The sequence below is a fragment of the Streptomyces sp. NPDC058308 genome, from assembly GCF_042880275.1.
Taxonomy (GTDB): Bacteria; Actinomycetota; Actinomycetes; order Streptomycetales; family Streptomycetaceae; genus Streptomyces.
The window spans coordinates 1-56129 of the sequence record NZ_JBHVZA010000015.1; the positions used below are offsets into that span (position 1 = coordinate 1).

56 protein-coding genes and 3 CRISPR repeat arrays (1 of these 59 running past the window's edge) are annotated in these 56129 nt (G+C 68.5%); of the genes, 40 read left to right on the forward strand and 16 right to left on the reverse strand.

Features of this window, described 5'->3' with window-relative positions:
• Positions 1-797: 797 nt before the first annotated feature.
• The 5 genes from ACFVYL_RS20940 to ACFVYL_RS20960 all read left to right on the forward strand — a co-directional run bounded on the left by ACFVYL_RS20940 (position 798) and on the right by ACFVYL_RS20960 (position 4923).
• Positions 798-1169: a hypothetical protein gene (locus tag ACFVYL_RS20940; protein ID WP_389718215.1), complete on the forward strand. Its 372-nt coding sequence runs from the start codon at positions 798-800 to the stop codon at positions 1167-1169.
• 65 nt (positions 1170-1234) lie between these two features.
• Complete coding sequence (locus ACFVYL_RS20945) at positions 1235-1747, forward strand: hypothetical protein (protein ID WP_389718218.1); 513 nt, start codon at positions 1235-1237, stop codon at positions 1745-1747.
• A 116-nt stretch (positions 1748-1863) separates the two neighbouring features.
• On the forward strand, positions 1864-2451 hold the full coding sequence (locus ACFVYL_RS20950; RefSeq protein ID WP_389718220.1) for a hypothetical protein: 588 nt from the start codon (positions 1864-1866) through the stop codon (positions 2449-2451).
• 495 nt (positions 2452-2946) lie between these two features.
• A complete protein-coding gene (locus ACFVYL_RS20955; protein ID WP_389718223.1) occupies positions 2947-4152 on the forward strand; it encodes a DUF932 domain-containing protein in 1206 nt (401 codons plus the stop codon).
• A gap of 285 nt (positions 4153-4437) precedes the next feature.
• On the forward strand, positions 4438-4923 hold the full coding sequence (locus ACFVYL_RS20960) for a hypothetical protein (RefSeq protein WP_389718226.1): 486 nt from the start codon (positions 4438-4440) through the stop codon (positions 4921-4923).
• A 561-nt stretch (positions 4924-5484) separates the two neighbouring features.
• Here ACFVYL_RS20960 and ACFVYL_RS20965 read toward each other — a convergent pair.
• Positions 5485-5664 carry a hypothetical protein gene (locus ACFVYL_RS20965; RefSeq protein ID WP_389718229.1) on the reverse strand — a complete coding sequence of 60 codons (180 nt, stop codon included), beginning with the start codon at positions 5662-5664 and terminating at the stop codon, positions 5485-5487.
• A 251-nt stretch (positions 5665-5915) separates the two neighbouring features.
• Positions 5916-6497: an SMI1/KNR4 family protein gene (locus tag ACFVYL_RS20970; RefSeq protein ID WP_389718231.1), complete on the reverse strand. Its 582-nt coding sequence runs from the start codon at positions 6495-6497 to the stop codon at positions 5916-5918.
• A gap of 985 nt (positions 6498-7482) precedes the next feature.
• On the opposite strand from ACFVYL_RS20970, the gene ACFVYL_RS20975 reads away from it, so the two are divergent.
• The 6 genes from ACFVYL_RS20975 (at position 7483) to ACFVYL_RS21000 (ending at position 13373) form a co-directional block, all read left to right on the forward strand.
• Positions 7483-8358, forward strand: coding sequence for a hypothetical protein (locus ACFVYL_RS20975; protein ID WP_389718629.1), 876 nt, complete (start codon positions 7483-7485; stop codon positions 8356-8358).
• Between the two features lie 237 nt (positions 8359-8595).
• Complete coding sequence (locus ACFVYL_RS20980) at positions 8596-10065, forward strand: ParB/RepB/Spo0J family partition protein (protein WP_389718233.1); 1470 nt, start codon at positions 8596-8598, stop codon at positions 10063-10065.
• Between the two features lie 77 nt (positions 10066-10142).
• Positions 10143-10517 carry a hypothetical protein gene (locus ACFVYL_RS20985; protein WP_389718235.1) on the forward strand — a complete coding sequence of 125 codons (375 nt, stop codon included), beginning with the start codon at positions 10143-10145 and terminating at the stop codon, positions 10515-10517.
• Positions 10518-11406: 889 nt separating this feature from the next.
• Positions 11407-12018, forward strand: a complete 612-nt coding sequence (locus ACFVYL_RS20990) for a cell envelope biogenesis protein OmpA (protein WP_389718238.1) — start codon at positions 11407-11409, stop codon at positions 12016-12018.
• Positions 12019-12049: 31 nt separating this feature from the next.
• Entirely contained in the window at positions 12050-12790 is a 741-nt protein-coding gene (locus tag ACFVYL_RS20995; RefSeq protein WP_389718241.1) for a hypothetical protein, read from the forward strand.
• Between the two features lie 115 nt (positions 12791-12905).
• The gene (locus tag ACFVYL_RS21000; RefSeq protein ID WP_389718243.1) at positions 12906-13373 is read left to right on the forward strand and encodes a single-stranded DNA-binding protein; all 468 of its coding nucleotides are present in this window, start codon (positions 12906-12908) and stop codon (positions 13371-13373) included.
• A 1265-nt stretch (positions 13374-14638) separates the two neighbouring features.
• Here the strand turns inward: ACFVYL_RS21000 and ACFVYL_RS21005 are convergent.
• Positions 14639-15613: a hypothetical protein gene (locus ACFVYL_RS21005; RefSeq protein ID WP_389718245.1), complete on the reverse strand. Its 975-nt coding sequence runs from the start codon at positions 15611-15613 to the stop codon at positions 14639-14641.
• A 363-nt stretch (positions 15614-15976) separates the two neighbouring features.
• Positions 15977-16135: a hypothetical protein gene (locus tag ACFVYL_RS21010; RefSeq protein WP_389718247.1), complete on the reverse strand. Its 159-nt coding sequence runs from the start codon at positions 16133-16135 to the stop codon at positions 15977-15979.
• An 86-nt stretch (positions 16136-16221) separates the two neighbouring features.
• Here ACFVYL_RS21010 and ACFVYL_RS21015 point away from each other — a divergent pair, with 86 nt between their 5' ends.
• The 3 genes from ACFVYL_RS21015 to ACFVYL_RS21025 all read left to right on the forward strand — a co-directional run bounded on the left by ACFVYL_RS21015 (position 16222) and on the right by ACFVYL_RS21025 (position 18268).
• Positions 16222-16887 (forward strand): hypothetical protein, encoded by a 666-nt coding sequence (locus ACFVYL_RS21015; protein WP_389718250.1) that lies wholly within the window; start codon positions 16222-16224, stop codon positions 16885-16887.
• A 169-nt stretch (positions 16888-17056) separates the two neighbouring features.
• On the forward strand, positions 17057-17398 hold the full coding sequence (locus ACFVYL_RS21020) for a hypothetical protein (protein WP_389718252.1): 342 nt from the start codon (positions 17057-17059) through the stop codon (positions 17396-17398).
• A 126-nt stretch (positions 17399-17524) separates the two neighbouring features.
• Complete coding sequence (locus ACFVYL_RS21025; protein WP_389718254.1) at positions 17525-18268, forward strand: hypothetical protein; 744 nt, start codon at positions 17525-17527, stop codon at positions 18266-18268.
• A 190-nt stretch (positions 18269-18458) separates the two neighbouring features.
• Here ACFVYL_RS21025 and ACFVYL_RS21030 read toward each other — a convergent pair whose 3' ends face one another.
• Complete coding sequence (locus ACFVYL_RS21030) at positions 18459-18947, reverse strand: hydrolase (protein WP_389718256.1); 489 nt, start codon at positions 18945-18947, stop codon at positions 18459-18461.
• Positions 18948-19480: 533 nt separating this feature from the next.
• Here ACFVYL_RS21030 and ACFVYL_RS21035 point away from each other — a divergent pair.
• Together ACFVYL_RS21035 and ACFVYL_RS21040 are read left to right on the forward strand one after the other, a co-directional pair.
• On the forward strand, positions 19481-20353 hold the full coding sequence (locus ACFVYL_RS21035) for a replication-relaxation family protein (protein ID WP_389718259.1): 873 nt from the start codon (positions 19481-19483) through the stop codon (positions 20351-20353).
• 395 nt (positions 20354-20748) lie between these two features.
• Positions 20749-21387: a CRISPR direct-repeat array (repeat unit 29 nt; unit sequence GTGCTCCCCGCACCCGCGGGGATGGTCCC).
• Between the two features lie 186 nt (positions 21388-21573).
• A complete protein-coding gene (locus ACFVYL_RS21040; protein ID WP_389718260.1) occupies positions 21574-21792 on the forward strand; it encodes a hypothetical protein in 219 nt (72 codons plus the stop codon).
• A gap of 64 nt (positions 21793-21856) precedes the next feature.
• On the opposite strand, the gene ACFVYL_RS21045 is transcribed toward ACFVYL_RS21040, so the two are convergent.
• A complete protein-coding gene (locus ACFVYL_RS21045; RefSeq protein WP_389718262.1) occupies positions 21857-22582 on the reverse strand; it encodes a nucleotidyltransferase domain-containing protein in 726 nt (241 codons plus the stop codon).
• A gap of 116 nt (positions 22583-22698) precedes the next feature.
• Here ACFVYL_RS21045 and ACFVYL_RS21050 point away from each other — a divergent pair, with 116 nt between their 5' ends.
• From ACFVYL_RS21050 to ACFVYL_RS21060, 3 genes are all read left to right on the forward strand, one after another.
• Complete coding sequence (locus ACFVYL_RS21050) at positions 22699-22923, forward strand: hypothetical protein (RefSeq protein WP_389718264.1); 225 nt, start codon at positions 22699-22701, stop codon at positions 22921-22923.
• 107 nt (positions 22924-23030) lie between these two features.
• Positions 23031-23579, forward strand: a complete 549-nt coding sequence (locus tag ACFVYL_RS21055; protein ID WP_389718267.1) for an HAD domain-containing protein — start codon at positions 23031-23033, stop codon at positions 23577-23579.
• 594 nt (positions 23580-24173) lie between these two features.
• The gene (locus ACFVYL_RS21060) at positions 24174-24815 is read left to right on the forward strand and encodes a DUF6461 domain-containing protein (protein ID WP_389718268.1); all 642 of its coding nucleotides are present in this window, start codon (positions 24174-24176) and stop codon (positions 24813-24815) included.
• 65 nt (positions 24816-24880) lie between these two features.
• On the opposite strand, the gene ACFVYL_RS21065 is transcribed toward ACFVYL_RS21060, so the two are convergent.
• The 3 genes from ACFVYL_RS21065 to ACFVYL_RS21075 form a co-directional block, all read right to left on the reverse strand.
• A complete protein-coding gene (locus ACFVYL_RS21065) occupies positions 24881-25351 on the reverse strand; it encodes a hypothetical protein (RefSeq protein ID WP_389718269.1) in 471 nt (156 codons plus the stop codon).
• 323 nt (positions 25352-25674) lie between these two features.
• The gene (locus ACFVYL_RS21070; protein ID WP_389718271.1) at positions 25675-26655 is read right to left on the reverse strand and encodes an ATP-dependent DNA ligase; all 981 of its coding nucleotides are present in this window, start codon (positions 26653-26655) and stop codon (positions 25675-25677) included.
• A 126-nt stretch (positions 26656-26781) separates the two neighbouring features.
• Positions 26782-27264 carry a DUF4231 domain-containing protein gene (locus ACFVYL_RS21075; protein WP_389718632.1) on the reverse strand — a complete coding sequence of 161 codons (483 nt, stop codon included), beginning with the start codon at positions 27262-27264 and terminating at the stop codon, positions 26782-26784.
• 60 nt (positions 27265-27324) lie between these two features.
• Between ACFVYL_RS21075 and ACFVYL_RS21080 the strand changes: the two genes are divergently transcribed.
• The 4 genes from ACFVYL_RS21080 (at position 27325) to ACFVYL_RS21095 (ending at position 30648) form a co-directional block, all read left to right on the forward strand.
• Positions 27325-28011, forward strand: a complete 687-nt coding sequence (locus tag ACFVYL_RS21080; protein ID WP_389718272.1) for an HNH endonuclease family protein — start codon at positions 27325-27327, stop codon at positions 28009-28011.
• A gap of 36 nt (positions 28012-28047) precedes the next feature.
• Positions 28048-28938, forward strand: a complete 891-nt coding sequence (locus ACFVYL_RS21085; protein ID WP_389718274.1) for an oxidoreductase — start codon at positions 28048-28050, stop codon at positions 28936-28938.
• A 35-nt stretch (positions 28939-28973) separates the two neighbouring features.
• A complete protein-coding gene (locus ACFVYL_RS21090) occupies positions 28974-29582 on the forward strand; it encodes a helix-turn-helix domain-containing protein (protein WP_389718633.1) in 609 nt (202 codons plus the stop codon).
• A 553-nt stretch (positions 29583-30135) separates the two neighbouring features.
• The gene (locus ACFVYL_RS21095) at positions 30136-30648 is read left to right on the forward strand and encodes a hypothetical protein (RefSeq protein ID WP_389718276.1); all 513 of its coding nucleotides are present in this window, start codon (positions 30136-30138) and stop codon (positions 30646-30648) included.
• Here the strand turns inward: ACFVYL_RS21095 and ACFVYL_RS21100 are convergent.
• A complete protein-coding gene (locus tag ACFVYL_RS21100; RefSeq protein WP_389718278.1) occupies positions 30637-30882 on the reverse strand; it encodes a hypothetical protein in 246 nt (81 codons plus the stop codon). The genes ACFVYL_RS21095 and ACFVYL_RS21100 overlap by 12 nt on opposite strands.
• A gap of 128 nt (positions 30883-31010) precedes the next feature.
• Between ACFVYL_RS21100 and ACFVYL_RS21105 the strand changes: the two genes are divergently transcribed.
• Positions 31011-32414, forward strand: a complete 1404-nt coding sequence (locus ACFVYL_RS21105) for a hypothetical protein (RefSeq protein ID WP_389718280.1) — start codon at positions 31011-31013, stop codon at positions 32412-32414.
• A 45-nt stretch (positions 32415-32459) separates the two neighbouring features.
• Here ACFVYL_RS21105 and ACFVYL_RS21110 read toward each other — a convergent pair whose 3' ends face one another.
• Positions 32460-32921 (reverse strand): hypothetical protein, encoded by a 462-nt coding sequence (locus ACFVYL_RS21110; RefSeq protein WP_389718283.1) that lies wholly within the window; start codon positions 32919-32921, stop codon positions 32460-32462.
• Between the two features lie 290 nt (positions 32922-33211).
• On the opposite strand from ACFVYL_RS21110, the gene ACFVYL_RS21115 reads away from it, so the two are divergent.
• On the forward strand, positions 33212-33670 hold the full coding sequence (locus ACFVYL_RS21115; RefSeq protein ID WP_389718285.1) for a hypothetical protein: 459 nt from the start codon (positions 33212-33214) through the stop codon (positions 33668-33670).
• Positions 33671-33952: 282 nt separating this feature from the next.
• Here ACFVYL_RS21115 and ACFVYL_RS21120 read toward each other — a convergent pair whose 3' ends face one another.
• Both ACFVYL_RS21120 and ACFVYL_RS21125 read right to left on the reverse strand, forming a co-directional pair.
• Positions 33953-34501 (reverse strand): hypothetical protein, encoded by a 549-nt coding sequence (locus ACFVYL_RS21120; RefSeq protein WP_389718286.1) that lies wholly within the window; start codon positions 34499-34501, stop codon positions 33953-33955.
• 188 nt (positions 34502-34689) lie between these two features.
• Positions 34690-34986, reverse strand: a complete 297-nt coding sequence (locus ACFVYL_RS21125) for a hypothetical protein (RefSeq protein WP_389718287.1) — start codon at positions 34984-34986, stop codon at positions 34690-34692.
• 39 nt (positions 34987-35025) lie between these two features.
• A CRISPR array of direct repeats spans positions 35026-37247; the repeat unit is 29 nt; unit sequence GGGACCATCCCCGCGGGCGCGGGGAGCAC.
• 357 nt (positions 37248-37604) lie between these two features.
• On the opposite strand from ACFVYL_RS21125, the gene cas3 reads away from it, so the two are divergent.
• The 8 genes from cas3 to cas2e are packed head-to-tail and all read left to right on the forward strand — an operon-like array spanning position 37605 to position 46838.
• Positions 37605-40406 (forward strand): CRISPR-associated helicase Cas3', encoded by a 2802-nt coding sequence (gene cas3 / locus ACFVYL_RS21130; protein ID WP_389718289.1) that lies wholly within the window; start codon positions 37605-37607, stop codon positions 40404-40406.
• On the forward strand, positions 40399-42099 hold the full coding sequence (gene casA / locus ACFVYL_RS21135) for a type I-E CRISPR-associated protein Cse1/CasA (protein ID WP_389718291.1): 1701 nt from the start codon (positions 40399-40401) through the stop codon (positions 42097-42099). The genes cas3 and casA overlap by 8 nt, the downstream gene beginning before the upstream one ends.
• Positions 42096-42782, forward strand: coding sequence for a type I-E CRISPR-associated protein Cse2/CasB (gene casB, locus ACFVYL_RS21140; protein ID WP_389718292.1), 687 nt, complete (start codon positions 42096-42098; stop codon positions 42780-42782). Before casA ends, casB begins: the two co-directional genes overlap by 4 nt.
• Positions 42779-43972, forward strand: a complete 1194-nt coding sequence (gene cas7e / locus ACFVYL_RS21145) for a type I-E CRISPR-associated protein Cas7/Cse4/CasC (RefSeq protein ID WP_389718294.1) — start codon at positions 42779-42781, stop codon at positions 43970-43972. The genes casB and cas7e overlap by 4 nt, the downstream gene beginning before the upstream one ends.
• Positions 43969-44715 carry a type I-E CRISPR-associated protein Cas5/CasD gene (gene cas5e / locus ACFVYL_RS21150; protein ID WP_389718297.1) on the forward strand — a complete coding sequence of 249 codons (747 nt, stop codon included), beginning with the start codon at positions 43969-43971 and terminating at the stop codon, positions 44713-44715. Before cas7e ends, cas5e begins: the two co-directional genes overlap by 4 nt.
• Positions 44715-45503 carry a type I-E CRISPR-associated protein Cas6/Cse3/CasE gene (gene cas6e, locus ACFVYL_RS21155; RefSeq protein ID WP_389718299.1) on the forward strand — a complete coding sequence of 263 codons (789 nt, stop codon included), beginning with the start codon at positions 44715-44717 and terminating at the stop codon, positions 45501-45503. The genes cas5e and cas6e overlap by 1 nt, the downstream gene beginning before the upstream one ends.
• Positions 45504-45507: 4 nt before the next feature.
• Complete coding sequence (gene cas1e, locus ACFVYL_RS21160; RefSeq protein WP_389718302.1) at positions 45508-46491, forward strand: type I-E CRISPR-associated endonuclease Cas1e; 984 nt, start codon at positions 45508-45510, stop codon at positions 46489-46491.
• Entirely contained in the window at positions 46488-46838 is a 351-nt protein-coding gene (cas2e, locus tag ACFVYL_RS21165) for a type I-E CRISPR-associated endoribonuclease Cas2e (protein WP_389718304.1), read from the forward strand. The genes cas1e and cas2e overlap by 4 nt, the downstream gene beginning before the upstream one ends.
• Before the next feature lie 91 nt (positions 46839-46929).
• Positions 46930-48788: a CRISPR direct-repeat array (repeat unit 29 nt; unit sequence GTGCTCCCCGCGCCCGCGGGGATGGTCCC).
• A 278-nt stretch (positions 48789-49066) separates the two neighbouring features.
• On the opposite strand, the gene ACFVYL_RS21170 is transcribed toward cas2e, so the two are convergent.
• The 3 genes from ACFVYL_RS21170 to ACFVYL_RS21180 all read right to left on the reverse strand — a co-directional run bounded on the left by ACFVYL_RS21170 (position 49067) and on the right by ACFVYL_RS21180 (position 51488).
• Positions 49067-49570, reverse strand: a complete 504-nt coding sequence (locus ACFVYL_RS21170; RefSeq protein ID WP_389718307.1) for a hypothetical protein — start codon at positions 49568-49570, stop codon at positions 49067-49069.
• Positions 49571-49710: 140 nt separating this feature from the next.
• Positions 49711-50238, reverse strand: a complete 528-nt coding sequence (locus ACFVYL_RS21175) for a GNAT family N-acetyltransferase (protein WP_384251233.1) — start codon at positions 50236-50238, stop codon at positions 49711-49713.
• Positions 50235-51488 (reverse strand): XRE family transcriptional regulator, encoded by a 1254-nt coding sequence (locus ACFVYL_RS21180; RefSeq protein ID WP_384251231.1) that lies wholly within the window; start codon positions 51486-51488, stop codon positions 50235-50237. The genes ACFVYL_RS21175 and ACFVYL_RS21180 overlap by 4 nt, the downstream gene beginning before the upstream one ends.
• Before the next feature lie 234 nt (positions 51489-51722).
• On the opposite strand from ACFVYL_RS21180, the gene ACFVYL_RS21185 reads away from it, so the two are divergent.
• The 7 genes from ACFVYL_RS21185 to ACFVYL_RS21215 form a co-directional block, all read left to right on the forward strand.
• Positions 51723-52148 carry an ATP-binding protein gene (locus ACFVYL_RS21185; protein ID WP_389718310.1) on the forward strand — a complete coding sequence of 142 codons (426 nt, stop codon included), beginning with the start codon at positions 51723-51725 and terminating at the stop codon, positions 52146-52148.
• Complete coding sequence (locus tag ACFVYL_RS21190; RefSeq protein ID WP_389718312.1) at positions 52145-52576, forward strand: DUF6415 family natural product biosynthesis protein; 432 nt, start codon at positions 52145-52147, stop codon at positions 52574-52576. Before ACFVYL_RS21185 ends, ACFVYL_RS21190 begins: the two co-directional genes overlap by 4 nt.
• Positions 52576-53001, forward strand: a complete 426-nt coding sequence (locus ACFVYL_RS21195) for a DUF6302 family protein (RefSeq protein ID WP_389718313.1) — start codon at positions 52576-52578, stop codon at positions 52999-53001. The genes ACFVYL_RS21190 and ACFVYL_RS21195 overlap by 1 nt, the downstream gene beginning before the upstream one ends.
• A gap of 91 nt (positions 53002-53092) precedes the next feature.
• Positions 53093-53293 (forward strand): DUF5999 family protein, encoded by a 201-nt coding sequence (locus ACFVYL_RS21200; protein ID WP_389718314.1) that lies wholly within the window; start codon positions 53093-53095, stop codon positions 53291-53293.
• A 385-nt stretch (positions 53294-53678) separates the two neighbouring features.
• Positions 53679-54701: a dTDP-glucose 4,6-dehydratase gene (locus tag ACFVYL_RS21205; RefSeq protein WP_389718316.1), complete on the forward strand. Its 1023-nt coding sequence runs from the start codon at positions 53679-53681 to the stop codon at positions 54699-54701.
• Positions 54698-55765, forward strand: coding sequence for an ATP-grasp domain-containing protein (locus tag ACFVYL_RS21210; protein ID WP_389718319.1), 1068 nt, complete (start codon positions 54698-54700; stop codon positions 55763-55765). The genes ACFVYL_RS21205 and ACFVYL_RS21210 overlap by 4 nt, the downstream gene beginning before the upstream one ends.
• Positions 55743-56129, forward strand: partial view of a DegT/DnrJ/EryC1/StrS family aminotransferase gene (locus ACFVYL_RS21215; RefSeq protein WP_389718321.1) — the beginning only. 774 nt of this gene lie beyond the right edge of the window; 387 of the gene's 1161 nt are visible here — the first part of the coding sequence; the start codon lies at positions 55743-55745; the stop codon falls past the right edge of the window. The genes ACFVYL_RS21210 and ACFVYL_RS21215 overlap by 23 nt, the downstream gene beginning before the upstream one ends.

Sequence of the window (56129 nt, forward strand, 5' to 3'; positions counted from 1 at the left end):
GCTCTGCCTCCGGCAGCCGAATACTCCGCTGCCTCCGGCAGCTTCGTTTCGCGCGTCTCCGCGCGAATTGCCCGCCTCCGGCGGGGAGTTGAGTATAGGACTCCGTCCTATACTCGCCTTTTCGACCTCCGGTCGAATGCGTGCCGCTGGCACGCTGAATTGCCTGTGTTTATTGACGGGTTGATGTTGAGTGTACGGGTGGGTATTCCATACCTCTTGAGCCTACCCCTTTCCAATTCTTGGAAAGGGGTAGGGGGCTGACGGTTTTTCCGGGAAGGAAAGCAACTCCCGGAAAACCTAAGGGAGTTGCTCCTCCGGAGCGCCCCTAGCGGGGCCGTGCCTCCGGCCCGGCCCCGAGCGGTCCGGCAGAGGCGGTGAGTGGGCCCCTGAGGCTCCTCCGGAGCCCTGGGGTACCGGGGCCCGTTCCTCTCGGAACGGGTTACTACGCCAGAGCGGAGGGGCTCCGACGCTCACCTGCCAAACCCCGCCCCTGGTCCCCGAGGTCACCGTGTCGTCCGCACCCGCCCACCATCACTCAACGGGCGCGGGAGAGGGGGCAGCAGAGGGGATGTCAGCAGCCCGGCCACGCCCGAATGCCCCGCCGACCTGCAACGCCTTCCATGGTCCGTACAGGCCCCCGCAACATCTGTAGCAACGGGTATCGCAACACCGTGGCGCAACATCCAGTGCAGCCCGTAGTGCGACATGGGTTCCCTTCAGCCGGTAGAGACACTAATATTTGAAGTTCCGAGGGAGGCGACCCCCGGAAACCGCAAGGGACCGACGAAGGGGAAGACGTGGAGATCCAGATCTCTGACGGAATTGTCAGGCGGGTGCGCGGAGGTAAGGACGCACCCATGAACAGCCTTGCAATCCAGGCCCGTACTGTCGCGAACTTCCTGCCTCTGCTGTGCCAGCGCGCGGGAGCGAAGATCGTGCACAACTCCGACGCGAATTACACCGGAATTCGCTTCGACACCAAGGTTGGCCCGGTTGTGCTGGAGATACCGACAGGTGACGGCTCTTACCGGCTCGTGCACGAATTCATCGAGCCGGACGAGAACGGGCGCACCGAAGTTGAGATGCGGCGATTCCCGCAGATCTACAAGCCCCAAGGAATCGCGCACATCACGGCTGAGTTCCTCCAGTCGCGCGGTTTCCTGAAGTAGTCCGCGCGGGGGCACCTCGGGCGGGGTGCCCCCGCCCGGCATCACAGAGAAGGGAAAGGGGAGCAATGGAGAACACGCGGATTGCAGAGCAGGCCGAGGAAGCCGGAGCGCCGCTCACGGACGCCGAGCAGGAGCAGGCCCGTTACGCTCTGCGGCAACTCGCCCGCAGCGGGTGCGGCCTGGACGCCCTGAAGGTGCCGCAAGAGCAGTTGGACATGGTTCAGCCGTTCTTCGCACTGGGGTGGGCCCTGGGGGTGCGTACCGGTCATACCGGTCCCGCTCTGGCCGATGTGCCGGTAGACCGCGCTACGGTCGCGCACGCATTCCTCATGCTGCTATGTGGGCGGGTGCTGCCGCAGCACACCGGGCCCGTGGTGTGGCAGAAGGTCAGGTATCACGGCAGTCTGACGCAGCGTCACGGGGCCTACTGGGTACATGCGGTTCACGCGCACGCCGACCCGTGTGGTGAGGCCCCTGATTTGCGCTATGACCTGTGTGACTTGCGTGGGGTCGAGGTGGTCACGAACGTGCGGCGCAGGAGTCTTACGCCGCTGCCTGAGTTCCGCGCTCTGGTCTAAGTGTGCAGGTCAGGGGGTGGGTTCACCCATCGGCAAGAAACACTATTATTGAAGTTGTTCGGGGGCGGCGGCTCCGCCCCCGAACCCGCAGAGACCAACGTCGAAGGGGACGGCAAGTGGCAGACCAGGAAGCCCGGCAGATGCTGCCGGAGGTACAGAAGTACATCGAGACCATCGAAGCGGCCACCACGGCCCGCACGGCAGCCGTCGGGGCTGCACGCGCGAAGTACCTGGAGCCGGACAGCCGCAACGAGGTCACTCAGACCCAGCACAGCGCCTATGGCAAGGAGGTCGATGAGGCCTATGCGGTGAGCGCGCAGGCCCGGGAAGCCGCATGGGAGGCCCTCAAGGCGTCCGGTGATCCGCTGGTGCAGTGGATAGCCGAGAACTGCGCGGATTATCGGGACGAGGCCCAGCACATCCTGGCTCTCCTTCCCGCCACCGCCGACGAAATGGATGATCTCGCGAACACACGGGACTGGTGCGGCGTCTGGGGAGAATTCCGGCTGCGTGCGATTGATGCCGGAGTCATGCCCGGCATCTGCCCCCCGAGCCCTGCCAGGAAAGCGCTCTTCGAGCAGATCGACCAGGAAAGCTGCTGCGGCATGAAGCCGAGCGCGCAGCGACGCATCGGCAAGGCCCTGGACGCCCTGATCCAGGAAGTCCAGGCAGCTGAGGCCAGCACCACAGAGGCCCCGGCGTGACCAAGACGGGTCACAAGCCGCCTGAGTCCGAGTAGCAGCAACGCCGAGCCGCCGCGCCCTGTTTCCCCACCCCGGCAGGGCGCGGCACCCGGCAGGTCTGCTGTCGGACGGGGTGCTGTCCTGGCTGGCAGCCGCATTTCGCCCTCGGCAGGCGCCGGGGTCGAGAGGCGCGAACAGTGGAGCCGCGGGCCGCAGTGAGGGCGGCCGGGAGTGCAACAGCAGAAGTGCCCGGCCGTTCGGGGCCGCCGCTCACCGCCCCCCGGCCTGTGCCGGCGGTCGAGCCCACCGCCTCCGGAGAGCAGCGGTGCTGGCGTTCAGGGGCGCCGCTACCCACCCGCACGCGCCTGCCGCCCTGTCTTCGTCAGTGCCTGCTGAGACCGTAAACCGCCAGTTCAGGGGTGGGTTCACCCCTCCCGGAAACACACTAATATTGAAGTTTCTGGAGGGCGGTGGCCCCGCCCCCCGGCCCGCAGAAACCATCGTCGAAGGGGAACCGTGAGCATCACCGACGTCAACACCGCATTCGCCGCCGAGAAGACCGCACAGGTCGAAGCCGTCCGCGAACAAGAGCGCGCCTTGCGGGCTCGTGTGGACCGGGGTGAGGTCCGCATGGTCGGGACCGACCGGTACGAAGTCCTCACCGGCTGGGACCGGGGCGAGACGTTCACCGTCTCGCGCAACACCGAGGGGCAGATTCAGCAGATCATCGCCAACCACGGGCTCGACACGCAGGCGGACGGCACCATCGCCCTGTACACGTCCACCCCGGCCTGGCACGGCCTCGGACAGATCATCCCCGCAGGCACCACAGACATTGACGAGGTGCTGCATCTGTCCGGGCTCGACTTCGAGGTCACCACGGTGCCCGCCCTGTACGAGTGGCAGGGTGAGAGGCGCGAGCACGCCGACCAACAGCACACCGTGCGCGCCGACACCGGCACCGCTCTCGGCGCAGTCGGCTCCCGGTACACGCCGATCCAGAACCGGGCAGGGTTCGTGTTCCTTCAGGAACTAGTGAGCCGCTATGACGTGGTGTGGGAGTCCGCCGGACTGCTGCGCGGCGGGAAGCGCGTGTTCGTCTCCATCCGTCTCCCGGAGGCGATCACCGTGGACGCCGAGGGCATCAACGACATCGTGGTCCCCTACATCGCCGTCATGAACGACCACTCCGGCAACGGCCAGTTCCAATGCGTCGTCACCCCGTGGCGCCCCGTCTGCGCCAACACCGAACGGTTCGCCGTCCGCGACGCCGTCACCCGCTGGGCCGTCCGGCACACCGCAGGAGCCACCAGCCAGATCAAGGAAGCCCGCCGCACCCTGGGGCTCTCCTCCCAGTACTTCGAACGGTTCGCCGACGAGGAAACCGCCCTGGCCCGCACGGACATCGCCATCGCCGACTTCCACCAGGCGATTGCCGACCTGTGGCCTCTCGACGAGGACGCCTCCAGCCGGAAGCGGACCAATCACGCCACCCGGCTGGAGGCCCTCGACGACGTGTTCCGCACCGAGAGCGACCGCACCGGACGGACCGCCTACGCGGCCGAGCGCGCCATCACCGGCTACCTCGACCATGTCGCCCCCAGGCGCCCGCCGCAGTCCATGACCGAGGAAATCGCACGCGCCACGGCCGTACTCGAAGGCGCCGACGACGAGATCAAGAGCAAGGCCCACCGGCGCATGCTCCAACTCCGCACCCGATGACCCCCGAAACCGGCAACCTCAGCTGACAGACCCCCGTGCGGGCCGGGAACCTTCCCCGAGCCCGACCCGTACGGGCCCCCTCCCCCACCCACGCACAGCGCGGAGCGCGCGTTGCCGCCCGACCAAGGGGCGCGGAGCGCCCCCACCCTTGCCGCATAGCGGCAGCACGCCGCATCTGCGGAGCAGACTGTGCGCCACCGCGGCCCCCCATCGTGCCCAGAGGTGCAGTGCGGTCGGCCTCCGGCGCCCACCGCCCCGCCCCTCCCCGCAAGGAGCCTCTGCCTCATGCCCGCAAGCCCAGGACTCGCCCACCCCGGAGACGACGCCATCACGGCCGCCATGAGCCGCACCCTGACCGCCCTGACCGCCGTGTTCCAGGCACTCGGCGACGGCGAACACACGCTCAACCTCGTAGCCGAGCGGAGCGACGACGCGTTCGTCACGGGCCGAACCGATCTCTCCACCACCACCGAGCCGATCAGCCTTGCCGTACTGGATGTGGACGAGTTCTGCGTCCTGCACGCGTTACTGGTGTTCGCCCTGGAGGGCACCACCATACGCAGCGCCGTCCTGGTCGCCACCACGGCCGCCGAACCCAACCCCCGCGCGTGCGGCTGGACGATACGGCGCGGGTGGCTGCACCCCATGGACACCGCCGACCTCCAACACGCTGTCACCCCGTGCCCCGGCGTCGCCGCTGTACAGCGCGAGGTCTATGGCGCCCCGATCCTGCCACTCCCCGACACCGGTAAGGAGGACCCCCGTTCCTGACGCGCCCGCCATCGCCCCTGCGCCCACGGGCCACGACGGCATCCACGCCCTGCAGCCCTCGCGGGAAGGACGGACGGCCAACGAGGCCAGCGCCCCCATCGCTGGGGCCAGTTCAGCGCCGTACGCGCCTGTCTCGGCCCCGTGAGCGCCTCCCAGACCACTGCCCCCGATGACGCCCTTCCGCGGCTCGCCCGGAGCAGCCTGACCTCTACCCCGGCCACTGCACCGGCTATCCCCCGGTGACGGTGTATCCGCCGAAACCGCTGCTGGACACCCCCGTCGGACAAGCCGGCCCAGACACTCACCGCCGTCATGCGAGCCTGCGCCGGCCTTGTCCGCGCCGCGACGGCCTGCCCGACATCCTCAACGCTTCCCGGCAGCCCACACCCCTGCCCTGCTGCGCTTCCTCACCTGGTCATCCGCGCACGCCCAGGCTGGAGCCGCCCGCTATGAGAACCCATCTTTGAACTTGCTGAAGTGGTTCCGTCAGCTGCGATAGAGCCCAACCCCCCACGTTTCGCGGGAGGTTGGGTCCTGCCAGTGATGCTGGGCGTGGTGGGGCTAGGATCTGTGCGGCTTCTTCGGCCCCGTCAGGAAGGCGGCCGCGAGGAGCACCGGCCCGGCCAGAGCGTAGACGTTCCACCATGCCGACGTGTCCGCTCCCACGTACATGGCCACGCTGAACACCAATCCCACGGCCTGCGAGGCTGCAACCGCCGCAAGAACACCCGGCAGCTTCATGTCCTCCCCTTTCTCGGTCGTACGACTCTGACACGAAGCACTGACATCGAGCCACAAGCCTCACGGCTTCGCCTCGCCGGTTTGAAGATGGGTTCTGAGAGCCCATCCTCAAACCCTTGTTGATCTCGTACACGCGTCACGGTGATGGGCGCGGTCCCCGCTGAGCCCTGCGTTCGCAGTTGCCCAGTACTGGGCTTTGCGGAGAGCTTTCGGGTGCTCCAAGCGCTATGGCCGTCGTAGCAGCCTGAGCATCAGAACTCCCAGTCCAGTTCATCCTCATCGACCGCGACAGGCAGGTAACCGTCCACTGACTCGCCAGTCTCCAGAGCCGTAGCTGTCGCATTCAGGAGAGACGGAAGCGACTCCCACATGGGGTGGCGTGAAAAGGAGCATCCTGTTTCATGATCGGCATCGCCGATCCTTCCCCGGCGACCGTAGGGGCGCTGATCGATGACGAGGTAATCTCCTGCACCGTCAAAGGCGAAGGGGATCCACTGGGCATGCCACCACGGCCCGTACTCCCCGCCCGGATCGCCTTCCTCTGCACCCGCTAGCTCGTCTCCATAGATCTTCATGCGTGTCTGCCAGGCCCTCGCGATGCCCTGCACATCGAGCAGAGACCAGAACGGCGGCAGCAGGTCGTAGTGGCCCATGCCGTTGTGCCGCAGCAAGGACTCCACCAACGGCTCGGGGAATGACTGTCCGACGGCCTGTTCAGCCACAGCAATTGCCGAGCGCTCCGCCGGGGGTTCAAGGGCAGCAAACGTTCGAGGTGCGTGCAGGGCGAGCCAAGCCTCTATACGGATCCACGACTCGGATATCGACGAAGTCATCCTGGGATCGTGCCAGTTCGATGCGTCGCTGAACGGAAGGATTCGAGACGGGTTCTGAGCGGAAAGACCGCCCCGCCGTGAGCGCCTGGTGGACCGCCGCGCGATGGCTCCCCCCTTCCCCGCACTCGGTCCTGCTGCTGATGCTGTCCGACCTCTCGTATTCGCTGGCCCCCACCATCGACATCAAGCAGCGGCGGGGCCCCTATTTCCTCGCCGAGGCCGCCCATGAGCACGAGCGCACCCAACGTGCCGAGGGCGAGGCCGCTTCCCTGCGCGCCCGGCAAGGCACCCACACACGCGGCCGCCACCGAGCCCTGGACGGCGCCAACTGGCACCGAGCCGCCGCAGACAAGCCGAGGAATCCGCAGGTCAGGGGGCAGGTTCACAACCACCCAAAAGACACTAGTATTTGTAGTAAGAGAGATGGAAGAGGGGCTTCGTCCGCGTCAACACCGAGGGCGGCAGCCACGACCACCACACCCTGAGCGCACGGCATTCCATGACCGCGCGCAGCTGCCCCGTCTGATGCCGCCCCTGCACACCCGGCCGCCCTGGCCGCCCCTGACCGGCCGCCAGACCGACGCACGAACGCACAAGGGAGCGCACCTTGGCAACCTTCGACCACATCACTCACGAGCGCTGTGACCAGTTGGGCCGCGCCCTCACGGCGGCCGGTCTGTCCTGGACAGACAACGGCCGTCAAGACAACCCGGCGCTCCTGGCCTACACCGCTACCGACACTCACGGGCGCGAGTGGTGCATCAGCCCGGCCACCAGCAACCAGATCATCCCGTCCCGCCCCGCGAGTATCTGGCAGGCCCGGCACGCCGAGCTGATGCACCGGACGCCGCCCATGTCCGCACGGGCAGTCATCGACCACATCCGTAACTTCCCGCCGCCCCGGACCTCCGAGCACCGCCAGGACGAGGCCCTCACCGACCGAGCGTGCGCGCGGCAAGGCCCTGCACGCAGCGACCGCCAGACCATGCGGCGCGCCCTGCGGCGCGAGATCGCCGGAACCATAGGCCTGCTTGCCGACGAACGCGATTTCCGTGCCATGCGGTGTTATGGGAGTTTCGCCTTCGACGACTATGCGACCTACTGGAAGGCGGTCGAGGAACTTCTCACGGCGCGTACCTCCCGGGGCATCTACACCGTGGTGGCTCTCTTCGACCCGCAGGAGTACGCCGACTTCTGCACCGACGCCGGCCTGGACCCCGACACCCCCTCCAGCCGGACTCGCTTCACCGCCGACGTCGCCGTCACGGGCCCGGCCCTCCCGTATGAGGGCCAGCCGCTGTCCGAGCTCGTCCCTGCCTTGATCGACGAGGCGGTCCGCCAAGCCACCTGGGAGTACGCCTCCACCGCCTTGGCCCGCTTCGGCGACTGCGCCTCCTGCGGCGAGGACATCGGCCGGGCCGCCTTGGTCCGCGCCTCGGACCTCCTCTCCCGCATCCTCGACACGGCCCGGCCGGGCCGCCAGCACCTCGTCTGCAGCATCAGGGTGGCAGCGGCACCCGCCCCCCTCGCTTCCGCCCTCCACGCGGACACCGGCACCGACGGGACCACATCACTCGAGGAGACCGAAGTCCTCGAATTCACCACGGTTCTCGCCCTCGGCCTCGCGGCGCAGAGCCCGGGCGGACTCGTCATGCGCACCACCACCCCAAACACCGCCGACCAGGTCTACGGCTGGCAGCTTCACGGGGGAAGCCTCGAATCCCTTACGGCAGGTGAGGTCTTCGACGCGTACTGCACCGACGTCGATTCCGGCGCTCCCATCCCTCCGGAACCGGCCGTCGACTACTGCGCAGCGCCCGATCTCGGGCGGGAATACCCAGAGCCGGGGCACCCTCACTAAAGGGCCTCCGGAGCACGTTCCACTGGTCACTGCGCCGTGCCGCCGCAGAGCGCACTGGCGGCCGCCTTCCTGCCCGGCCGCTGTGCAGAGCACGCAGGCATTCACTTCCAGGAAGCCGCGTTTTCGCAGGTCAGAGGGCGTCTGGCCGTCCCGCCAAAAAACACTAATATTGAAATTGAAGTGAGGGGGCAACCCTCTCAGCCCTCTCGCCGCTCAGGCAAGGAGAAGGAGAGTCCCATGGCCACCGCCGTCTCGACCCCGGCCGACATCCCGGACACACACGAGGAGGACGTGTCGCAGACCGTCTGCCTCGACCCGGCGCTGATCCTGCGTGACGAGCAGAACGCCCGCGAACACGACACCGAGCCGGACCAGGAGCTCATCGCCTCCGTCAAGGAGATCGGCGTCCAGGACCCCATCAGTGTCAGGCCCCTGCCCGACGGCACCTACGGTGCCTTCAAGGGCTGGCGGCGCACACAGGCGCAGCAGATCGCCAACACCACCGCCGAAGAGGACGGCCGCCCCTTCCGCAGAATCAAGGCGTACGTGCGCGACGACCTAGTCGGCCAGGACGGCTGGACGCGGTTCCTGTCCCTGGTCGAGAACAAGCACCGCGAAGGGATGAGCGAGCGCGACATCCTGCGGTCCCAGGAACTGTCCCTGATCGACATGAGCGACGTCGAGCGGCACAAGGCCGCAAAGGCCCTTGGCGTGGGCCGCGATGCCGCCACACACGCCAAGGCGGCGCAGAGGCTCGACGACGCCGCGCTGCGCCGGGTGGCGGCCGCAGGCATGGACCTAGAGCAGACCGCCCAGCTCGCCGAGGTCGAGTCCGTCACCGGTGCGGAGCGCCGTCTGCTTACCGCTCTCCAGCGTGACCAGGAGGAGGGCCAGGGCGGGCGCGGGCACTGGGACCAGGAACTGGCCCTGCTGCGCGCCGAGCAGGACCACCTCGCCGAGCGCAAGCAGGTCCTGCAGGAGCTGGAAGAGGAGAAGATCCCGGTACTGCGGGCGGCTTCGTGGGGAGAAAAGGACCCCTCCACGCCGCTGTCCCAGCTCACCACCGGTCTGGGGAACCCTCTCACCGAGGAGAACCACCGCCGGTGCCCCAGTCACAGCGCCCGGCTGGACGAGGAGAACAGGCCGGTCTGGTACTGCGCCTACCCCGCCGAGCACGGGCACAAGGTGCGGCCGCGGCCCAAGCAGCCCCGCACGCAGGAGGACGAGAAGAGGGCGGAGGAGCGCCGCAAGGTCATCACCTGCAACCGGGCGTGGAAGGCCGCCGTGGGACCGCGCCGTGAGTTCGTCACCCGGCTCGTGCGCATGAGGGCCCTGCCGGATGCGGCCCGTGTCTTCGCGCAGAACGTTCTTCTCACCCTTCCCTGCTTCTACAGCTCCTGGACGGACAAGCACGAGTTCGAGACCGTCGCGCGCTTTCTGGGGGCCAAGCAGCCCCAGAACGCCGACCCGGCACAGACAGCGGCGCAGCTACCCAAGACGCGTGTGGTGAACGCCCTGTTCGCGCATGTCGCCGCTGCGTGCGAGTACGACCTCCGCGAGCCCAAGACCTGGTCACACCTCACCGCGCGGCAGGCCCGCTACCTGCTGCTCCTGGAGTCGCTCGGCCAGAGCGACAACGGCAGCTACCGGCTGTCGGAGGTCGAGAGCCAGGCCGTGTCCAGCCACCGACCCGACGCCGCCGCCTGACCGCCTTGCCCAGCCCATCCGGGCACGCCCCGTGCCCAACGATCTCCCACCCCCATCCCCCAGAAAGGCTCACCAACATGCCCATCACCATGGCCCAAGTGCGGGATTTCATCAGCCAGTTACCCGACGCGGCAGCCGTCGCACAGGTCCAGGAAGCCACCGCGAAGCGGCTCGGCGAGATCGATAGGGACGCGTATGCGGGCGTCGTGTCCGGGCGAGGGGCCCGCATCAACGACTCCCTGCGCCCAGCCTTCCTGCGCGGCCTCACCGGCACCGTGCAGGAACGCAACTCCCGTACCCACAGCCGCACAGGCTTCCTGCTGGACGAGGAGTCCACCCGCATCCTGCGCACCAACCCGCTCAACAACCGCTATCGCGTCCCCGACGACACCAAGCGCTTCCGGATCCCGGGCGGTGTGCCCCTCGCGTGCCTGGACGTGAACGAGGACTGACCACTCTGCACGGCGCCGCCCGGGCAACAGGGCGGCGCCTGCCAGACCCCGCAGACCAACCAGCCAGACCCTTCACCGCACATGAAAGACGGTCATGACCGACCAGCAGCAGACATCAGCCCCCCGACCCAGACAGCGAAGCCTGCTACCGCCCACTGAAACTCACCGCGCTGCACCACCTGCCCCTCACGGGCTCCGCGGCGGTGCCGGGGGGCCGCGCAAGCTGATCGCGCATGGCACCCCCGGGCACCGCCGTACCCGCGCCACTGTCCCGCCCGGCGGCGCCATCACCCACGGGGCAAAGCGGCCCGCAACGGCGGCCTCACCCCGTGACACCAGACTCCCGTCACCGCGGGCAGACTTCCTGGCCCCGCCCCGTGAAAGCGATGACACCGCCATGCCCGCCCCAGAACAAGGCCCCAGGGAAGAAGCTCAGGCCCCGGTGCGGGCCATCAGCGCCAGCCTCGACAACGGCCGGTAGGACTGCGAACCTGCCCGGCCCCCCCCGGCCTGCACTTGCCGTTGCCCTTGGTCAGCACTGAGGAGTACCAGTGCTCCGCTCGTGCTCCTGGACGACCGCAGCTACACCGACTTCGCGCTCCGCCACATGCCCTACCGCCCGGGCCTGATCATCGTGCTGGTCGATCCGGACGATGTCACGCTCTCTCCCCAGGCCGCGGCCATCGGCGCCGAGGCCGTCATCCGGGCTGGAGACAACCTCAGCTGGCTGCACCTGCCTCTGCACGACGCACCCGGCTGCCGCTACACCCGCTGGGACGCTCCTGGCCAACGGCCCCGCCGGCCCTGCCCCGCTCCCCCACCGGCAGTGGAGGCACAGGGGCCCAGACCCCGTCGCTCCCCCATTCCCGCACTCAGAAAGAAATGACCGATGCACGCGATACCCCAACGCTGTGCCCACCGGCCGCTGGCGGGCGGGCTGGTGGTGCCGTACGTGACCCTGATCCACGACGGCCACGCAGTCTTCGGCGTCCTCGACGCCGACAAAACCTTCACCGCCTTCCGGCAACGCCTGTGCCAGATCTGCGAACACCCTCTGGACGAACGGTGCTTCCTGCTCACCCGCCCGGCCGACATCCTCAAGGCCTGCTCCCCGGAACCGGCGCTGCACCCCGAGTGCCTGCCGTACACCGCCGCGCACTGCCCGATGCTGAACGGCACCGCCACGCACTACCGCCGCAGCCCGGTGCTGGCCAGCCATCGGGCAGGACGGCTCTGTACCGATCCGTCCTGCCCCTGCCCGCCCCTCACCTCGGACACGGGCCACGCCGCCCGCAGCGGCAGCCGCGCCGACCGCTACGAGGCCTGGATGATCCACACACGGAACTACCGGCTGGTCTCGCTGCCCGAGCAGCCGGATGTGCCCTCCGGTATCAGCCTCGACGTTCCCGTCCTGCGCCAGCGCGTCCTGCGCACCGCGCCCCTCACGCCCGATCAGCAACACCTGAGGGACCTGTGGAACGCCCTCATGAACGAGTCCTGACCGCCCCTGAACCGCACCCAAGGAGACTGCCATGCTGATCAAACCGGACCCGACCACACCCGAAGGAGAGGCCATCCTTGGCCTGGCCGACCTGCTGGACGGCCTCCAGGAGCGCACCGGCGAATGGCCCGGTGCGGATGCCTGCACCATCCTCGAAAGGTGGCTGCGCCGCTTCAGCTTCGAGAGCACAGGAGACTTCCCCCAGGAGGCAACCGGCCGCGCATGGGTACTGCGCCAGTGGGCCCGGCACGACGATGAGGTGACGCTCTGGTCCGACAAAGCCTCTGCCCTGGCCGCGCTCGCGCATGATGTGCGCAAATCCTGGGACCATGTGGGCGGCATGGACGGTGTGCCGTACCGGCCTCCTGCCGACGACCAGGCGGCCGTCGACCTCTACTACGGCCCGGCGAAGAGCCGCGAGGACAAGGGCTACACGCTGTACGCCGCCGACATCTCCCGCCACGTGCGCACACCGCTCCGTCTCAGCCTCTCGGACGCCGAGGCCTGCGCGGAGAAGAACAGCTCGGCGGTCTTCCACCCGATGGAGGGACCCGAGGGCGAAGGCCTTCCCTGTATCGAGATCGCGGGCATCCTCGTGTTCGCCTACCTCGACGCCGACCGCAGGGCCCTACGAGTCTCCGTTCACCTGGACACCACCGACGAGCAGTTGGTGCGATCCGACGGCACCGTCCCGATGCAAGTGGAGATCGAGGACACCACGGTCTTCGACAGCCTCACCCCGGCGCCGGCCCCGGTCGAGCCGACCGGATGAAAGGCCTGGATCCGGCGGCTCGCCCGCCGTCCCGCACTCTGCGACGGCAGAGAACACCGGCAGGGGGTTAACCCCCGCCCGTAAAACACTATTATTCATAGTCAGAGGTGTTTGCATGGCTCCATCCGTCACTCACGTGAGCGGCACCGTCGTCGGTGACGTGGAAGTCCGCTTCACTCAAAACGGCATCGCCGTCTGCCGGTTCCGTCTCACCGAGACCCCCACCCAGTGGGACACCGCCGCACAGAAGTGGCGAGACCTGGACCCGATTCCCTACATCTGCACCGCCTGGCGGGACCTGGCCAGCAACGCCGCTGAATCGCTCGTCGAGGGGGTCAACGTCCTGGCCAAGGGGCGCACCACCGCGATCAAGGACGGCTCCATCTACCTGAGCGTCGACGACCTCGGCATCAGCCTGCGCAGGCGCATCGCCTACACCGAGACCAGCCTGCCCAGCCCGATCGCCGCCCGCCCGGTCACCGCGCCCCCGCCGCCTCAGCCCGTCACCGTGTCCTTGGAGCCCGGGCGACCGGGCAGCCCACCGGCCTGGTGGCAGGAGAGGCAGGCCTCCCACTGGCACTAGCCGGCCGCCCTCCACAGCAGCCGCCAACGGCACTCCCCCCCTTCCCGTCGGCCGCTGGCCACTCTCCCCTTCGCCCGCCCCGGCGCGGCACCGGTTCACCTGCCGGTGCCGCGCCCTGCCGAAAGGCCGGCCATCACGCCCGCACACACCCTGTCCGAACGAGCCGCGCAGGGTGTTGCGGCTGACCGGCGCCCCGAAGACATCCGTCATGCGAGCCCCGGCCCGCCCCGCAAGCCGAGGCCGGCCGCGATGAGCGTTGATCGCAGCCGTTCCGTTCGCCGGCCAAACCAGCGGGTGAGCCCCGGCACCTGCTCGACGAAAGTCTTGCGCGGGCAAGAGCTTTCCGCGCAGACGAACCGAGCGCACTCCCAATGCCATCACGACGGACTTACCCACCGTCGCCAGATCATGCGGAAACCGCAGACAGGAACCATGTTGCCGCCCCGGCGGGCTCCCGCGGCCCGGGCAGGTCGCCTGCCGGGCAGTGCTCAGGTCCTTCACCAGAACGACCAAGCCGCTCTTCTCAACCGACTACACCGACACGACAGCCGCCGTTCTTCACAGACGTCGAGTGGGCCCGCGGCCGTCGGCCCCTGTGGGAAATCCTGCCGTCCATACCTCCACCCCGGAAACCGCCGCGCGCGCGGTAGTCCGCGCTTCGCGGCGCTGCGCACGACGAAGGGCCCCATCAGATGTGACGGGGCCCTACAGGCTGCTCATCTGGCTACTAGCCGGTGGGGTGCGCGGGTACCGCCCTGGAAGGCCGACGACGCTCCCCGCGACGGGGCCGCCGACAGGCCGGGGTCTGCCCCTCGGGCTTCGGGCCCGGGCAGGGAGCTCGCAGGCGGCTGGGCCGTACAGGATCATGGTCAGCTGAGAAGCGCCCGGCTCCAATGACAGAGCCGGGCCCCTGTTCGGCACACTGAAATACGCACGGCCCGGCTACCGGTACTCCGGATCAGCGTCGCAGTTTCTTTTTGGCCCAGAGCGACCCGATTACCATGCCGAGAACGGCCATATAAGTCGTAAGTGGGCCGTCCTTGGCGAGGAGGCCGGGCAGCGCCACCACCCCGATGATCAGGATCCACCCGCAGCCGACAACTGCCAGGTCGGCCGGGTCCGGGCGACCTCTTGCTTGCCTTCGCACCCGGCTCCCTCCATCGGCGCAACCTTTCGTCCCACTGCATCCGCAGGTTAGCAGGGGCTTGCCGCACGGGTGATGCGGCGCCAACTCAGGCCCTTTCTCGCCTCACTCATCAGCCGCGTCAGGCGCAGTGGATGCCCTTGGTGGCTGAGTGCACGTTGTGCTTGCCCCAATATCCGTTGCCGTTCCGCAGCGTGGCGTTGGCTATGTCTGCGCGGTATATCCATTTGGACGTTGTGAGCTTGCTGCAGTTGAAGCTCAGGAGCAGGGGGAAGGTCTTGCCCTGCTCGTTGGTGTAGGCCTTGACGTCTTTACTCTTCCACACGCCGAGACCGTGGTACTGACGCAGGACGGCGGTGAAGTTGCCCTTGCCCTTCTGGTCGCAGCTCATCGAGGCGTCGGCCTGGATGTGCTTGGCGCCTCCGTGCGTGAAGGGTTTCGTGAGGTACAGCTGGCAGTGGGGCTTGGCCCGCAGGGCCATGGCAGAGGCGATTGCAATGCGGCCCGGCTGCTGGACATCGATGGCGGTCGCCCACTCTGTGAGCTTCTCAACGGTGAACGAAGCGGCCCCAGCGGCGGCAGGAGCTTCCCACGTCGTCAACTGGCCAGCCTTGGAAAGCGTGGCCACCATGAGCCCGTCACTGCCTTGGGCGGTCATGAGCTGGCTTCCGTTAGGGAGCGTGGCGCGATGCGTCTCATCGCCCTCGGAGGCGATGACGGACTCAGGCACATCTCCCTTGACCGTCACCCGGGTGACGATCAGGGAGCGGGTGTAGTCCTTGTCACCGATGGTGAATCGCAGGGTCTGACCGACCTCTTCGTAGTTCTCCTTGGCAGGCCCCTGATGGAGTTCGAGCCCTGTCGTGTTCACGAGCAGGTCCGCGAACTCTTCGACCTCCGCACCCTCGGCAGCAGTGGCTTCTCCCTTTGGGAGCATGGACCTAGGGTCCGTCCCTCCCTCGTTGTCATACGTGGTGGCATCGACGATCTGCGGACCGTCCGCTGAGTCGGCGTGGCTTGCGGACATAGTGCCCATCGCTACGACAGCGGCAGCTAGCGTTACGAAGGACAGACGGCCGGCGGTGCGCGCACGCATCGGTTCCCCCTCTGGTGAAGTTGGTTGGGATCCCTTGCAGGGATGCGGATCGACAGCTCTGGACGTGGTCAGGTGATCAGAGCCGCGATCTTTCACACGGGACTGTAAGAGGGATCTCTGCAGGTCAGCCAGGCGCCAAGATCATTTGGCCAAATGCGTTCACGGCTCTCCCCGGTTGGCACGCGTCCCAACCTCCGAGCCGGTTAGACGAGTTGAGAACCGTGCCGGCTCACACTTCGACCTAACCACACAAGCGGATTGTCTGATTCCGACCCCTTCGAGAGGAACCGGCTGTCGCGCAGATCGCTTGAGCGTGAATAGCGCTGTCAGCTCTGGAGTGAACGCCCGGAGGCTGAGACGGGCTCAGCAAGTGGACCGGTACGGCACGTCGGGGATGTACGCCTTCCAGTCGCGGCGGGACAGCCCCATGCTCGTGCGGGCGCAGACGTCGGAGGCCGAGGCCACCTGCTGCGGTGCGACGCGGTAGCGCTGAAGGGGGACGCGCTCGCCCGCTGCGTACACGGTGGCGCTGTCCGGGGCGAACGCGAGGGTGATCTGCCGGTCGCCGAGGGTGGAAGCGCGGCTCCCAGAGCCTGGTGAGCCGCTGCATGACCAAGCGTGGCTCCCACTATGAGGCACCTCCCGTCTATGCCACGGCCTCGATAGACGTCGGCTCAGGCCCGGCGCAGTTCGGCATCGAGACCCTCGACCCGCCAAACTCCGCCGACCGGCCTGGCACGCTGCCCGCAGAACGACCCCGTGGAAAGGCATTCGGCCAAGCACTCTGCGGAGACCCGCAACGCAGGATCTCCGCCCGCAACAAGGAGATCAGCGTGAGTCGGCCCGCCACAGGCTGTGTGGCTGACGCCGAGCGGCGGCTCCTGGGCACGGGTGGGCCGCGACGCGCTCTCACTCTGAAGCTGCGGCTCGACCAAGGGGAGCGCGACGCACTGCGCACGCTGGGGAAGGATTCCGCATTCCACGGAGCGACGGCACCCTGGCGTTCCTGCATGCGGCAGGCGGGATTCACCACCGCGAAAGACCCCCAGCGGCTCGCACAGGCGCTACACCCGGACACCCCTCTCGCCGAACAACCCGCAGCCCGTGCCGACGTGACTTGCAAGCACGCCACCGGCTACCTGGAGCGCGTATACGCCAGGCTCGCCGTGCTGCAACAGCGCTGGCTCGACGCCAACCCACAGTCGGCGGTCGAATGGCGCTCCCTGCGCCAGTGGGAGGGCGAGGTTGCTACCAAGGTACTGAAGGCCGGGTGACGTTTCGGGCGGTGGCCGCGCGGGATTGTCCAGGTGGCCGGAAGGGCTACCGGTCGCCACCGGCCTCACTGAGGGAACCCGAGCTGGCTCGGGGCAGCGGCCACGCCATATACGAGGGCTGCCGCTGACCACCACACCAACCTTCGCTCCCATCCGGGAGGCATACTCAATGATGATGACGACCCAGCGGATCCTCGACCTTGTTGCGGCGGCAGCGGCCAGCCTCGACGAGGACCTGGTGCTGCTCCTGCACGAGGCAAACGAGCTGTACCAGCAGGGACTGCAGGATCTGCACCGGAGTACGGCAGCGCGCCTCGGCGGGCTGGCCACTGCGGAGCTGTTGGCCGCCGCAGACACGGCCGGTATGCCCTGTGCTGCATCGCAGGACCGCAACGAGGTGATCCTGCTTCTGGCCATGACCGAGTGGGAGATGACGCCGGCCGCCATGGCGTACGCGGAAATGGCGGAGGACGCCGCACGGCGCGGCGTGTGCTTGATCCCTGAGGATTGAGCCATGAGCACGGCCGTCCGGGAGAAACCCTGAACTGCGGACTGGACCCCCCACCGGAACTCCTGCCATTATTTGTTTTGTGGGCCGGGCAGGCCGGCCCACTCCTGACAGAACGGTGGTTCTGCCATGGCCTCGCGCCGTGAGCCTCGTCTGGCCGACGCTGCCGAGATCGCGGCTGAACAAGGCCTGACGCCCGCGCGCATCAGCGGCCTGTACGCCGAGCGCGCGGAAAACGCGGCTGGCGTGCCGTTTCCCGAGGTTGCGGACATGCGCGGCCGCGCCCGTCTGTGGGATCACGCGAAGGTCACCGAGTGGTTCGCCCACCGCAAGCCGGCAAGGCTCCAGGAACACTCACCGCCCGCCCGCGACCCGCAGGAACTGCTGAACGCGGCGGATGCATCACGATTCCTCGGCTACAAGAACCCCAACCAGGTCACCACCTTCGTCCGCGACCACCCGGGGTATTTCCCCGACCCGGACGTCGTCGAAGAGTTGGGCACGGCCGAGAACCCCTACCGCCGGCAGCTGTGGCGTGTGCAGACCCTGCTGGACTGGATGGCCACCCGGCCAGGCCGCGGAAGACGAACGACAAGCAAAGCGGCGCCGCCCCTGCCCGACGTTCCCGTCGACGGCGATCCCGACGAGCTTCTGGGGGCAACGGCGGCGGCCTCCTTGCTGGGATACAAGACTGTCGGCTCCTTCTCCAGCAGTCTTTCCCGGGGCAACCTGCCGCTGCTGAAAACGACGGACGCAGTCGCCGAGAACGCCGGGCGCCAGAACGGGCGCCGACGGTGGACGCGCCGGCGCATCCTGGAGCAGGCCGCCCAGCGCAAGGTCCAGAAGGTGAAATCCCGCGGTGAGCTCGTCTAGCTCACCGCCTCAAAGACGCGACAGCCGGTTACGGGCGTTGGTCCCTTGCGGGCCGGCTGTCGCACGATGGCCGGCATGGCGTGGTTCGCCACCACGCCCCGCAGCAGCAGATGCTGCTGCGGACCGGCCATCGCTGTCCGGTCAGTGAACCTGGGCGGTCTCAGTCTTTCTGAGGCATCTAGCCCGTGCCTTAGATCGACTGGCACTGGACAACCCGCTTGGCACCGCGTCGGACGCTGTAGCGCTCTCGTGCGGTGAAGTCCGCCGGACCCCACACCGTCGGGTGCCCGGCTTCCGCGCGCAGGTGCAGGATCGCGTCGTCCCCAGCGCATACGGCGACATGAGCGCCGTATGCGCTGGCAGTGGCGTTGGAAAGGAGCAGGTCGAGGTGCTGCGCGACCGGCCCGTGGACCGTGGCCTTTGTGTCACTCCAGAGTCCTGCGGAGCGCAGGGCCGGAGGGGCCAGGCCAAAGTGTCTGAGCACCTCGTATGCGAACAGTTGGCGGTTGGCGCCGGCCGTAAGGCTCGGCTGAGCGGCCACAGCGGCAGCGCCTGGGAAACGCGAACGGTCATACGGGAAGGTCCAGAACTCTGCCGGAAGACTGGTGTGAATCGGGCCCATCTCGCCATCGTGGCCCGCGCGCAATCGGATCGAGCCATGTTCGGTGAGGTCGGTCAACCTCCACTGCGGCAGGACACCGGCCGCCTCAGATGGAGTGAGACGCCTACCCATTCGCCGTCTCACTCCATCTGGGGGTATCGCAGGTCGCAGCGTTGCGATGCCTCAAATCCATGAGACGGGACAATCGCCTTCATCCCTCGCGAGTTCGGCCAGAACGTCTCCTGATATGCCCTGGGCCCCGGCGCGCTCCGTCCCGACCTGCGCCTTCCTGCCTGCGCCCCCGCCTCGCCGTTCCGCAGCTGCAGCCAGGCCAAGCCCGCGTCTGCCGTCGCCATCCTGCAACTTGGTGGTCGGGGGTACGTGCCTGCAGTGGTGACAGCGTGTCTTGTTCGTGACCGTGGCCGGGCCCTGGTGGTCGAGGACCTGGTCGGGGTTCTCGGGTTTCCTCCCCCACAGGCGAGCATGACGCCGGCGGGGCTCAGATCCTCACGGCCCTGGTGCACAAGCCTGAACAGACGCCCCTCGGCCGGACGAGCGAGCTTTGACAAGGTCTCCTCACGGCCGGGCGGTGCTGTGAGGAAGGGATCCCTATGACCGGTGAACCGCTACGCCACCAGGTGCTGGCGGCGCTCGCCCAGCACCGCATTGCCACCACGAACCAGCTGCACCAGATGCTCCGGCCCGAGGGCACCCGGCAGTTGATCTCCCGCGTCGTGGCCAGATTGCGTGTCGAGGGATTCGTCGACTTTACGGTGCTGCCCAGCGCATCCCGGTCGCATCCCCGTGCCTGGCATCTCACCGATCAGGGTGGCCACCTGGTCCGGGGCCTGCCCGTCCTCCGGGGGCGCCAGCCCTACACCATCGCTTCGACAGCAGCAGCATCGATGAAAACACCGCACACGCTCACCGTCGTACGGACCCATCTGGTCTTCAGCGCAGAGGCCCGCCGACGCAGCCATGAGCATGGTCCCTGGGACTGGACTCCTGAGGTCTCGCACTCCATCGGCGAGGGCGACCGCCTGGTAGCCGACGCCGTCATGCACTACACCCTCCTCGAAGACACCCAACGGCGAAAGCTGCGCGCCTTCGTGGAAGTCGACCGCACCACCATGAGCAGCGAGCGCCTGGCCACGAAACTGATCGATTACGCACGGCTCTATCACTACGACGCGCAGCCCGCAGGCCACCGCAGAGCACCCGCCGCAGCCGGACCGGGCTGGCTACGCTGGTATCCGGTCTTCCCACGGGTGCTGTTCGTACTGACCAACGCCTCCCGCACCCGACTGGCCAGCCGGATCAGTGATCTGCAAGAGATGGTTGCCCAGCACCAGCTCGTCGCTGCACTGAGCCGCACAGTCCCGCTCGGCGCGGCCATCCTGGAAGACCTCGAGGAGCACGGGCCCGCCAGCAACGTATGGGCGCCATTGAGCGGCGGCAGTCCCCGGCCCTGGGCCGCCCTGTGAAAACCGGTGGCCGGTGATCGGCTTGACTACGCAACCGCCCTGCAGACACCGTTCGTCGGCAACCAGGCGGACGACCGGTCCAGTGCGGCTACACCGCACTGGTGCTGTCGCGGCGGGCCATGAGCACGGCGCACACCTCATCGGCGGTGAGCGTGGAGGGTGAGTAGGAGACCACCTGGCACCGCCCTGTGCCCTCTACGCTGGCTTGGTGCTCCCCGCCAGCCACGCAGCAGTTCCGCGCAAACACGCTTCTGCGCGGACAGCACGTTCCGGCATCACGCATACTCAACATACAAATACCCACCCCTCGTTCGACCCGTATGACCTTTATGGCCGAATCAGCGAAAGTGCTCGAAATCAGCTCTCGGCAGTAACAAACCTGCAGGTCGCGGAGCGTGCTCCCCGCACCCGCGGGGATGGTCCCTCCCGTGGCCGCGCCCACAGTTCAGACGGCGAGTGCTCCCCGCACCCGCGGGGATGGTCCCGGGGCGCCGCCCAGCGACAGGGGCAGAGAACGGTGCTCCCCGCACCCGCGGGGATGGTCCCAAGATGGCCATCATCCGCATGGGCCACCTTTGGTGCTCCCCGCACCCGCGGGGATGGTCCCTACCGTCTGATCTCTAACGCACCACTACGAACGTGCTCCCCGCACCCGCGGGGAGGGTCCCTTCGACTGCGCCATGCGGTTATCGCGGACCCGGTGCTCCCCGCACCCGCGGGGATGGCCCCACCGGTACGGTCGCCGACCACCGTCTGAAGCCGTGCTCCCCGCACCCGCGGGGATGGTCCCTGGAGCGGTGGACCCGGATCCGGCCCCCCGACGTGCTCCCCGCACCCGCGGGGATGGTCCCGCCGCGGACGGCGAGCCGGGCGGCACGACGTCGTGCTCCCCGCACCCGCGGGGATGGTCCCGTGAGCGCCCGCGCTACCGCGCCGTGGAATCGGTGCTCCCCGCACCCGCGGGGATGGTCCCGAGGCGACGGCGGCCGGTGTCTACACGATCGCGTGCTCCCCGCACCTGCAGGGATGGCCCGACGCGATCCGGTGCTTGAGCAGCAGTCGGCGAGCGGCGCGGAGAGCGGTACTCCGTTACCCAGCGGACCCCTGCCTCGCAGGTCGAGGCGGGGCTCCTGGTTGTAAGGCCCTCAACATCACACACACTCACCGAGGACAGCGCATTCTGGGAATGGGCCGGCCTGGAGATCCTGCGACACGGCGGCATGCGCGTCGAAGAGCTCTGCGAGCTCACCCGCCTGAGCATCCACCAGTATCGGCGCCCGAACAACGAGGTCATCGCCCCGTCCAAGAGCGAGCGCGAGTGCGTCATCCCGGTGTCCGCGGACCTGTTCCACGCGGTCGCCCAGATCATCCGCCGCCTCACCCTCGAGGGTCGGCCGGTCCGCCTACTCAACCGCTACGACCCGCACGAGAAGACCTAGTACGGAGAGCGGAAAGTGGACGGGGGATGTGGGTGATGTTGGATAGGCCAGGCTGCCAGGCGAATCAGGTGCGCCAGCAGTGTGCGTAACCTTCCCGCAGTGGTCCACCAAGCAGGTCGAGCACCTGCGCGGCGGCCGCAGCCAATGGGGCGGGGTCGGCGTGTTCGGCCACGGTCTGATGGCCGTTCAACAGGGCCTTGCCTCGTTCTGGGTCGGCGCTCAGCAGTCTGCGGGGCAGCCATTTGCCGATGCCAGTCCAGGCGCTGTGGTAGGCAGTGAGAAGGTGTGTTGCCTCGCGCAGAATGAAGTCGGCGAGGGAGAGCTGTTCGTACCGATTGGTCGGCGGGGTGTCGACCAAGTCGTCCATGAAGCAGGTGAGGCCGTAGCGGCCTCGTTCCCATTCCGCTGGGGTGAGCGGAGGCGGGCCGACCGCGAGCATCGCTCGGGCCTGTTCACACGTCCGGGAAAGATGGCCCTGGGGGTCCATCAAGGGCAGCCCCTGGTCATAGATGAACAGGACCGTGCCACGACGACGGGCTCTGTCCCACTCGAAGAATTCCGGCACGTCCGCAAGGGTGTTCAGGAACAGCTCGGCCAGGCGGCCCTCGTGGCGTATCACCTCACGACGGGTGGTGTCCGAGTCCGGCAGGAGGACGGCCACGTCGAGATCACTCGTCGGATTGGCACGACCCTGGGCAGCCGAGCCTCCCAGCATGGCGCCCAGGGCGTGTGGGAAGTGAGTTGTGACCAAGCGCAGAGCTTGGGCGGCAGGGGTTTCTTGATCATTCATGGACACTCATCGTGCCAGCCCAGGGATGCCCGCTCCAGAGATCGGGGCCACACCCTGTTCCCTAGTTCAGAGAAGCCTGTGTCAGATGTCCCCTACTTCTCGTTGCCCCGGCCCCGTTGCCTCGTCTTCAGGAGATCCACGCCAACCGCATCGACGGCCTCCAGGAGGCCAAGGACCAGGGCTGGCTCGGCGAGGTCGCCGCCATCGAGACCACCGTGGCCGCCGCCGCGCAGAAGCTGGAGGAAATGCGCGACCGTGCAGCGCAGCCCTCCACCGTTCATCTCGGCATGCCCGACTTCCGCCGCGATGCCGGACAAAGCAGTGCCGGGTTCAAAAGCTGATCTCCGACAGGAGCCCGCTCTTCGGCTCGCGAAGAGCGGGCCCGCTGCCGCTTGGCGATCCTGCTCATCGACTCGGGACTATCACGTCGAGCCGCTATCGTGCGGCAGTGACCGGTTCTGCGCAGCCTCCACTGCTCTTCCTCGATGTCGACGGACCTCTCATTCCCTTCAGAGCGACGCCGCAGCAGTACCCAAACGGCTATCCGACCTACCCGGTCCCCGAACCGCAGGGGACCAACGGGAATCCGTTGCTGGCCAGGATCAATCCACGGCACGGGCCCCGGTTGGCGGCGCTGCCGTGCGATCTGGTCTGGGCCACGACATGGATGGCCGATGCGAACGAACACATAGCTGCGCGGATTGGCCTGCCGCGGTTGGCAGTTGTGCTTTGGCCGGAGTCGCCCGACCAAGAAGAGCAGGACGAGCGAGACGGACTGCACTGGAAGACCCGCGCCCTCGTCGACTGGGCTGCCGGACGCTCATTCACATGGGTCGACGATGAGATCACCGACACCGATCGCGCCTGGGTATCCGCGCACCATCCAGGACATGCTCTGCTCCATCGCGTCGACCCCCGCCTGGGCCTCACCGAATCGGACTTCGTCACCCTCGACGATTGGTTGCGCAGGACTCATCCTGGGCCGCGATCACGCTGATGACCAGGCGCATCACCCGCCGGCCCTCCCGCAGGAGCGGACAGCCCACATCCCGCGAGGCCAACCGGCACTGATCGTTCTCAAGTTTACGGTGGGCAATACCACCCGGACCGGCCCAGGCTCCCGGCCGGGAGTCCACTTTCCCACGAACTCCCTTGATCCCGCAGACAGTTCAGCCTTGGAGCCGCCGCACGGCTCTATAAGCGAGCGTTGAGACCAGTCGGCAGGTGAGTTCTGACTCAAGTGACGGGTGATGATTGGGAGTACCCGGGTGCTACTCAGCCTGCAGGACGAAGAACAGAAAGCACAAGAAGCGCGGTTTGGCAGGAGAAGTGCGGCCGCTCCGCCATGTCCGGCTGGATCAACTCCACTTCAATGGGCGGAGCGTTCAGCGGAGGCTTCTCAGGCAAGTACCGCCTGCTGGACAAGGATCCCTACTGGGTGGAATTCCCCCAGTTCGCGCACTGCGACGCAACCAAGGTGACCGTGGCCTGCACGGTTCCCAAGCCATAGGTTTGTGAACGCTGGTGGGGCCCGGTGCACAGCCACCGGGCCCCACCAGCCCCAGCCTCCGCCCGAAGAGAGAAAGTGGCCATGCCTGACAGCCTTGCGTGGATCGCCGATGCGTGGCGCGCCGCGAACATGAATGCCAGCGATCTGTACATCACCTGCGCCCGCGGCCTCAGCCCGCAGCAGCTGGCCGAGCGGATGGCCGATCACGAGCCGGTGGAGATCAAACCCGCTGCCACCCTCCAGGAAGCCTCCAGCATGGTCGACTTGGCCCAGGTTTACTGCGCGGGACGCATCGGCCAAGCCGGCGACTGGGCGTTCATCGTGGAGAGCGGAGGCAGCGAAGGCTGGGCCCTGGACCCGGCCGTCTCCCGGGATGCCGAGGTACTCATCTTCGATCCGCGCCCGGACGACCCGCCCTCCTTCTTCAGCTACCACGCCGACGGCGAGGTACAGCTGCACTTCGAGCTGGGCGCCGGTTACTCCCCCGCCGGAGCCCAGCCCGACCTGCTGCGCCCAGCCCTTGAGGCGGCCGGAGTCATCGCGCCACAGGACTCCATCGACGACATGCTCGGCCCCGACGAGGAACTGTCGACACAGGAGCAACAACGCCGGGCACTGACGGTTATCGGCGCGCACTTCGGACTGTCCCTGCCGCAGCAGACCATCGAGAGCGGACGCCTCCCCGCCGTCATCACCCGCACCGCGCCCCCGTCCTCCTGGTAGTAGTGCACGGTGGGCAAGTGTCCGGCGGGTCCATGAACCCGCTGGCCTCTTGCAGTTGCACCTGATCAAGTGCGCGGCGTCGCCTTGACCAGGCGTACGGGCTCACCGTCGAGCAGCACCTCGTCCAGCAGGGCATCGGTGATCCTGTCGTCCTCCCCCCGCGGGTAGTCCTTGGTGATGTCCAGGGTGAGATGGAAGTCGCGGAATGCCTTCCTGATACGGGCCGGGAGATCCGCGTAGTCCAGAGTCTCGGCAGGGTCAGCGGCGATCTGGACACGGGCCTCTCGGGGGGCATCCATCCCCGTCACCCGCACATCGAAGGCATGGGTGAGATCCGCCTCCTGCAGAGCCTTGCGGGCGGAGTCATGCAGTGCGACCGCACTCAGGTACTGCGTCACCTGGTCACGGCTGAAAGCCCGCCCGACGCTCAGCGCGATGGTCTTGGCGGGGACGCCGTTGCGGAACTCGCGCGTAATGGCGTCGATCAGCGCACGCTTCTCGCCCAGATAGTTCTTAAGCTCCACCTCAATGTCCATGCGGCACACGTTGCCAGCAGGGCTGAATTACGTCCACACTGAATTCAGTCTGGGCCTTGGTCGAAGGTCGTCGGCATGCATCTCCCCTCAGGCACGAACCCGAGCATCAGCTCACTTCAAGGGAGCCACACCCAACAGGATCCACCTCAGGGCAACCGCTAGCGGCTCGTTCCGGTCCCGACGGCCCGCCTGCCCTCTCCCCCGCACCACAATCCCCTCCTGTCACAGTGCAAACAGGAGACCGATCATGCCGGGCCAGCACGGGATCCGCTGGGGAAAATCCAGCCGCAGCTGCAATCCGCAAACGCATGCACCGCGTGCGGCTACGCCGGAGCGCCGCCGCCGTACAACGGCACCTCCGCCGGCAGGAGGTCGTCCCGGATACGCAGCAGCCGCACCGGGTGACGCCAGCGGCCCGCGACGTCCAGGGAGACATCGGCGGCGACCTCGGCGACCAGGAGCGGGTCGACCAGGCGCACCGCCAGCTTCTCCCTGCTGCCCCACCCGGCAGAAAAGGACCAGCCCTCCCAGGGATGCGGCCCGGACGGGGGCCTCAGCTGAGCAGCCAGCGCCCTGGCGGCAGGACGTGACAGGACGGTGCTCCGGCCGATGAACTGCAGCCGCCCCGCCGGGTCCAGGCGCCCCAGGAGCACCGTGGCCGGGGAGGTGGGGCTGCCGCTGACGGCGCCGATGACGGCCTCCGTGCTGTGCCGGGCCCGGTATTTACGCCAGGTCCGCTGGCCTGGCCGGTACCGCTCGTCCAGACGTTTGAAGCAGAGGCCCTCCATGCCCACGGCCGACCACGAAAGCCACTCCGTGGCCTGCTGCGGGTCGGTGGTCGACGGACACAGCGCGAAGGCTGGCCCCAGCGCGTGGTCGGCGAAGAGGCGTTCCAGGGCGGCCCGGCGCACGGTATACGGCTGGGAGGTCAGGTCCTCCCCTTGTCGCAGGAGGTCGAAGGCGACGAAGTGCGCCGGCCAGGCCATAGCGTTGCGGGTAGCCGCGGCCGCCGTGCGGTTCAGACGGCCCTGCAGGCGCTCGAAGGCCAGCCGGCCGTCCTCCCACACCACCAGCTCCCCATCGAGCGCAATGTCGCCGGGCAGCACCGCGGCGGCCGAAACGATCTCGGGGAACGCAGCCGTCATCAGGGTCCCGCGGCGCGAGCGCAGTACCACCCGACCATCGGCGTACCGCGCCAATAGTGCTCGGTAGCCATCCCACTTGGGCTCCGCGGCCCACCCGGGCGGCAACAGCGGATCGGGCACGGCGACGGCGAGCATGGGATCGGGCAACGTCCAGGACATGACCAAGCTCTTCCCCGCCAGGACAGAACGCGGGGCGGGTCACCCGATCAGCCGCCGCCGACCGCAGCGGCCGGGACGCATCCCTCTCCTGCGTCAGGGGAACACGCAGCGCCGTGCCCGGTTCGATCACGGCGCAGGCAATCCCAGTGCCGCAGCCTGGTCCGCAGGCTGGGCGAGTTGCTGCTCCCGGCGCCGCTGCTCACTGCGCAGCGTCTCCACCCGCTGAGTGAACTTGGCGAGCGCTTCGTCCTCCTGGTCCTCGGTGGAGTGGCTGTAGTCACCGATGCCGAGCAGCACGGCGTTGAGCTCCTCCTCGATGGCGTCCGCTGTCTGCCGCGGGAAGTAGCTGCGTTCGCGGTACTTGTAGTAGCCGGTGAAGGCGGACGCGAGGGTTACGCTGAACCCCAGGACGACGATGGACACGCTCTGCCAGGTCCACTCCTGCTGGCTCAGCGCGGCGATCGTCGTTACCGCGGTGGAACCCATCATGATCAGAGACTGAAGGCTGTTGTGGACCCGTCGATAGTGACGGCTTTGCCGTCCGTACTGGGCGACCACCTCGGCCGGCCGCCCGCCGAGACGTTTCCTCGGTATGACTGATCCCTCCATGCGGGTGATCACAGACCGCTTCGCCCACCCCCGCCAGCCCAGCAGGGCTATCACCGGTCCATGACCAAAACCATGCTGCGCGGCCTCATCGCTGCGCTTCTCGCCCTTCCCGCCCTCGCCGCGGCACCCGCCCCCTCCGCGCCGGCCGCACCCGAGCCGCACCGCTTGTCCCTGGCCAAGGCCATCGACAAGCTGCCGCGCGCCACGGAATCCCGCGAGGGCTATATCCGCACGAGCTTCAAGCACTGGGTGGACGCCGACCACGACAGCTGCAGCACCCGCGCCGAGGTCCTCATCGCTGAGTCCCGCACGAAGCCGACGGTCGAGGGCGCCTGCAAGGTCACCGGGGGGAGGTGGTACTCGTACTACGACGGGAAGACCCTCACCGAGCCACGCGCGCTGGACATCGACCATGTGGTGCCGCTCGCCGAGGCCTGGGACTCCGGCGCCTCGACATGGACGCCCAAGCACCGCCAGGACTACGCCAACGACCTCACCGCCGACCGCTCGCTGGTCGCGGTCACCGCCAAGAGCAACCGGGCCAAAGCCGATAAGGACCCCGCTCAGTGGCTGCCGCCGCTCGCGGACGCGCGCTGCACCTACGCAGCAGACTGGACCGCCACCAAACTCCGCTGGAGCCTGACCGCGAACAAAGCCGAAGTCACCGCCCTGGAGAAGCTCGCCGAAGAGTGCGGCCGGCAGGAGGTTGAGTACGTGAAGGCCCCGGCGGACACCACCGCGGCATAGATGGCGTCAGGTGGGCGGGCCACACCCCTCATAGCGGTGAACCCGCCCACCCTGGCACTGCGCCCACGCCGGATCGTCCAGCAGCTACTCCACATCCGGCAGGCGGGACCCGCGCTCGCCGCCGACCTCGAGCGGATCGCCTCCACCAACCTGCTGCGCCGCACCACCGCCACCGCCGTCGCGGTGTCCGCCGACTACGCACACGCCTTCGTCCGCCTCGCCGACGGCACCGAGCACACCGCGGTCGCCGCCATCATCGCCACCGGCGTCACCACCCTCTCCCCCGCCGATACCCCCTGGATCACCGCACCCGACGGCTTCTGGCCTGACCCGCTGTGGCGCACCGGTCCCGACCAGATGAGCGGCGTGACGTGGGTGCTCGGCGCGGACCGGCCGCTGGGCACCTGGCTGCGCGCCCACCCGACCGTCGCCCGCACCATCAGCGTCCTGTGCCCACCAGAGGACGACTACAAAGCCACCGAGATCGCCGAGGACCCGCGCGTGAACCTCGTGCGGTGCAGCGCCGTCACCATCACCCCTGCACCCACCAGCGGCTGGATCCTCGACGTCGACCACCGCGGCGGCGAGCAGCGGCAGTACATCGCCGGCACCGTCCTCGGAAACCTCGTCAACCGGCCCGCCGCCCTCGACGACCTCGCCCAGGCCACGGACGGCTACTGCCCGCCCGACGAGCAGCACCCACGGATCTGGACCGCCGGGGATCTGCGCTCAGCCCGCTTCCAGCGCATCGTCACTGCCCATGGGCTCCGGCGCCGAGGCCGCGCTCGCCCGCTACTACGACACGGCGCTCATCGGCGCCTGACACCGTGGGGACGAAGGTCTGCAATTCGTAGACTTCCTGCATGTCGCATCGAGGGCCCCGCGCGGTCGAGATCACGCTTTCAGACGATGAGCGCGCCGAGCTAGCTCGCTGGGCGAAGGCAGCGCTCCCGCGGGCGGCCATGCGGGCCCGAATCATCCTGGCCTGTGCCGACGGAGCGTCAAACGCCAGCGTAGCCGCGCATTTGGGTCACGCCACGACCACGGTGAGGATGTGGCGTTCCCGCTTCGCCGACCAGCGGATTCCCGGTCTGGTCGGCCGGGACGGCAACCTGATTCGGATTGAGGACGGGCGGGCGCCGCGATCTGCCTTGGTGTTGTCGGACTACGAGCGTGCGGTGCTCGGCAAGTGGGCTCGGGCTCAATCCACATCTTTGGCGTTGAGAGCAAAGATCGTGCTGGCGTGTGCCGAAATCGAGCCAGCGAGATGGGCACGGTCGGGCCATTCGGTGGCCCAGCACCTCAAGGTGAGCAGTAACACGGTGTCCAAGTGGCGAGCCCGGTTCGTCGCCGACCGGCTGGACGGGCTGACGGATCTTCCCCGAGGCGGCCGGAAGCGCACGGTCACCGACGAGCAGGTGGCCGAATTGGTACGGCTCACCCTGGAGACGAAGCCTGCGAACGCCGCCCGCTGGTCGACCCGCTCGATGGCCCGCAGGGCTGGGATGTCGCAGTCGACAGTGGCAAGGGTCTGGCGGGTGACGGGTCTCAAGCCGCATCATTCCGAGTAACCCCGCCCTTGCCGGAGCCATGCAGCAGGCCCTGCTCGACGTCGACCGGGACTTCCAGGACTGACAGACAGGTATTTCGCGGCGGTGCCCAGAATCAGCGACATCCGTGCGCTGCGGTTGGGCGCGTACAACGTCGCCGACCAGCTGGGCTCGATGCTCCCTGCCGGGCGCAGAACTGTGCCTGGCATCCGGCAGCCCCCTCAGCACCGTGCCAGCTGAGCGGAGACCTCGCGCAGCGCAGCGGTGGTGAGCGCAATGCCCCCGGCAATCGCTCCCGCGTTGTCGCGCAGCTCTTAGACGATATCGAGCTTCCGCTCCCGGCCCGCGCTCCTGTGTAGGACCTGGTTGAGCGCCCGCTGCACGGCAGTCCGGGCCCGAGTGGTCGCGGCGGCCGCCTGGTCCTCGACGCGGCGCAGCTCCTGGGCGAGCCCCGCACCGAGCTCGCGGCAGGCGTCAGCACGGGGTTCAGCGCGACCGGCCGCGCGCCGATACCCGGAAGGTGACCAACGAACGATGCCGATGCCCTGAGTTCAACTGTCCGCCCTGGTGCAGCATGCAAGCGGCGCCCGAGGACCACCCCGGCGCGGAGGGGACGGACGTGACCCAGGTGCTGCACATGGGCCCCATGGCCGGCCCGTCTCTGCCGCACCACAGCCTGGTGCGCAACGTCGGGTTCGAGATGAACCTCTACGCGTACACGCTGCCGGACGGCAGACCGGGCCGGCCCTTCGTCCGGCTCGCGGACAACGACGCCGAGGGTGACACCTTCGACACCCACAAGGTGCAGGAACTGGAGGCCTACCGGGACGCGCTCATCACGTCCCTGGCCGAACTGACGGGTTTCCTGCAGGAGATCCACGCCTGGGACTGGAAAGCGACCGATACCAGCCGGGCCTGGGACGAGCAGGCCCGGCGGCATCGACCCTGCCTGTCCAAGGCGAGCCGGGAGGGGCAGTGCGCCGCGTGTGACCCTGCTGGCAGCACGGTGGGCGAGCGACTGTGGATCGAGCTGCTGGGCTCCGCGGAGCCGTCAGGGCGCAAGGGCTGGCGCCCTTCAGGCTCCTGAGGGCGGGAACAGGTCCTCCCGCAGGCGTACGAACCGCACTGTGCGGTGCCGCGTCGTCCCCACCGCGACCTCGGTGGTGACGCGGTGGCGCCCGCCCGACAGCGGCTCTTCCAACGAGCCGGCGAGGGCTCGGCCCACCGAAGGGCGCTGGGTGGCGGGGAGTTGGCTGTTCTCGGTCTCCGTGCCGTCCGCCAGCCGGACCGTGACGTGCGTGGGCCGGGCGGCCGGGCCCACGATGTCTCAGCCAGCTGCGGTGAAGATCGCGTCATGTTCTCCACTGCGTGACGGTTTGCGATCAACAGTTCGGTAGATCTTGTAAGGATTCGGGGCAGCACACTCCAAGCCGAACCGAGGAGCACCCCGTGACAAAACCGTGGCTGGCTATGGCCTGCCGTGGCGCCCTGGCGGCCTTACTCACCGCCGCCGCCCTGCCCGCGGCAGCAGCCCCCGCCGGCGCTGACGACGCCCCCGCGCTGAGCGTGCAGACCCACGCAGTCCCCCTGGGCTCCCTCAAGCCCGCCCTTGAGGAACTGCGGCAGAAGGGGTCACTGGACAGGCAGGCACAGACCTCGCTCACCGCCGCCGAGACCGTGGGCCCCGCGGCAGCGTATGCACAACTCGAACAGGAACTCTCAGCCACACCCCGGCCTCCTGCACCGGCCCGGCCGCTGAACTCGCCGCGGGCCGCAGGAGACGCCACCTACCCCGAACCGCCACGCAAGATGTCGCTCGATGAATGCCGCAACGGCCTTGGCAGCAGCAAGAAGTTCTACGTCAAGTCCAGGTTCGCGGTGTGCACCGGCACCTCGTTCATCCAGACCTGGGTGCAGAACGGCCGTCCCAAGGGGGAAAGCTGGTTCAACCTGCGGATCGTGGGCACCGTCGCCAAGAACAGCCGGAAGATCGACTATAAGTTCCACTTCAGCGAGATGGGCAAGACCGGAGCCGTTCCCGCCGACGCCCTGAAGATCTCCGTGAAACCGGAAATCAAAACGAGCTGGCCCTCCCGCGCCCGCTACACCTACGGCGGGACCATGCCCGGCACGAAAACCTTCGCCGAGGCCAAGCGCCAGAAGTCCTTCACCCACACCGTCACCGCCAAAGCCGGCCAAGGCGACGCCCTCGACACGATCTTCGCCGTCTACGAGCCCATCGTCGGCGTCACACCACCCGCCCCATGGACGCTGAGCCCCCCGACGAGCACGAAGATGTTCCTGCTCGCCCCCCGGTGGGACGCAGCCAAGTACCTGGCGAACTCCACCGGCTCCGGCAATCCCGACAAGGCCGGAGCCGCCACGTTCAGCTACATCGTCCCGATGATCTACCACACCAGGGACGGGGCGGTAGAGCAGCAAGTCGCCAAGCACATCAAGAAGGCCTTCACCGACCCCGAAAACACCAACCCCTACATGTCGGCGAAGAAGGTCCCCGGGCAGATACCCAGCGCGCCCCTGCACCGGACACGGCACAAGGACCGCAGCGATGCCAACGGCAAAGCCGCCATCAAGCAGTGCAAGAGGTACTGGGGCGACAACTACTCACAGGGCGGCACACGAGAGTGCGACGAGTACCCCTTCAGGTCCACCCTGGAAGGCGCCGCCGAACACGACTTCGACCCGGACGCCAAGAAGTTCAACTTCTCGGTCAAGCCCGTAAAAGCTGCTGACAACGGGAAGGCCGGGCTACTGCTGAAGAGCTTCTACGCGAAGAACAGAATGCTCGCCGACACCGAGGACGACGCCTTCCTCGTCAAGATCACGAACTGACGGATGCCGGGGCGGCCACTGCGAACGGCCGCCCCGGCCCCCGCATCAGCCGGCGGGAAAGAACTGCACCAGATACCGCTCGACCCCGACCACAGGCAACTCGGACTCCCGCAGCGCAGCCACCGCAGCACGCCCCGCACTGTGTACACGAACCCGCCACGGGCCCTTCCGCCCAAGCTCAACCAGATCGTCGGTACGCCCCAACGCAGGCGTCCACACAGCGACATCGCCACTCAGCGACTCAAACCCCGCCTCACCCTGCGCATCCCACGCCGAGCCGTCCTCCGCGGGCGGGGTCTCGCCCCACACCTGCACCGTCACCGCCGCAGTATGCGTGTTACCGGCACTGCACACATCCACTCGGCCAGGAAACGCATTCACAAACACATCCGAATTGAACGCATCCGGAAACTCGACCGGAAGCTCCGCATCCCAAGACTCCACAAACGCGAACGCGTAAGAGTCCACAAACACATCAAGCCGCTGCTCCTGCACCAGCCCAGCCACGAAGGTCACTCCCACCCGACACCCGAATCATCCGGACAACAACGACGATCCTATCGACGCGCCCCCACCCACACCGACGACCTCGGCGCCCCGGCCGGCCGCGAACCACTCCGGCCCGAGAGCTTCGCGCTGCGTGGGCTACTCCTCGATCAGCCGCCGCAAGGCCCGCCTCGCCTCGTCCACACCCACCCGCACCCGCCACACCCCGGCCCGCGTCGCCGGGCCCCGGACAGCTGCCAATCCCCACGAAACGTTCACGCTGCAGGCGCTCACGCAGCGCACTGCCTCGCATGAGCGAACTCGCCATCGACACCGGCGACGGCGGCCGGATCATCGACCTGCGCCGGGAACCCGACGCCGCCGACCCGTCCTGCGGGACGCCGGCGCCCCGAGGCGGAGCAGATGGCCGCGAAGGCGGTCGCGCCTCCTTCACCCTCCGGGCCCGGGAGCGTGCACCACTGGCTCAACACCCCTTCGTCGGTCAGGCGCCGCGCGAGCGCGGGCATGTCGGCCGTCATCTGGGCGAAGGTCTTCTTGCGGGCATCCTCGACGAGGAAGCCCGCTTCCTGAACTACCAGGTGCCCCATATAGCTCACGCCGTTGCCGTTCTCGGCTGCCAACTCCGGAATGAGGTGCTCCGCGACGCGGCGCCGCTCAGCGGACTGCCCGGCGCTGCGGAACTCCGCCACCCCGGCCAGATGAGCAGCATGCCGGGCAAAAGGCTCGGCTTCTCTTCCGTGTATGGCTGAGTGAAGCAGCCAAGGATTCCGAGAGCGCGGTCATCCGTGGTGGGACCCGGTGTGTCCAGGGCTTAGGGTTCTACGCGGACGACGACCATGCCCATCACTTGGGTGATGTGATCACTTGAGTAAATGTGGGTGCCCGTGACCGCCGCCTTCCGGGAGGTCGGCCGCGTGAGCCCGTGTCCGCAACGACTGACACCGGGGTGCGCGGGCAGGGCGCGTCCTGAGTTCCAGCTCAGGGATCCTTTCGGTTTTCACGCCTGGAGGCCTAGGGAACCGCGCTGCTCATCACCGCAACGTGACCGACCAGCGCACGAGGCAGTCCACCACGATCAGGCCGGGGCCTGGCAGCTGGAAGGTGCCGCGGAAGGGGCCGCTGCTGCGGTGGAGTTCCTCTTCGCCCTCGCCGCTAGGTGATCGGTGCTTGATGTAGACGTACCCGTCGTCCACGTCCAGCTTCGCGGTGCCGCGCCCGCCCGTGTACTGCAGGACGTCTGGGTGGCGGCCTTCGGCATTCTTCATCAACGTCGACAGCGAGTCGGACGCGCGAAACCCGAGTCTCCAGCGGGGGAACGAGCCAACCTTCGACTTGTCGACAGCGAGATGGGTGTACTCCCTGGGCACGAGGGCCCGTGCACGGTGTCTGCTGCCGGTGTTGTGCGTCAGCAGCATGTCTCCCTTCTCGAGTTGCTCGGGCGTATCGATCACTCCGTATACATAGAGGCTCGAGAGGATCCCGCTCTTCATCTCCACCACCGTGGCCAAGCCACTAGGGGCATGACTGACAGGAACCTTGCCATTCCCCAGCCCCGAGTGAGGCAGACGTATCTTCTCCATGCCGAGCAGTTTGCCAGCTCTGATCTCCGTTTATGTGATCTTCTTGGGCTGCGGTGAAGGCGGGGGGTGTGTTCAACTGCGCCTGTCAATACGTCATGTGTCGCATTGACCTACCCCTGCCAGCCGGAGCGCGGCCCACGGCGCGGAGCGGCCGGTGGAGTTCAGTGAAGGCTCGGGCGTCCATGACCTCAAGCTCCGTGCGGCTCACCCAGAGCCTGCGGGCCGCCCTGGGCCGACAGCATCGTGCGCTTCACCCCAAGCTCGCATCGCCGCTTGAGCTTCCCCAGCGCGCGTCTGTGACCACGGTCCACACCACCCGATCCAAGAAACAATGCCCGCGCGGCGGGCGCCGCGTCGGGACCCGCCTCGTCGCCCGCGGCCTGTGCCATGTCGACGGCTTCGCGCTCGCGACCGTTGTTCGACCACTGATAAGCGAGACTGCCCGCCAGGTTCCCCACCAGTGTCAGATCATCGGCCTGCCGCACCGAGCCCTAGCTGATAGGCGTGCTCCGCGTCGTCGAGGCGGCCCCATCCCCGCGGGCGCGGGGAGCACTCCATCAAGGGATGCGGCGCTTCGCCAACGTCGGGACCATCCCCGCGGGCGCGGGGAGCACCCGGGCAGCACCGTTGCCCCGCTGTTCGTCATGGGACCATCCCCGCGGGCGCGGGGAGCACGTAGCCGTCGGCGATGAACTGGAGGACGGTGCGGGACCATCCCCGCGGGCGCGGGGAGCACATCCTGCGGCCGAACTGGAAGGAGTCCAACTTGGGACCATCCCCGCGGGCGCGGGGAGCACGGCGTGGTGGGCGGGGTGCCGTACACCGTGGCGGGACCATCCCCGCGGGCGCGGGGAGCACAAACCCCGCCCCTGGAGCTGAAAGGCAACCGTGGGACCATCCCCGCGGGCGCGGGAAGCACGTCCAGGTCCACGGCTCGGGGTCGGCGGCGGGACCATCCCCGCGGGCGCGGGGAGCACGGCGCAGTCGGCTGGGGAACCGGGAGGGTCGGGGGACCATCCCCGCGGGCGCGGGGAGCACAGACGCTGGAACCTGGCATAAGCGGGATAGCCGGGACCATCCCCGCGGGCGCGGGGAGCACACAGCCCCGAAGCATCCGTTGACGACGTGACAGGGACCATCCCCGCGGGCGCGGGGAGCACTCCAGGCCATACGGGACCTGAACACGGACGATGGGACCATCCCCGCCGGCGCGGGGAGCACCTCAGCTTCCAACCGGCTCCGGAATTGGTCCTGGGACCATCCCCGCGGGCGCGGGGAGCACTGGGGCGTCGGATGGCGCCTGGCTCGTTCCGGGGGACCATCCCCGCGGGCGCGGGGAGCACCCGTGTGCGCAGGGCACGTTGCATGACTGGGTGGGACCATCCCCGCGGGCGCGGGGAGCACACTCCGGCCAACCCGCACCCGGCGCCGCCGGCGGGACCATCCCCGCGGGCGCGGGGAGCACACTCCGGCCAACCCGCACCCGGCGCCGCCGGCGGGACCATCCCCGCGGGCGCGGGGAGCACTAGTCATCGGCAAGCCGGAACACAATGTTCGTGGGACCATCCCCGCGGGCGCGGGGAGCACTTCGTTGGCCTCGACGTCACCGTCCTCAAGGAGGGACCATCCCCGCGGGCGCGGGGAGCACTTCGTTGGCCTCGACGTCACCGTCCTCAAGGAGGGACCATCCCCGCGGGCGCGGGGAGCACAACACCGCGATGACCGTGCTGCCGCCCGAGGTGGGACCATCCCCGCGGGCGCGGGGAGCACTGGCTGCCGGTGGGCGCTGAGATGGTGACGTTCGGACCATCCCCGCGGGCGCGTGGAGCACGGGGGACCGATGAACCGCATCGTCATAGACCAGGGACCATCCCCGCGGGCGCGGGGAGCACACCTGGTCGTGCAGCGCCTTCGACGGCCGGGTGGGACCATCCCCGCGGGCGCGGGGAGCACGTGGTGCCCGTACGGCACCGGCACCGGCGCCTGGGACCATCCCCGCGGGCGCGGGGAGCACGGCATGCTGGTCTTCGAGGACCCGCCGATGCGGGGACCATCCCCGCGGGCGCGGGGAGCACGTGATCGGCGCCGGAGTCATCGCGCTCATCGTGGGACCATCCCCGCGGGCGCGGGGAGCACTGGTTTCCGGCACCCATCCCAGAAGGCTGCTGGGGACCATCCCCGCGGGCGCGGGGAGCACGGGCCTCCTCGCGAGCGGGCGACTTGTTGCCCGGGACCATCCCCGCGGGCGCGGGGAGCACGCGAGACACGGCCTGCCCGCAGGTGCGGCACGGGGACCATCCCCGCGGGCGCGGGGAGCACTTCGCGGACAGCCTCCGGTAGGCCCACGGCGCAGGACCATCCCCGCGGGCGCAGGGAGCACAAGAGGGCGGAGCGGCGTGCAGCCTCACGCCGGGGACCATCCCCGCGGGCGCGGGGAGCACGACGCTACGCGTCGCTAGACATACCGAACTCCGGGACCATCCCCGCGGGCGCGGGGAGCACGAGGCGACTCACTGAGCAACCGCAATCGTGAGGGGACCATCCCCGCGGGCGCGGGGAGCACCCTCAGGTATCGCACGGACGACGATCGATCGCGGGACCATCCCCGCGGGCGCGGGGAGCACGATGTACGCGCCTGGCCGGGAGACGGATCTGCGGGACCATCCCCGCGGGCGCGGGGAGCACAGAAATACCGGAGGTGTAAACGATCCGGTTGAGGGACCATCCCCGCGGGCGCGGGGAGCACACTCCGTGGCCTGCGGATTTGTGGCTGCCGGGAGCTGGTTTCGAGCAGTTTCGCTGATTCGAACATAAGGGTCATAAGGTTGCTTGGGTGGTGGATACCCGTTCATCGAGTGTTCGCGATACCGGATGGTGCGTAGTGCTGTGAGCTGGTGCCCGCATTTTCCTTGATCTGTTCGTACAGAAGTGCGCTTTCTCCATTTCGCTGCCTTGGCTTCAGGTTTGGCTGTATGTCTCTGCCATGACCGTTGAGAGGGAGTCGTCCTATACGGGGCTAGGGGGCCGGCTTGTGGGGCCGGTGCGTTCTGTGTGGGCCAAGCACGATCGGGACACCGAGGGGTGGCTACCTCTGTGGCGGCACATGGAAGATGGCGCGGCGGTGGCCGGGTTGCTGTGGGATGAGTGGCTGCCCGCGAACGTTCGGACGTTGGTGGCTGAGGCTTTGCCGGGTGCGGCGGCGGAGGGCCGGTCGCTGATGGTGTGGCTGGCGGCTGTGCATGACATAGGGAAGGCCACGCCGGCCTTCGCGTGTCAGGTCGATCAACTCGCTGACGTGATGCGGGGGCAGGGCCTGGAGATGAAGACCCGCAGGCAGTTCGGGGTCGATCGGGCGATGGCTGCGCACGCGCTGGCGGGGCAGGTGCTGCTGAGCGAATGGCTGGAGGAGCGGCACGGCTGGTCGGCCCGGCAGAGCGGGCAGTTCGCTGTCGTTACGGGTGGCCACCATGGGGTGCCGCCGGAGCACGGACAGCTCAATGATCTTTATGACCGGCCGTATCTGCTGCGGACGCCGGGGGCGAGTGGAGAGCTGTGGCGGCGAGTGCAGGAGGAGTTGCTCGACGCGTGTGCCGAGGAGTACGGCGTGAGGGAGCGGCTACGCGTCTGGCGGACGGTGCGGTTGCCGCAACCCGTGCAGGTGCTGCTCACTGCAGTGGTGATCGTCGCTGACTGGATCGCCAGCAACCCGGATCTGTTCCCGTATTTCCCGCAGGAGAACCGTACCGGTGAGGAACGGGTCGCCGCGGCCTGGCGTGGGCTGCGGTTGCCTGCTCCGTGGCGGGCCGAGGAGCCTTCCGGAAAGGCGCGGGCGGTGGTCGCGTCGCGTTTCGATCTGCCGCCGGGGGCGAGTGTCAGGCCGGTGCAGGAGGCCGCGGTCCGGTTGGCTCGTGAGATGCCCTCGCCTGGTCTGATGATCGTTGAGGCTCCGATGGGAGAGGGGAAGACGGAGGCCGCGCTCGCGGTCGCTGAGATCTTCGCGGCCCGTTCAGGTGCAGGCGGGGTGTTCTTTGCTCTGCCCACGATGGCTACGGGGAACGCGATGTTCCCCCGGCTGCTGAAGTGGATCGGCCGGCTGCCCTCGCAGGAAGGCGCCAGGCGGTCCGTGCTGCTCGCGCATTCCAAGGCCGCTCTCAACGACGACTATGCCGAGTTGATGCGCAGCGGTCGGCAGCAGATCGCTGCCGTTGATGTGGACGGCGAGGTGGGGCGGTGGCGGCCCTCGGATGTGAAGCGGTTGGCTCCGGCCGAGTTGATCGCTCATGCGTGGCTGCGGGGGCGGAAGAAGGCCATGCTGTCGTCGTTCGTTGCAGGGACGGTGGATCAGTTGCTGTTCGCCGGGCTCAAGAGCCGGCACCTGGCGTTGCGTCACCTTGCGGTCGCGGGGAAGGTCGTGGTGATCGACGAGGCGCACGCCTATGACACGTATATGAGTGTCTATCTGGACCGGGTGCTGTCGTGGCTGGGGGCTTACCGGGTGCCGGTGGTGGTGCTGTCCGCGACGCTGCCCTCGGATCGTCGCCGTCAGCTCGCAGAAGCCTATGCCGGAGCCTGTGGTGCCTCCGGTGGTGAGGCAGGTGGTTTTGAGGAGGTGGCCCGGGCTACCTCCTATCCGCTGCTGACTGCCGTGGTGCCCGCTCAGGTTCCGGTCGTCGAGGGGAGTGCTGCCTCGTCCCGGAGTGGCGATGTCCATCTGGAACGGCTCGAGGACGACCAGGGTGTTCTGGCCGGCCGGCTGGTGGCCGAACTGGAGGGCGGCGGCTGTGTCCTGGTCATACGCAACACGGTCAGGCGGGTGCTGGAGACCGCCCGGGCGCTGCGTGCGTATTTTGGTGAACAGGCCGTGACTGTCGCTCATTCGAGTTTCGTCGATGTGGACCGGGCGGCGAAGGACGCCGGTCTCCTCGCCCGGTTCGGGCCGCCGGAGAAGGCGGGCGGGCAGCGTCCGGCGGGACCGCACATCGTGGTCGCCAGCCAGGTCGCTGAGCAGTCGCTCGACGTCGACTTCGACTTGCTCGTCACCGACTTGTGCCCCGTCGACCTGATGCTCCAGAGGATAGGTCGCCTGCACCGTCACCGGCGCGGCCCGGGGCAGGCGGAGCGTCCTGCGCGGCTGCGTGAGGCTCGCTGCCTGGTCACCGGTGTCGACTGGAACGGGGAGGTGCCTGTACCGGTAGGGGGGTCGGTCGCCGTGTACGGGGCGTATGCGCTGCTGCGCTCCGCTGCCGTCCTGCTGCCCCACCTGGAGGGCCCGCGGCGGCCTGTGCGGCTGCCCGGGGACATCAGCCCGCTGGTCCAGGGCGCGTATGCCGAAGGTCCTGTGGGCCCCGCAGCGTGGTCCGATGCGATGACCGCGGCGTGGGAGCGTCACGAGAAGCACCGTGCGGAGCAGGCCGGGCGGGCGGAGGTGTTCCGGCTGGATGCGGTGGGACGCCCGGGCCGGCCACTCATCGGGTGGGTCGCGGCGGGCGTGGGAGATGCGGACGATACCCGAGCCGGCCGGGCGCAGGTCCGTGACAGCAAGGAGAGCCTGGAGGTGGTGGTCGTGCAGCGGCGTGCCGACGGGTCGCTGGCCACACTGCCCTGGCTCGCAAAGGGCCAGGGAGGGCTGGAACTGCCCACCGACCGGCCTCCGACGGCGGCTGCAGCGCGGGCCGCGGCCAGTTGCGGGCTGCGGTTGCCCCTTCAGTTCTCGCATGGCGAGGTCATGGACCGCGCGATCGCCGAACTGGAGGAGCTGTACGTACCGGCCTGGCAGGGGAAGGACAGTCATTGGCTGGCCGGTCAGCTGATTTTGGCGCTCGACGCCGATTGTCAGACCTCTCTGGCAGGCTTCTCACTCCGCTACAGCCAGAGTGACGGCCTTGAGGTGAGCAGCAGTGACTGAATCCGAGGAACTGGGCGCGTTAGCAAAGGTGTTGACGTTTGACCTGACCAGCCGGCCCTGGATCCCGGTGCTGGACGAGGACGGCGCCCAGGACGAACTGTCACTTCGTGACGTGTTCGCCCGAGCGGGTGAACTCCGCGGCGTTGTAGGGGATTTACCCACACAGGAATTCGCCTTGGTGCGTCTCCTGCTCGCGGTGGCCCACGACGCGCTTCAGGGCCCACGCGACACGGAGCACTGGGCGCAGTTGTGGGCCGACGAGGACTGTTTCGCGCCGGTCGCGGCCTATCTCGACGGACACCGCGAGCGGTTCGACCTGCTGCACCCGCGCACACCGTTCTTCCAGGTCGCACAGTTGCGCACCGTCCGCGACGAGGTCTTCTCACTCAACCGGATCGTCGCGGATGTTCCCAACGGGGAGCCGTTCTTCAGCTCCCGCATGCCGGCCGTCGAGCGGCTCAGCTTCGCCGAGGCGGCCCGCTGGGTCGTGCACGCGCATGCCTATGACACCTCCGGTATCAAGACCGGGATCGACGGCGATGACCGGGTCAAGGGCGGCAAGGTGTACCCGCTCGGGGTCGGCTGGGCGGGGGCGCTCGGCGGGGTCCTGGCCGAGGGCGAGACACTGCGCCAGACCCTGCTGCTGAATCTGGTCGCCGCCGACACCAGCGGCGTGCGGTTTTCCCGCGAGGACGCTCCGGCCTGGCGTCACAAGCCGTGCGGGCCCGGTCCCTCGGGCCGAACACGTCCTGCTGGCGTGCGCGACCTGTACACCTGGCAGACCCGCCGGCTGCGCCTGCGGTTCGACGCGGACGGCGCATACGGCGTCGTCCTCGGTTACGGCGATCCGCTCGCCCCGCACAACATGCAGGGGGCCGAGCCGATGACCGCATGGCGCAGGAGCCCGGCCCAGGAGAAAAAGCGCGGTGAACCGGTCGTGTACCTGCCCAGGGAGCACGATCCGGACCGGTCCACCTGGCGGGGTATCGAAGCCCTGGTGGTGGGACGGGCCGAGGCGGCACAGGGCGGTGAGGCCGCCAAAGTGCTGCGGCCGGGAATCCTGGAATGGATCGCACGGCTGGTGACGGAGGGAGAGCTGCCCCGCGGCTTTTTGATCCGGGCGCGCGCTGTGGGGGCGGTCTATGGAACCCAGCAGTCGGTGATCGACGAAATCGTCGACGACCGGCTGGCCATGGCCGTGGTGTTGCTGCATCAACAGGATCGCGCCTATGCACGACAGGCCATCGACGCGGTCGGTGAGGCGGAGCGGGCGGTCACCGCTCTCGGTGATCTCGCCACGGATCTCGCTCGTGCGGCGGGCCGTGAGAGCGAAGGGCCCCGCTCGGCCGCCCGCAGCCTCGGCTTCGCCGCCCTGGAGGGCCCCTACCGCGTCTGGCTGCGTGACCTGGCCACCGCCGAAGACCCCGACGCCCACCGCACCCGCTGGCAGCAGGACACCTACCGGCACCTGCGGCAGCTGGGCGAACGGCTCATGAGCGAGGCGGGCAACGCCGCGTGGGAGGGCCGGGTGGTGGCGGCGAAGAAGGGCTCCGAGTGGCTCAACTCGGCGCTTGCCGAAAAGTGGTTCCTCATCCACCTCAGCAAGGCGCTCAGCGACCCCTACTCCTTTGACCGGGCGCCGGGCGACGGCTCCGCCCGGGGGCCCAACTGCTCTTCGGAGGTGCCCGCATGACCACCCTCACCGAAACCGCCACCACTGCGCAGCGTGTCAGCGTGCTCACCAGTGACCTCATCGTCCCGCTGCAGAGGGGATATCTGGGCGACCAGTCCTACGCGGTGGGGGCCCTGGCCCGGTTGCGTCGAGGCGCGGGCAAAGACTTCTCCCAAATGCCGGATCTGTGGGGGCTGGCCGATACCGGGGCCCTGCACGATGGGCCCACCGCGGGCGGGCGGCCGCTGGACGAGGCCGAGCTGACCCGCGCCGAGGACGCGGTGCACGTGGCGCTCACCTTGTGGGCGCTGCACCAGCAGTCCCGCAGCACGGCCATGCACCGGGCCGGGTCGCGCACGGCGCCCAGGGGACTTGGTGGCGCTGTGCGCCAGTTGATGCCGGCGGGTGAGATCGCCGAGCCCGTCCGCAAGCGTTTTGTCCGCGTCGGCACCGCACCGGGCCTGCCCGTTGTGGCGCAGCGTCTGCGCGAGATCGTCGTGATGCTGCGGGGTGCGGACATCCCCCTGGACTACGCCCTCTTGGCAGGGCAGCTCTATGGCTGGCAGGAGCCCACCGGCCGCGAGGCCGTACGCCGGGCCTGGGGGCGCTCGTTCCACTCCTACCGGGCCCCACAGAAGAACGAGGCGGACGCCCCGGCTGCTTCTGACCACATCACTGACCCCACGGACAAGGACGCCTCGTGAACCGCATCTTTCTCGACGTGCACGCGCTGCAGACGGTGCCGCCCAGCAATCTCAACCGGGACGACACGGGCGCACCGAAATCAGCCGTCTATGGCGGGGCACCCCGTGCTCGCGTGTCCAGCCAGGCGTGGAAGCGCGCCACCCGTACCTACTTCGGCCGGGAGCACCTTCTTAACCCGAGCGAACTGGGGGTACGGACGAAGAAGGTCGCCGAGGTCCTCGCCGCCCGCATCACCGGCCTGGACCCCGCACTCCAAGGCGCTGAGGCCCTCCAGATCGCCGCCGACGTGATCCACGGCGCTACCGGTTCCAAGATCGAGGCCCCCAAGAGGAAAGCCGAAGCCGCCAAGGACGGCGAGCCAGAGGCGGCGCCGGAGTCGAAGTACCTGATGTTCCTCAGCGCACGCCAGCTCGACGGTCTCGCCGCGCTGGCCGTCCAGGGCGCGGCCGACATCAAGACCTATCTCAAGGACAAGGACATCAAGGCGCGAGCCCGGGAGATCGCCGATACCCGGCACTCCGTCGACATCGCGCTGTTCGGCCGCATGGTCGCCGACTCCGCCGACTTCAATGTTGATGCTGCTGTCCAGGTCGCCCACGCCATCAGCGTGCACCGCGTCGACAACGAGTCCGACTACTACACGGCCGTGGACGACGAGAACACCGATGCGGAATCGGGTGCCGGCATGATCGGCACCGTCGACTTCAATTCCTCCACCCTCTACCGCTATGCGGCGCTCAGCGTCCATCAGCTCGCCAAGAACCTCGGGGAGGGCCTTCGTGAGGAGGAACCGCGCACCGCACCTGTGCGGCGCGCGGTCGAGGCGTTCGTACAGAGTTTCCTCGAGTCCCTGCCGACCGGAAAGATCAATACGTTCGGGAACCACACCCTCCCCGACGCCGTGATCGTCAAACTGCGCACCACCCGGCCGATCAGCTACGTAGCCGCGTTCGAGGAACCCGTCACCGGGGAGAGCGGGTATCTGCGCCAGGCGGTGGCCCGGCTCACGCAGTATGTCCCGGAGGTGGAACGCACCTATGGCGACGAGGAGTCCACCCTCTCCTGGGTTCTGCGGGTCGGCCCCGCCACCGAACAGCTCGGCGGTCTCGGCACGCAGATGCACCGGCTCAATGAACTGGTCGAGGCGGTCGGCCAGGCTGTCGCCGAGCGCCTGGACAAGCCCGTATGAGCGTCCTGGTCCTCCGGCTGGCCGGCCCCCTGCAAGCCTGGGGGGCATCGGCCCGCTTCGTGCGCCGCACCACCGAGTCTGCCCCCACCAAGAGCGGCGTCATCGGCATGCTCGCCGCCGCCCAGGGCCTCGACCGCAGCGACGACGCCAGCCTTTCCCGCCTGGCATCCTTGCGCTTCGGTATCCGGGCCGACCAGCCGGGCACCCGTGTACGGGACTTCCAGACCGCCCAGCACGCTGTCACCGGCAAATCCATGCCGCTGTCCGAGCGCTTCTACCTCGCCGACGCCGTCTTCGTCGCGGTCCTCGAAGGAGACCGCGCCCTCCTGGAAGAACTCCACACTGCCCTGCGCACGCCCGTTCACCCTCTCTTCCTCGGCAGACGTTCCTGCCCGCCGACCCTGCCGGTGGAGCTCGGCACCCGCGACAGTTCCCTCCCGCAGGCCCTGCACGAGGAGCCCTGGCAGGCCGCCGACTGGTACCAGCGCCTGCACGGCAAGGAGCACACAATGGTCCTGAACGTCCTGCGGGAGCCCGACCCCGGTGAACAGCGTGGGGACGTCCTGCGCGATCAGCCCCTCAGTTTCGCCGCCGCGCACCGGCGCCACGCCCTGCGCCCCGTGGTCAGCACAACCGTGGAGGTACCCAACCCGCGTGCAGTGCTGGCTGTCCGCGCGCCGGCCGCCGCCCACCCGGTTCCGCACCACGATCCTTTCGACGCCGTGGAGGAGGAAACCCCCTGATGTATCTGACCCGCTTCCGTGTGAACACCGCACGGCCCGGAGCCCGCCGTCTGCTCTCCTCGCCGCAGTCGCTGCACGCGGCGGTCATGGCCTCCTTCCCCGGCCTGCTGCCCACCAGCACGGGCGACACGGAAGGGAGCAGAGTGCTGTGGCGCCTGGACCACAACGCCAAGGCCGAGGTCTTCCTCTACCTCGTGAGCCCCGCGCGCCCCGACCTGACCCACCTTGTGGAGCAGGCCGGCTGGCCGGCTGCCGCCCTTGATCCGGAGACCCCCGGCTGGCAGAGCCGCCCCTACGCACCCTTCCTCGACCGCCTCGCCGCAGGTGGCGTCTGGGAGTTCCGGCTCACCGCCAACCCGGTGCACCAGATCCGGCGCAAAGCCGGCGAACCGACCAAACGCACCGCGCACCTCACCCCCGTCCACCAGCGAGGCTGGCTCCTCGACCCTCAACGCCAGGAGCGAGCGGGCTTCCGCGTCCTGGAGAAGCCACACGAGCGACGCTTACTGCCCGGCGGCACCACTCACCACAACCACCCCCACCACGGAGACCGGTACGAGCTCGCCGTCCGTGACGAGCGCGCCCTGTCTTTCGCCAAGTCCCGTGACGACAGGTCACCGAACCGCCGGGTGCACGTCGTGACGGTCACCTTCGACGGACGCCTCGTAGTCACCGACGCCGACGCCCTACGCCGCACCCTGACCCGGGGGCTGGGCAAAGCCAAGGCGTACGGCTGCGGGCTCATGACCCTCGCCCCTATCCCGGCGCCTTCTGTATCTGGAGAGTGAGGAAGTGCCGACAGCCGGCAGGCGTGCCACCCTCACCCCACGCCACCTCGCCCGCACCGGTGAGCGGGTCTCCTTCATCTACCTGGAACGCTGCACCGTCCACCGCGATGCCAACGCCATCACCGTCCAGGATGCCGACGGCACCACCCACATTCCCTCCGCCACCATCGCCACCCTCCTGCTCGGCCCCGGCACCCGCATCACCCACCAGGCGATGAGTGTTCTCGGCGAGACCGGAGCGGCGGTCGCCTGGGTGGGCGAGCACGGCGTGCGCTTCTACGCCGGCGGCAGGGCCCTGAGCCGCTCAGCCGCACTTCTCGAGGCCCAGGCCACCCAATGGGCCAATGTGCGCAGCCGCCTCGCTGTCGCACGCGCCATGTACCGGCTGCGCTTCCCTGACGAGGACCCGGACGGTCTGACCCGCCACCAGCTCCTGGGGCGTGAAGGCGACCGCGTCAAAGACTGCTACCGAGCCCAGGCAGCCCGCACCGGCATTCGATGGCACGGCAGAAAGTACACCCCAGGCGACTTCAGCAGCGGTGACCCCGTCAACCAAGGCATTACCGCTGCAGCCCAGTGCATGTACGGCATAGCCCACGCCGTCGTCACCTCTCTCGGATGCAGCCCCGGCCTCGGATTCGTCCACGCCGGGCACGAACTCTCCTTCGTCCTGGACATCGCAGACCTCTACAAAACAGAGATCGGGATCCCGCTCGCCTTCGACATCGCAGCCGAGGGCCCCGAAGACGTGGGGCCCCGAACCCGCCGCGGCCTGCGCGACCGCATCAACGAGACCGGACTCCTCGATCGCTGCGTCAAGGACATCAAGTACCTGCTACTGCCCGGCACCCAGGCTGAGGAGGACGACCGGGCCGGCGAACAGGACCGCGTCACGCTCCAGAGCGACCAGGACCACCACGTAGCAGCCGGAGTGAACTACAGCTCCGAAGACGTGGCCACGGATGCGGACGAGGCGGTCATCTGGTGACCGTCATCGTCCTCACCACCTGCCCACCCGGACTCCGCGGATTCCTCACCCGCTGGCTCCTCGAAATCTCCGCAGGCGTCTTCATCGGCAACCCCTCCACCCGCGTCCGCGACGTCCTGTGGAACGAGGTGCAGCAATACGCGGGACAGGGCCGCGCCCTGCTCGCCCACACCACCAACAACGAACAGGGTTTCACGTTCCGCACCCATGACCACGCTTGGCAGCCGGTCGACCACGAGGGCCTGACCCTCATCCGCCGCCCGAACACACAGCCGCCACCGACCGAAGCCACACCGAAGCCCGGCTGGAGCAAAGCCGCGCAGCGCCGACGATTCGGCAAAGGTTGACCCATTCAAATGCCTTTTGTACCTTATGTCAGGTTCGGAGAAACTGTTCCGAAACGGCTCTGTCGGCTGACAAAACAGCAGGTCGAGCAGAGTGCTCCCCGCGCCCGCGGGGATGGTCCCCGGGCCGCCGCCCGCCACCAGGGCGACGACCAGTGCTCCCCGCGCCCGCGGGGATGGTCCCGCCAGGTGGAGATGCTCGTGCTCAGGGAAGAGGTGCTCCCCGCGCCCGCGGGGATGGTCCCGCCAGGTGGAGATGCTCGTGCTCAGGGAAGAGGTGCTCCCCGCGCCCGCGGGGATGGTCCCCAGACCCCCGCCCCGGACCTGAGTGCACCTGCGTGCTCCCCGCGCCCGCGGGGATGGTCCCGAATAGCTCATGCACATGTCGTCACGGGCGACGTGCTCCCCGCGCCCGCGGGGATGGTCCCGCCTCGCCGCCCGCCCCCGCTTCCACCGCGACGTGCTCCCCGCGCCCGCGGGGATGGTCCCAGCCACGGCCAGCAGGTGCCGTACGAGGCCGAGTGCTCCCCGCGCCCGCGGGGATGGTCCCGTTCGGCCGCCAGCCCATCGCTGACGCCAAAAGTGCTCCCCGCGCCCGCGGGGATGGTCCCACTGAGGCCTAGGGCGTTGCCCATGAAGGCCTGTGCTCCCCGCGCCCGCGGGGATGGTCCCGCCTCGGCCTCCTGGGGCGATCCGGTGGCGGTGTGCTCCCCGCGCCCGCGGGGATGGTCCCTAAACAGAGGGTGGTGCACGGCCTTGGCCACCGTGCTCCCCGCGCCCGCGGGGATGGTCCCGGCACCGTGCCGCCCGCGCTCGCCGGTCGGTTGTGCTCCCCGCGCCCGCGGGGATGGTCCCGAGCAGGCCGTCGAGCAGATCCGCGCCGACCAGTGCTCCCCGCGCCCGCGGGGATGGTCCTGCTTTCTGCTCGGCGGAGATCGGCACGGTGACGTGCTCCCCGCGCCCGCGGGGATGGTCCCCCCGACCAGGAGCCGATGTGACGTCCTACCAGGTGCTCCCCGCGCCCGCGGGGATGGTCCCGCGTCAACACCCGTGCCTGCGTCGGAGCCGCTGTGCTCCCCGCGCCCGCGGGGATGGTCCCGACACGTACGCGGTGACTACCGGATCGCTGGGGTGCTCCCCGCGCCCGCGGGGATGGTCCCCACCCCGGCTGGTGGCATCCCTGGCGTTCCGTGTGCTCCCCGCGCCCGCGGGGATGGTCCCTTCGGTGACGATCCGGCTTGGGTCGTGTGTTGGTGCTCCCCGCGCCCGCGGGGATGGTCCCGTGCCGAAGCCTTGAGTCTGCTTTACGAGGAAGTGCTCCCCGCGCCCGCGGGGATGGTCCCAACACCGGCTACACCATCCACGTCACGACCACGTGCTCCCCGCGCCCGCGGGGATGGTCCCACACCCGGATTCGACGCGGTCAGCGACCGGTTGTGCTCCCCGCGCCCGCGGGGATGGTCCCGAGCTCGAACAGGGCGATCTTCGGGACAGGATGTGCTCCCCGCGCCCGCGGGGATGGTCCCTACACGTTCTCGGGCGGTGGATCGGGCACCGAGTGCTCCCCGCGCCCGCGGGGATGGTCCCCAGCTGTGCGGGATGAGCAGGTCGTAGACCTTGTGCTCCCCGCGCCCGCGGGGATGGTCCCAAGGCCATCGGTGGACTGCGGCCCGCGCGGCCGTGCTCCCCGTGCCCGCGGGGATGGTCCCGCCACTCCGTCAGCGCAACCGGGACAGTGTTGGTGCTCCCCGCGCCCGCGGGGATGGTCCCTGGCCGGCGGTCTCAACTGCCTCCGTTGCCTCGTGCTCCCCGCGCCCGCGGGGATGGTCCCAGGTCGAGCGTGGCCATCCCGTCCCCGCGCGGGTGCTCCCCGCGCCCGCAGGGATGGTCCCGCGGCCGACTTCTTGGTGAAGGACGGCTCGTCGTGCTCCCCGCACCCGTGGGGATGGTCCCCGACGCCAAGCGGCGGCGTGGGCGCCCGTGCAGGCCGGGCGATCAGCTGATGCATGCGTGTCGCGAACCGCCGTTGCCATGCCTTGTGTTCGAGGAGCTGGAGCAGCCGCGTGTACCCTCCGTCCACGCTGCAGGGCGGGGATCCACTCGCGATCGATGTCGCCCATGCTCGTCCTCCTCTTCGACGAAGTGCCGATGACGCGACGGCTCCGCGCCCCCAGCCAGCACCAAACCCTCGAAGATCAATCTGGTTGCCCGCGATATCGGACAGTCCTCCCCTAGGAGGCCAGGTCGAGGAGAGCCCAGATCTGTCGGCCCTCCTTGGTCGTCTCCGTTCCGCAGCTCACCGAGCCCAGTTCCTGCAGCCGCAGCAGGACCTCGCGGTCGAGTTCGGGTGGGTGCGGTTGGTGGCTGAAGGCGAGGATGATCGCCTGCTCGTCCTGCTCGGCCAGGTGGATGCTGATGTGGCGGCCGCCGTCGGCCACCACCGTGGTCACGAGGTGACGGACTAAGTCCTCTAGCGTGGCGGGCGCCTTGAAGCCCCACTTCGTGAGTCGCCCGCTCACCTCGATGAACGCCTTGCCCACGGTCCAGGGCTGCGCCTCCAGCGACCAGTTGGTGCCTGGCCGGCTCTTCATCACCGGACGGCCGCCACGACCGTCGCGCTGCGGGATCGACAGGGAGTGGTCAAGCCAGGTCTGCGGCGGGGGTGGCGGTGTCGTCTTCGGCGGATAGTCGGGACGCGGCCTGCCCGCTTCGGGGCCGGAGTGCGGCGTTTCCATGTCGACCTCCAGGCGCATCACGGTCAGTTGTCCAACTTGTCCACGTGGCCCAATCTATCGCCCTCGCACCAGGCCTGACGGCCAGACAGCGACCCCTGTACGACTCATCAGCCGGACTGAGCCGACCGGGGCATCGCCCTTCAGGGGTTCAGCCTCTTCACCATGACCGCATACACTGGGGAGTCAGCGAACGGCTGCTGCTCACCAGCCTTTTCGTAGCCCCAAGTCTCGTACAGATCCTGGACCTTCGGGTGTGTCACGTCGACAAGGAGCACCGCGAGATCCTCGTTGCGCTCCTGCAGCAGAGCTTCGTGCAACCGATCGGAGATGCCCTGCTTCCGCCACTGCGGGCGCACCATTACCTCGGAGACGGCGTAGGTTGCCGTGTAGCCGTTGTTCGGCTCGAATGCGGTGGAGCGCCACCATTCGCGACCCGGCTGAAGCGGTGCGCCGTACGCGAAGCCGCTCGGCTCGTCTCCGTCGAATGCGACGACGCAGGTGAAGCCGTCCATTGCTGACCAGTGATCGACGAACCAGGGGAACCGCTGGTTGAACTCGTCGTCCATCGCGTCGGCGTAGGCGTCAGCGTGCACTTCGATCAGCATCTGCTTGAAGCCCTCCGGGAGGCTTCCCTGTGCGTAATGCCGCAGGTCAGTCACCTTGGTCACGCTCGACTCCATTCATCTCGCATGCGGTCTGCCCAGTCGCGGGCGTACGTCGTGGAGGGCGCCATCCGGAACAGGTCTCGGTGGAAGTCTCCGACCAGGGTGCGCAGACGTCCAGGCATTGGGGCGCCGTTCATGATCGGGAAGACGGTGGCTGCGGTCGCCGTGGCCTGTTCCGGCTCTCCCTGTCGAAGCTGGGTGAGAGCGAGCTGACACGTGGCCAGTGCACGGTTGCGTTGGAACTCCGCCGGGATCTTGGCCAGGGCGCGGTGCGCCATCGCCTCGGCCTCGGCGAACTGACCATTGCGGTTGAGGATGATCGCCGCGAGGTGATGTAGCTCGGCCGGGCCGTAGAACGCGGTCCACCGAGGGCGCTCGCTCTCGGCCGCCTTCCCGAGGGATTCCTGTGCCGCACCCAGGGCCTTCTGCGCGGCCCGCGGATCCCCCAGCGACGAGTAGGCCAGCGCAAGTCGGACACGGCCCATGGAGCCGAAGAATGGGTCCCTGCGGGCGGCCGGGGAAGCGCTGGCCGCCTGTGCTGCTGCGAGCTGCTCCGGCCAATTCTTCCGCTGGTAGGCAAGCATCGCAACATTGATCCACACGCGCATTCCCGTGGGCGGGTCCTGAGACAGGCCGGCGAACGTCGTCGACTCGTGCAGGTACATCTGAGCCGCGTCCAGATCCCGCAGGTCGATGCATGACCAGGCGGCGATCGTGGTGAACTCGGCAGCGATCGCGTACAGGGCGCGGCGCACACGCTCGCTGGCGTTGCGTTGTTGGAGTTCCAGCACCTTTCTACGGGCCCTGAGAGCCTCCGTCGCCAAGGACATGTGCCCGCCCTGCCGGTCGTCGGCCTCCACGAGCTGGTTCATTCCGGCAGAGGCGCGGGCCACATCGGTCATGCCTACCGCCCGGCGCTGCTTAACGACCGGAACAGCAGCGGCTGCCGTGCCGGTAGTGGAAACGATGAAGTCGCGACGCCGCACGGGGCCCTCCGGTGGGTGTTGCATGGAGTTGGGTGCGCTGAACCCTAAGTCCGCCACCGGGCAGCCGAACACACGCTCAAGTGCAGCGCAAGTACGGCCAATTGGCCGCCGACTTGCCCCGTTGAGGAGATTGCGAACCGTCCGCGAGGAGATCTCCCCGGGCCGGCCGGTGATCTCATGCAGGGCGGCATTGAGCCGGGCAGCCAACTCCTCTTGCGTGACTCCGAGTTGATCCATGCGGCCCTGAAGAACGGCATTCGCTCCCATGCACCGAACGTAGTACCGCCATTACTCCACCGCCCAGACCGTCGGCAATGCGAACGTAAAGTCTTCCGGTTCCGGGGCGTGCACGAAACCGGAACTCTTCCTGTCGCCCTCCGCTCGGGGCTCGTTGACTGACTATCAGCCGCCGAGACGTACTCGACACGGCGGCATGGAAAGGCCGGTCCTGCCTGTCCCGTCAGGACTGGCCAGGCACCCCACGCCGGAGGGAATGACCTCGTGACCACGACCGCGGCAAAAACGAATGTGAACGGTGCACCCGGCTACGCCGCTCAGTTGCCGTGCCTGCCCGAGGCTGTGCAGCGAGCCCGCGCTTTCGTCTCCGGCGTCCTGGACGCCTGGGGCATGAAGGAAACCCTGGCCGGGGAGGTCATCGTGTCGGAGCTGCTGACGAACGTGGTCGACCACACCTCGACGGACCTCACCACGGTTGTTATCCAGCGCGATGGCACCTGCCAGGCGCGCATCGAGGTCGCCGACGCCTCGCACGTGCCCCCTCACGTCGTAGACGCCAGTGGCGGCGCCGAATGCGGCCGGGGCCTACAACTGGTTGCGCTCCTGAGCTCGAGGTGGGGCTATGAGGATCGCCCGTGGGGCAAGGTCACGTGGGCCGAGCTGAGTCTGTGCGCGGAGAGCGGCCGGTGAGCACTACCGTGGCCGCACAAGAACGCGCCCTTCACGACATTCCGAAGTGGGTGTCTTCCCACAGTTCGGACGATCTGCGGACCTTCTTGAGGTGCCTCACTGCCTGGCAGCCTCTCGACCTCGAACTGATCTTCGACGACCTCGACACCGCGATCGGTAACCAGCCTCCGCCCGTGACCGACACTACAGCGCTGATCGAGCGTCTTCGTATTCACCTGGCGAGGCTCAGCGACATCGCCGTCGCTGACGCGAAGTACCTGCCCACCACGGGCTTGGCTCGGCTCATCGAGCGCGGGCGCTCCATTCGAGAGGAACGCGTACCGGCCGAACACCAGCAAGCCATCGGCCTCGCGCGGCGCCTCGCCTTCGTGACTTCCGACTTGGTCGAGGAGCTGATCGGGGCGAGCTACATCAAGGGAGCCGAGTGATGCACGACCCTTTCGCCGCGAGACATCCACCGGTGACCGTCATGGTCATGCCCCCGAGGGAGGCGTACGACTACGACCTCTACATGGACCGCCTCGCGGATGCCTGGATCGTGGATGCCAGCCTCGCTCTGCGCACCCTGCGGATGCCTTTCCTGGCCGTCCGCGTGGGCGGCTCACGCAGCGGGGGAAGCTACTCCGTGACCTGTTCCTGCTTCGGCTTGAAGGTCGTCGAGGTCCTCCGCGGCAGGGACGGCTACCCGCAACTCCGCCTGCGGTACTCGCCTTCCGACGATTCCTACGTCGTGGAGTGGGGCGAGCGATCACCGACGCTCTGGGGACAGAGCGACGTGACCACGATGGGCCTCTTCTACGGCTACACCGACCGCGCAATCTCAGGCTTGGCCCAGAGCCCCGCAACCTCCTAAACGCCCTCTTCGGCGGACGGTCACCGCTCCCCGTGTGCCCTGCCGGAGAGGGCCCCTTCTCGCCCCACAACCGAAAGGAAGCGCGACGCACATGTGCCAGCACGAGCCTCCCTGCCCCACGGCTGACCAGCCGGATCGCGAGGCCGCTCAGCCCGTAGCACGCGATGACGTCGCGGGATGGGCACGGTTGTGCAACGGCGTCTATCTCTTCCACGACACAGGCGAGTTGCTGCCGGACAACTCGATCGTCGCCCCGCACCGCCCCGTCGGCCTGCCCGGAACAGCCGCGTGAACGTTCCCGTCCCTCGCGGAAACCCCGCCCTGCGGTGGTTCCTGGCCTCCCAGCTCGTGCGGGCCCTCCGGGCCTTCACCGTGATCGACCTGGCCGACCTCCCCGCCCCTTCATCGGTGGCCGGGCATGAAGCCACCGGTTCCCACCGGGATGTCCTCGGGCCCGGCCGGAACCGGTGCACTACCCCCGGTCGGGTGAGGAATGGGCGCCTCACCTCACCGGTACACCGTGTGCTCGTCGCCGGCCAGCGGGAGCGAGCACACGGAGGGGGTCCCTCCCCCCTGTAGGGGCCCTCCTGGGTGCCGCGCTTTCAGGCGCGGGCGCGGCACCCAGGACCCACCCATCCCTCTCCACCTCTCCCTACCACCCGGATCGAGGTCAGGACATGGAAAATGTGCTCGTGACCGGCGGCGCCGGATTCATCGGCTCCCACTTCGTGAAACGGATTCTGCGGGCCGACGATGTCGCTCGGGTGACGGTCCTGGACGCGCTCACCTACGCCGGGAACATCGCGAATCTGGGCGAGGCCTTCCTCTCGCCCAAGCTCGAATTCGTCCAGGGCAACATCCTCGACGAGGCTCTGGTCACCGACCTCATGGCGTGCCACACGGCAGTGGTGCACTTCGCGGCGGAGTCGCACGTGGACCGCAGCTTCCTGGAGGGCGGCACGTTCCTGATGTCGAACGTAGTGGGCACCCACATCCTCCTCGAAGCCGCCAAACGCACAGCCGTGGAGAAGTTCGTGCACGTCTCCACCGACGAGGTCTATGGCCCACTGCTGAAGGGCGCCGCGCGTGAACGGGACCCGCTGAACCCCTCCATGCCCTACGCGGTCTCGAAGGCCGCCAGCGACCTGGTGGCGCTCTCCGCGTACACCACTGATGGGGTGCCGGTATGCGTGACCCGCAGCTCCAATCAGTACGGGCCCGGCCAGCATCCCGAGAAGATCATCCCCCTATTCCTGACGGCTCTCGTCAAAGGCCTGCCCGTCACCCTGCACGGCCGGGGCGAGCACGTACGCAACTGGCTGCACGTCGAGGACAACTGCGTCGGCCTTGAACTCGTCCTGCGTGACGGCGTCCCGGGCGAGATCTACAACCTCGGCGGCGGCACGGACCTGACGAACAAAGAGCTCACCGAGCGGATCCTGCGCCTGTACGGCGCGAGCTGGGACCTGGTGACCTACATCCCCGACCGCAAAGCGAACGACCTGCGCTACGCCATGGACTGGTCGAAAGCCGCCAGCACCCTGGGGTACCAGCCCGGGCGGGACCTCGACGAGGGCCTGGCCGTGACCGCGGACTGGTACCAGCGCCACCCCGACCGGTGGGCGCCCCTGCGCCGCAACCCCGGCGCGCCGATGGCGCAGATCCAGGTAGCCGCCCGCGAGGAGCGAGTCCCGCGGTGAACCGTGCCGCGCGGCGGCCTCGCCGCATCCTCGTCACGGGCGTGGGCGGCGCCCCCGGCCTCGATCTCGCCCGCCAGCTGCTGGAGTTGGGCTGTGACGTCATCGCCGCCGACGCCGACCCGCTGGCGCCCGGCCTCCTCCTGGCGGGTGTCACCCCGCGTGTCGTCCCCGTCGCGGGCCACCCCCAGGCCGCGGACGAACTGATGCTGCTCTGCCGTGAGTTGCGCCCCGATGCTCTCATGTCCACCGTTGAGGCGGAGCTGCCGATGCTGGGCGGCCTCGCCGGCCAGTTGCACGCCCTCGGGGTGCGAACCTGGCTTCCCGGGCCGGCCGCGATCACCGCGGCGATCGACAAGGCCGTCTTCCACGACATCCTCACCCAGCACGCTGTGCCCACCCCTCACACGATGCTCCCCGGCCAGACCGACGGCACGCTGACCGACGACGGCCGCGAGTGGGTGGTCAAGCCCCGGCGCGGCCAGGGCGCCAAGAACGTGCACTTCTGCTGGACCCGGGCCGAGGTGCATGCGCTGTTCGGCCTGGTGCCGGACCCGATCATCCAGGCCAAGGTCGAGGGCCGCGAGTTCACCGCGGACTGCCTCGTTGACCGCGTCGGCCGCGCCTCGCTGGTCCTGCGCTGGCGCCTGCTCGTCAAGGGCGGTCTGGCCGTGGTGTCCAGCACCTTCGCCGACGAGCAGGTCAGCCAGGTGGTCACCGCGGCGCTGGCCGCCGTCGGCGCGGCCGGGCCGTGCTGCGTGCAGGGCTTCGTCTGCGACGAGCCCACATCGAATCGGGTCGTACTGACCGAGATGAACATGCGCTTCGCAGGCGCCTTCCTGCTCTCCCAGGCGGCCGGCGCCGACTTGGTCCAGCAGGCCCTTAACGGCCTCTTCGGCGAGCCCGTCGACCACTCCCGGTTGCGCTACCGGCCCGGCCTGTACCTCACGAAATCCTCGGACACGCTGGCCGTGGGGGACGTCTCCACGCTGCCGGCCGACCGCTATGCCCCGCGCGCTCACCGCTCCTCAGGAGGAGAACAGCATGACGACCACCCCACCGCGTAGAGCGGTATCGGCTGCCGCGGGACAGTGCGCCCGGCCCTACCTGTACGGGGAGGAGGAGATCGCCGTCGCCGAGGTGCTGCGCGGCGGCTACTACGCCCATGGCGTGGTCACCACCCAGTTCGAGAGGGAGATCGCGAAGTTCCTCGGCGTGCCCGACGCTGTCGCGGTCAGCTCGGGCACCGTTGCCCTGCAGATCGCCCTGCGCGCCGCCGGAGTCGGCTCGGGGGACGAGGTCATCGTCCCCTCGCTGACGTTCTGCGCGACCGTTCAGGCGATCGTGGCCTGTGATGCTCGCCCCCGTTTCATCGAGGTCAACGCCAACACCCTGTGCGTAGAGTCCGCGGCTGTCGCTCAGGCCATTACC

Excerpts from the sequence above, each read along its gene's own strand:
- ACFVYL_RS21120 (WP_389718286.1), bottom strand. The coding sequence starts at position 34,501 with ATGGAGAAGATACGTCTGCCTCACTCGGGGCTGGGGAATGGCAAGGTT.
- ACFVYL_RS20975 (WP_389718629.1), top strand. The coding sequence starts at position 7,483 with ATGCGGCGCGCCCTGCGGCGCGAGATCGCCGGAACCATAGGCCTGCTT.
- ACFVYL_RS21035 (WP_389718259.1), top strand. The coding sequence starts at position 19,481 with ATGACCGGTGAACCGCTACGCCACCAGGTGCTGGCGGCGCTCGCCCAG.
- ACFVYL_RS20945 (WP_389718218.1), top strand. The coding sequence starts at position 1,235 with ATGGAGAACACGCGGATTGCAGAGCAGGCCGAGGAAGCCGGAGCGCCG.
- ACFVYL_RS21075 (WP_389718632.1), bottom strand. The coding sequence starts at position 27,264 with ATGGAGGGATCAGTCATACCGAGGAAACGTCTCGGCGGGCGGCCGGCC.
- ACFVYL_RS21005 (WP_389718245.1), bottom strand. The coding sequence starts at position 15,613 with ATGCGTGCGCGCACCGCCGGCCGTCTGTCCTTCGTAACGCTAGCTGCC.
- ACFVYL_RS21115 (WP_389718285.1), top strand. The coding sequence starts at position 33,212 with ATGAGCGAACTCGCCATCGACACCGGCGACGGCGGCCGGATCATCGAC.
- ACFVYL_RS21020 (WP_389718252.1), top strand. The coding sequence starts at position 17,057 with ATGATGATGACGACCCAGCGGATCCTCGACCTTGTTGCGGCGGCAGCG.
- ACFVYL_RS20965 (WP_389718229.1), bottom strand. The coding sequence starts at position 5,664 with ATGAAGCTGCCGGGTGTTCTTGCGGCGGTTGCAGCCTCGCAGGCCGTG.
- ACFVYL_RS21195 (WP_389718313.1), top strand. The coding sequence starts at position 52,576 with ATGCACGACCCTTTCGCCGCGAGACATCCACCGGTGACCGTCATGGTC.
- ACFVYL_RS21200 (WP_389718314.1), top strand. The coding sequence starts at position 53,093 with ATGTGCCAGCACGAGCCTCCCTGCCCCACGGCTGACCAGCCGGATCGC.
- ACFVYL_RS21080 (WP_389718272.1), top strand. The coding sequence starts at position 27,325 with ATGACCAAAACCATGCTGCGCGGCCTCATCGCTGCGCTTCTCGCCCTT.
- ACFVYL_RS21015 (WP_389718250.1), top strand. The coding sequence starts at position 16,222 with ATGACCAAGCGTGGCTCCCACTATGAGGCACCTCCCGTCTATGCCACG.
- ACFVYL_RS21040 (WP_389718260.1), top strand. The coding sequence starts at position 21,574 with ATGCGCGTCGAAGAGCTCTGCGAGCTCACCCGCCTGAGCATCCACCAG.
- cas3 (WP_389718289.1), top strand. The coding sequence starts at position 37,605 with ATGGAAGATGGCGCGGCGGTGGCCGGGTTGCTGTGGGATGAGTGGCTG.
- ACFVYL_RS20960 (WP_389718226.1), top strand. The coding sequence starts at position 4,438 with ATGCCCGCAAGCCCAGGACTCGCCCACCCCGGAGACGACGCCATCACG.
- ACFVYL_RS21090 (WP_389718633.1), top strand. The coding sequence starts at position 28,974 with ATGCGGGCCCGAATCATCCTGGCCTGTGCCGACGGAGCGTCAAACGCC.
- ACFVYL_RS21070 (WP_389718271.1), bottom strand. The coding sequence starts at position 26,655 with ATGTCCTGGACGTTGCCCGATCCCATGCTCGCCGTCGCCGTGCCCGAT.
- ACFVYL_RS21095 (WP_389718276.1), top strand. The coding sequence starts at position 30,136 with ATGCAAGCGGCGCCCGAGGACCACCCCGGCGCGGAGGGGACGGACGTG.
- cas6e (WP_389718299.1), top strand. The coding sequence starts at position 44,715 with ATGTATCTGACCCGCTTCCGTGTGAACACCGCACGGCCCGGAGCCCGC.
- ACFVYL_RS21025 (WP_389718254.1), top strand. The coding sequence starts at position 17,525 with ATGGCCTCGCGCCGTGAGCCTCGTCTGGCCGACGCTGCCGAGATCGCG.
- ACFVYL_RS20990 (WP_389718238.1), top strand. The coding sequence starts at position 11,407 with ATGCACGCGATACCCCAACGCTGTGCCCACCGGCCGCTGGCGGGCGGG.
- ACFVYL_RS20970 (WP_389718231.1), bottom strand. The coding sequence starts at position 6,497 with ATGACTTCGTCGATATCCGAGTCGTGGATCCGTATAGAGGCTTGGCTC.
- cas5e (WP_389718297.1), top strand. The coding sequence starts at position 43,969 with ATGAGCGTCCTGGTCCTCCGGCTGGCCGGCCCCCTGCAAGCCTGGGGG.
- ACFVYL_RS21065 (WP_389718269.1), bottom strand. The coding sequence starts at position 25,351 with ATGGACATTGAGGTGGAGCTTAAGAACTATCTGGGCGAGAAGCGTGCG.
- ACFVYL_RS21205 (WP_389718316.1), top strand. The coding sequence starts at position 53,679 with ATGGAAAATGTGCTCGTGACCGGCGGCGCCGGATTCATCGGCTCCCAC.
- ACFVYL_RS20980 (WP_389718233.1), top strand. The coding sequence starts at position 8,596 with ATGGCCACCGCCGTCTCGACCCCGGCCGACATCCCGGACACACACGAG.
- ACFVYL_RS20995 (WP_389718241.1), top strand. The coding sequence starts at position 12,050 with ATGCTGATCAAACCGGACCCGACCACACCCGAAGGAGAGGCCATCCTT.
- ACFVYL_RS21170 (WP_389718307.1), bottom strand. The coding sequence starts at position 49,570 with ATGGAAACGCCGCACTCCGGCCCCGAAGCGGGCAGGCCGCGTCCCGAC.
- ACFVYL_RS21045 (WP_389718262.1), bottom strand. The coding sequence starts at position 22,582 with ATGAATGATCAAGAAACCCCTGCCGCCCAAGCTCTGCGCTTGGTCACA.
- ACFVYL_RS21060 (WP_389718268.1), top strand. The coding sequence starts at position 24,174 with ATGCCTGACAGCCTTGCGTGGATCGCCGATGCGTGGCGCGCCGCGAAC.
- ACFVYL_RS21180 (WP_384251231.1), bottom strand. The coding sequence starts at position 51,488 with ATGGGAGCGAATGCCGTTCTTCAGGGCCGCATGGATCAACTCGGAGTC.
- ACFVYL_RS20985 (WP_389718235.1), top strand. The coding sequence starts at position 10,143 with ATGCCCATCACCATGGCCCAAGTGCGGGATTTCATCAGCCAGTTACCC.
- ACFVYL_RS21000 (WP_389718243.1), top strand. The coding sequence starts at position 12,906 with ATGGCTCCATCCGTCACTCACGTGAGCGGCACCGTCGTCGGTGACGTG.
- casB (WP_389718292.1), top strand. The coding sequence starts at position 42,096 with ATGACCACCCTCACCGAAACCGCCACCACTGCGCAGCGTGTCAGCGTG.